The sequence below is a fragment of the Achromobacter sp. 2789STDY5608621 genome, assembly GCF_001299375.1.
Classification (GTDB): Bacteria; Pseudomonadota; Gammaproteobacteria; order Burkholderiales; family Burkholderiaceae_B; genus Achromobacter; species Achromobacter insuavis.
Genome location: NZ_CYTU01000023.1, coordinates 1 through 57,671, shown reverse-complemented (window position 1 = coordinate 57,671; position 57,671 = coordinate 1). Strand labels below are relative to the sequence as shown.

At 63.2% G+C, this 57,671-nt stretch carries 45 protein-coding genes (1 of these 45 running past the window's edge); 33 read left to right on the top strand and 12 right to left on the bottom strand.

What is annotated here, in order from left to right:
* From AOZ53_RS20325 to AOZ53_RS20295, 7 genes are all read left to right on the top strand, one after another.
* Positions 1-296, top strand: partial view of an ABC transporter permease gene (locus AOZ53_RS20325; protein WP_054431003.1) — the 3' portion only. It extends 679 nt beyond the left edge of the window; only the last 296 of its 975 coding nucleotides appear in the window; the start codon falls outside the window, past its left edge; the stop codon is at positions 294-296.
* A complete protein-coding gene (locus AOZ53_RS20320) occupies positions 293-1,213 on the top strand; it encodes an ABC transporter permease (RefSeq protein ID WP_054431005.1) in 921 nt (306 codons plus the stop codon). The genes AOZ53_RS20325 and AOZ53_RS20320 overlap by 4 nt, the downstream gene beginning before the upstream one ends.
* Positions 1,214-1,224: 11 nt before the next feature.
* Positions 1,225-2,220, top strand: coding sequence for an ABC transporter ATP-binding protein (locus AOZ53_RS20315; protein WP_054431110.1), 996 nt, complete (start codon positions 1,225-1,227; stop codon positions 2,218-2,220).
* A complete protein-coding gene (locus tag AOZ53_RS20310) occupies positions 2,217-3,233 on the top strand; it encodes an ABC transporter ATP-binding protein (RefSeq protein ID WP_082380553.1) in 1,017 nt (338 codons plus the stop codon). The genes AOZ53_RS20315 and AOZ53_RS20310 overlap by 4 nt, the downstream gene beginning before the upstream one ends.
* A 108-nt stretch (positions 3,234-3,341) precedes the next feature.
* Positions 3,342-4,544, top strand: coding sequence for a M20 aminoacylase family protein (locus AOZ53_RS20305; RefSeq protein ID WP_054489075.1), 1,203 nt, complete (start codon positions 3,342-3,344; stop codon positions 4,542-4,544).
* A gap of 223 nt (positions 4,545-4,767) precedes the next feature.
* Positions 4,768-5,682 (top strand): TauD/TfdA dioxygenase family protein, encoded by a 915-nt coding sequence (locus AOZ53_RS20300; RefSeq protein ID WP_054489073.1) that lies wholly within the window; start codon positions 4,768-4,770, stop codon positions 5,680-5,682.
* 31 nt (positions 5,683-5,713) lie between these two features.
* The gene (locus AOZ53_RS20295; RefSeq protein ID WP_054431010.1) at positions 5,714-5,893 is read left to right on the top strand and encodes a hypothetical protein; all 180 of its coding nucleotides are present in this window, start codon (positions 5,714-5,716) and stop codon (positions 5,891-5,893) included.
* A 56-nt stretch (positions 5,894-5,949) separates the two neighbouring features.
* Here the strand turns inward: AOZ53_RS20295 and AOZ53_RS20290 are convergent, their stop codons facing one another.
* From AOZ53_RS20290 to AOZ53_RS20280, 3 genes are all read right to left on the bottom strand, one after another.
* Positions 5,950-8,436 carry a TonB-dependent siderophore receptor gene (locus tag AOZ53_RS20290; RefSeq protein WP_054489071.1) on the bottom strand — a complete coding sequence of 829 codons (2,487 nt, stop codon included), beginning with the start codon at positions 8,434-8,436 and terminating at the stop codon, positions 5,950-5,952.
* 162 nt (positions 8,437-8,598) lie between these two features.
* A complete protein-coding gene (locus AOZ53_RS20285) occupies positions 8,599-9,642 on the bottom strand; it encodes a FecR domain-containing protein (RefSeq protein ID WP_231689944.1) in 1,044 nt (347 codons plus the stop codon).
* Positions 9,643-9,647: 5 nt separating this feature from the next.
* Complete coding sequence (locus AOZ53_RS20280) at positions 9,648-10,202, bottom strand: sigma-70 family RNA polymerase sigma factor (RefSeq protein ID WP_054489069.1); 555 nt, start codon at positions 10,200-10,202, stop codon at positions 9,648-9,650.
* A 217-nt stretch (positions 10,203-10,419) separates the two neighbouring features.
* Between AOZ53_RS20280 and AOZ53_RS20275 the strand changes: the two genes are divergently transcribed.
* Positions 10,420-11,346, top strand: a complete 927-nt coding sequence (locus AOZ53_RS20275) for a PLP-dependent cysteine synthase family protein (protein ID WP_054431017.1) — start codon at positions 10,420-10,422, stop codon at positions 11,344-11,346.
* Positions 11,347-11,606: 260 nt separating this feature from the next.
* Here AOZ53_RS20275 and AOZ53_RS20270 read toward each other — a convergent pair whose 3' ends face one another.
* From AOZ53_RS20270 to rpmH, 5 genes are all read right to left on the bottom strand, one after another.
* On the bottom strand, positions 11,607-13,052 hold the full coding sequence (locus AOZ53_RS20270; RefSeq protein WP_054431018.1) for a catalase: 1,446 nt from the start codon (positions 13,050-13,052) through the stop codon (positions 11,607-11,609).
* A 267-nt stretch (positions 13,053-13,319) separates the two neighbouring features.
* Positions 13,320-14,996 (bottom strand): membrane protein insertase YidC, encoded by a 1,677-nt coding sequence (yidC, locus tag AOZ53_RS20265; RefSeq protein ID WP_054477883.1) that lies wholly within the window; start codon positions 14,994-14,996, stop codon positions 13,320-13,322.
* Positions 14,997-15,044: 48 nt separating this feature from the next.
* Entirely contained in the window at positions 15,045-15,368 is a 324-nt protein-coding gene (gene yidD / locus AOZ53_RS33635; protein WP_082380551.1) for a membrane protein insertion efficiency factor YidD, read from the bottom strand.
* Positions 15,365-15,736, bottom strand: coding sequence for a ribonuclease P protein component (locus AOZ53_RS20260; RefSeq protein WP_006392133.1), 372 nt, complete (start codon positions 15,734-15,736; stop codon positions 15,365-15,367). The genes yidD and AOZ53_RS20260 overlap by 4 nt, the downstream gene beginning before the upstream one ends.
* Positions 15,737-15,780: 44 nt before the next feature.
* Complete coding sequence (rpmH, locus tag AOZ53_RS20255) at positions 15,781-15,915, bottom strand: 50S ribosomal protein L34 (protein WP_003816025.1); 135 nt, start codon at positions 15,913-15,915, stop codon at positions 15,781-15,783.
* Between the two features lie 414 nt (positions 15,916-16,329).
* On the opposite strand from rpmH, the gene dnaA reads away from it, so the two are divergent.
* The 11 genes from dnaA to rmuC all read left to right on the top strand — a co-directional run bounded on the left by dnaA (position 16,330) and on the right by rmuC (position 39,502).
* On the top strand, positions 16,330-17,790 hold the full coding sequence (gene dnaA, locus AOZ53_RS20250) for a chromosomal replication initiator protein DnaA (RefSeq protein WP_054431022.1): 1,461 nt from the start codon (positions 16,330-16,332) through the stop codon (positions 17,788-17,790).
* Between the two features lie 2 nt (positions 17,791-17,792).
* Positions 17,793-18,902, top strand: a complete 1,110-nt coding sequence (gene dnaN, locus AOZ53_RS20245) for a DNA polymerase III subunit beta (RefSeq protein WP_054431113.1) — start codon at positions 17,793-17,795, stop codon at positions 18,900-18,902.
* A gap of 95 nt (positions 18,903-18,997) precedes the next feature.
* Positions 18,998-21,445: a DNA topoisomerase (ATP-hydrolyzing) subunit B gene (gyrB, locus tag AOZ53_RS20240; protein WP_054431026.1), complete on the top strand. Its 2,448-nt coding sequence runs from the start codon at positions 18,998-19,000 to the stop codon at positions 21,443-21,445.
* A 200-nt stretch (positions 21,446-21,645) separates the two neighbouring features.
* Complete coding sequence (locus tag AOZ53_RS33630; RefSeq protein WP_082385715.1) at positions 21,646-23,265, top strand: type I restriction-modification system subunit M; 1,620 nt, start codon at positions 21,646-21,648, stop codon at positions 23,263-23,265.
* The gene (locus AOZ53_RS33625) at positions 23,262-24,563 is read left to right on the top strand and encodes a restriction endonuclease subunit S (RefSeq protein WP_082385714.1); all 1,302 of its coding nucleotides are present in this window, start codon (positions 23,262-23,264) and stop codon (positions 24,561-24,563) included. The genes AOZ53_RS33630 and AOZ53_RS33625 overlap by 4 nt, the downstream gene beginning before the upstream one ends.
* Before the next feature lie 40 nt (positions 24,564-24,603).
* The gene (locus tag AOZ53_RS20225) at positions 24,604-27,897 is read left to right on the top strand and encodes a type I restriction endonuclease subunit R (protein ID WP_054489066.1); all 3,294 of its coding nucleotides are present in this window, start codon (positions 24,604-24,606) and stop codon (positions 27,895-27,897) included.
* 2 nt (positions 27,898-27,899) lie between these two features.
* Positions 27,900-28,610 carry a YgjP family zinc-dependent metalloprotease gene (locus tag AOZ53_RS20220; RefSeq protein ID WP_054489064.1) on the top strand — a complete coding sequence of 237 codons (711 nt, stop codon included), beginning with the start codon at positions 27,900-27,902 and terminating at the stop codon, positions 28,608-28,610.
* A 90-nt stretch (positions 28,611-28,700) separates the two neighbouring features.
* On the top strand, positions 28,701-30,152 hold the full coding sequence (locus AOZ53_RS20215; protein ID WP_054489062.1) for a hypothetical protein: 1,452 nt from the start codon (positions 28,701-28,703) through the stop codon (positions 30,150-30,152).
* A gap of 558 nt (positions 30,153-30,710) precedes the next feature.
* Positions 30,711-34,277, top strand: coding sequence for a DEAD/DEAH box helicase (locus tag AOZ53_RS20210; protein WP_054489060.1), 3,567 nt, complete (start codon positions 30,711-30,713; stop codon positions 34,275-34,277).
* Positions 34,274-37,417 carry a sacsin N-terminal ATP-binding-like domain-containing protein gene (locus AOZ53_RS20205; RefSeq protein ID WP_054489058.1) on the top strand — a complete coding sequence of 1,048 codons (3,144 nt, stop codon included), beginning with the start codon at positions 34,274-34,276 and terminating at the stop codon, positions 37,415-37,417. The genes AOZ53_RS20210 and AOZ53_RS20205 overlap by 4 nt, the downstream gene beginning before the upstream one ends.
* A gap of 69 nt (positions 37,418-37,486) precedes the next feature.
* Positions 37,487-39,502 (top strand): DNA recombination protein RmuC, encoded by a 2,016-nt coding sequence (rmuC, locus tag AOZ53_RS20200; RefSeq protein WP_054489056.1) that lies wholly within the window; start codon positions 37,487-37,489, stop codon positions 39,500-39,502.
* Between the two features lie 386 nt (positions 39,503-39,888).
* Here rmuC and AOZ53_RS20195 read toward each other — a convergent pair whose 3' ends face one another.
* The gene (locus tag AOZ53_RS20195) at positions 39,889-40,812 is read right to left on the bottom strand and encodes a LysR family transcriptional regulator (RefSeq protein ID WP_054431028.1); all 924 of its coding nucleotides are present in this window, start codon (positions 40,810-40,812) and stop codon (positions 39,889-39,891) included.
* Between the two features lie 314 nt (positions 40,813-41,126).
* Here AOZ53_RS20195 and AOZ53_RS20190 point away from each other — a divergent pair, with 314 nt between their 5' ends.
* From AOZ53_RS20190 to AOZ53_RS20165, 6 genes are all read left to right on the top strand, one after another.
* Complete coding sequence (locus AOZ53_RS20190; RefSeq protein WP_006392138.1) at positions 41,127-41,813, top strand: hydrolase; 687 nt, start codon at positions 41,127-41,129, stop codon at positions 41,811-41,813.
* Between the two features lie 105 nt (positions 41,814-41,918).
* Positions 41,919-43,511, top strand: a complete 1,593-nt coding sequence (locus tag AOZ53_RS20185; protein WP_054431030.1) for an MFS transporter — start codon at positions 41,919-41,921, stop codon at positions 43,509-43,511.
* 38 nt (positions 43,512-43,549) lie between these two features.
* Positions 43,550-44,254 (top strand): pirin family protein, encoded by a 705-nt coding sequence (locus AOZ53_RS20180; RefSeq protein ID WP_054431032.1) that lies wholly within the window; start codon positions 43,550-43,552, stop codon positions 44,252-44,254.
* Positions 44,255-44,292: 38 nt separating this feature from the next.
* Positions 44,293-44,553, top strand: coding sequence for a XapX domain-containing protein (locus tag AOZ53_RS20175; protein ID WP_054431034.1), 261 nt, complete (start codon positions 44,293-44,295; stop codon positions 44,551-44,553).
* Positions 44,554-44,683: 130 nt separating this feature from the next.
* On the top strand, positions 44,684-46,579 hold the full coding sequence (locus AOZ53_RS20170; RefSeq protein WP_054489054.1) for an amidohydrolase: 1,896 nt from the start codon (positions 44,684-44,686) through the stop codon (positions 46,577-46,579).
* Between the two features lie 11 nt (positions 46,580-46,590).
* Entirely contained in the window at positions 46,591-47,046 is a 456-nt protein-coding gene (locus AOZ53_RS20165; protein ID WP_054489052.1) for a DoxX family protein, read from the top strand.
* Between the two features lie 42 nt (positions 47,047-47,088).
* Here the strand turns inward: AOZ53_RS20165 and AOZ53_RS34330 are convergent, their stop codons facing one another.
* On the bottom strand, positions 47,089-48,159 hold the full coding sequence (locus tag AOZ53_RS34330; RefSeq protein WP_156333450.1) for a hypothetical protein: 1,071 nt from the start codon (positions 48,157-48,159) through the stop codon (positions 47,089-47,091).
* Positions 48,160-48,252: 93 nt separating this feature from the next.
* A complete protein-coding gene (locus AOZ53_RS20155) occupies positions 48,253-49,185 on the bottom strand; it encodes a LysR substrate-binding domain-containing protein (protein WP_006389526.1) in 933 nt (310 codons plus the stop codon).
* Positions 49,186-49,356: 171 nt separating this feature from the next.
* On the opposite strand from AOZ53_RS20155, the gene AOZ53_RS20150 reads away from it, so the two are divergent.
* From AOZ53_RS20150 to AOZ53_RS20125, 6 genes are all read left to right on the top strand, one after another.
* Complete coding sequence (locus AOZ53_RS20150; protein ID WP_054489048.1) at positions 49,357-50,265, top strand: amino acid ABC transporter substrate-binding protein; 909 nt, start codon at positions 49,357-49,359, stop codon at positions 50,263-50,265.
* 102 nt (positions 50,266-50,367) lie between these two features.
* Positions 50,368-51,120: an amino acid ABC transporter permease gene (locus tag AOZ53_RS20145; RefSeq protein ID WP_054431039.1), complete on the top strand. Its 753-nt coding sequence runs from the start codon at positions 50,368-50,370 to the stop codon at positions 51,118-51,120.
* A gap of 8 nt (positions 51,121-51,128) precedes the next feature.
* Entirely contained in the window at positions 51,129-51,818 is a 690-nt protein-coding gene (locus tag AOZ53_RS20140; RefSeq protein ID WP_054431041.1) for an amino acid ABC transporter permease, read from the top strand.
* A gap of 51 nt (positions 51,819-51,869) precedes the next feature.
* Positions 51,870-52,604: an amino acid ABC transporter ATP-binding protein gene (locus AOZ53_RS20135; RefSeq protein WP_054431043.1), complete on the top strand. Its 735-nt coding sequence runs from the start codon at positions 51,870-51,872 to the stop codon at positions 52,602-52,604.
* A 5-nt stretch (positions 52,605-52,609) separates the two neighbouring features.
* Positions 52,610-53,668, top strand: a complete 1,059-nt coding sequence (locus AOZ53_RS20130; protein ID WP_054489046.1) for a threonine aldolase family protein — start codon at positions 52,610-52,612, stop codon at positions 53,666-53,668.
* 39 nt (positions 53,669-53,707) lie between these two features.
* Positions 53,708-54,616 carry an EamA family transporter gene (locus AOZ53_RS20125; protein ID WP_054431046.1) on the top strand — a complete coding sequence of 303 codons (909 nt, stop codon included), beginning with the start codon at positions 53,708-53,710 and terminating at the stop codon, positions 54,614-54,616.
* Between the two features lie 89 nt (positions 54,617-54,705).
* Here AOZ53_RS20125 and AOZ53_RS20120 read toward each other — a convergent pair whose 3' ends face one another.
* Complete coding sequence (locus tag AOZ53_RS20120; RefSeq protein WP_054431048.1) at positions 54,706-54,990, bottom strand: acylphosphatase; 285 nt, start codon at positions 54,988-54,990, stop codon at positions 54,706-54,708.
* Between the two features lie 161 nt (positions 54,991-55,151).
* Between AOZ53_RS20120 and AOZ53_RS20115 the strand changes: the two genes are divergently transcribed.
* Positions 55,152-56,048, top strand: a complete 897-nt coding sequence (locus tag AOZ53_RS20115; RefSeq protein WP_054431049.1) for a phytanoyl-CoA dioxygenase family protein — start codon at positions 55,152-55,154, stop codon at positions 56,046-56,048.
* A gap of 219 nt (positions 56,049-56,267) precedes the next feature.
* Complete coding sequence (locus tag AOZ53_RS20110; RefSeq protein ID WP_054431051.1) at positions 56,268-57,431, top strand: alpha-hydroxy acid oxidase; 1,164 nt, start codon at positions 56,268-56,270, stop codon at positions 57,429-57,431.
* Positions 57,432-57,671 lie beyond the last annotated feature (240 nt).

Below are 57,671 nucleotides of genomic sequence, written 5' to 3'. Positions count from 1 at the left end.
GCCTGTCGGAAAAGCGCGTGCTGGGTGTGCACCTGCTCAAGAACATCCTGATCCCCGTGGTCACCGTGGCGGGCCTGGAGTTCGGCCAGGTGATGGCCTTCGCGGTGGTGACCGAGACGGTGTTCTCGTGGCCCGGCATGGGCAAGCTGCTGATCGATTCCATCATCAACCTGGACCGGCCGGTGGTGGTGGCGTACCTGCTGCTGATCGTGTTCTTCCTTGTGATGCTGAACCTCGTGGTGGACATCATCTATACGGTGCTGGATCCCCGCGTACGCCTGGATAGCCGCCGATGACCGCCCCCGCGACCACCACCGTGCCGACCGCCGCCGCCAAGGAACAGACGCCCTGGCGCCGCTTCCTGGGCGATTTCTTCGCCAGCAAGCTGGCCACGCTGGGCCTGGTGATGCTGGTGCTGATCGTCGGCGCGGCGCTGCTGGCGCCGTGGATCGCGCCGCAGAATCCGTATGACCTGGCGACGCTGGACATCATGGATTCCAAGCTCAAGCCCGGCAGCGAAAGCGGCGACGGCGGCATTCATTACTGGCTCGGCACCGACGGCCAGGCGCGCGACCTGCTGTCGGCGATCCTGTACGGCATGCGCACCAGCCTGCTGGTGGCCACCGTATCGGTGCTGGCGGCGTTCGGCATCGGCGCCACGGTGGGCCTGATCGCGGCCTACTTCGGCGGGCGCATCGACGCGCTGCTGATGCGCATTGTGGATATCCAGTTGTCGTTCCCGGCGATCCTGGTGGCGTTGATGCTGCTGGCGATCCTGGGCAAGGGTGTGGATAAGGTGATCATTGCGCTGATCGTGGTGCAGTGGGCCTATTTCGCTCGCGCCGCGCGCGGCGCCGCATTGGTCGAGCGCGGCAAGGAATACGTCGAGGCGGCGCGTTGCATGTCGCTGTCGTGGGGGCGGGTGCTGTTCCGCCACGTGCTGCCCAACTGCATGCCGCCGCTGATCGTGATCGCCACCATCGACTTGGCGCACGCCATCGCGCTGGAAGCCACGCTGTCGTTCCTGGGCGTGGGCGTGCCGGTGACCGAGCCGTCGCTGGGCATGTTGATCTACAACGGCTTCGAGTACCTGCTGTCGGGCCAGTACTGGATCTCGTTCTTCCCCGGCATCGCGCTGGCGCTGGCCATCATCGCCATCAACCTGGTGGGCGACCACCTGCGCGATGTGCTCAACCCGCGCCACGCGAATTGAGGGCGGACGCGATGCAGACGCAAGCTGTGGACAAGTCGCCGGTGCTCGATGTGCGGGGCCTGAAGACGCATTTCTTCACCCGCAATGGCGTAGTGAAGGCGGTCGATGGCGTCGACCTGACGGTGGCCGAAGGCGAGATCCTGGGGCTGGTGGGCGAATCGGGTTCGGGCAAGAGCATCACCGGTTTCTCGCTGATGGGCCTGCTGGATGAACCGGGCCGCATCGTCGAGGGCGAACTGCGCCTGAACGGCGAGGACCTGCGCGGCGCGTCGCCGGCGCGCTGGCGGCAGTTGCGCGGGCAGGAGATCGCCATGATCTTCCAGGACCCGATGATGACGCTGAACCCGGTGCTGCGCGTCGATACGCAGATGATCGAAGCGGTGCAGGCGCATCACAAGGTATCGCGCGAACAGGCGCGTGAACGCGCCCTGCAGACGCTGACGATGGTCGGCATCCCGTCGCCGCAGGAACGCCTGCGGACCTATCCGCACCAGTTGTCGGGCGGCATGCGGCAACGCGTAGCGATCGCGATCGCGCTGCTGAATTCACCGCGCGTCATCATCGCCGACGAACCCACCACGGCGCTGGACGTGACCATCCAGGGGCAGATCCTGTTCGAAGTGCAGAAGCTGTGCCGCGAGACCGGCACCGGCCTGGTGTGGATCACGCACGACCTGGCGGTGGTGGCGGGCCTGGCCGACCGCGTGTCGGTGATGTACGCCGGCCGCGTGGTCGAGACCGGCAGCACGCGCGACGTCATCAGCCATCCGATGCATCCGTACACGCACGGCCTGATCGCCTCGATTCCGACGCCGGAATCGCGCGGCCGGCCGCTGGTGCCGATTCCCGGCATGACGCCGTCGCTGCTCAACCTGCCGCAGGGCTGTGCGTTCCGCGGGCGCTGCCCGCGCGCCAGCGAGGCCTGTATGACCGAGCCGCAGCCCGTGGAAGTGCGCCCGTCGCAATGGGTGCGCTGCTGGCATGCCGGCGCGCCGGAGGTCCAATGAACGCCGCCGATCGCAACGCCGCCCCCATCCTGTCGCTGCGCGGCGTGGAGCTGCGCTTCACGCAACACGTGGACCTGGCCGGCCGCATCGCCAACCTGCTGGGCGCGGGTTTGAAGACGCAAGTGGTGCACGCCGTGGCCGGCGTGGACCTGGACGTGCAGCCGGGCGAGGTCATCGGCATCGTCGGTGAATCCGGTTGCGGCAAGTCGACGCTGGGACGCATCGTCTCGGGCATCCTGCCGCCCTCTTCGGGTGAAGTGCACTATCAGGGCCAGGCCGTGAAGGCCATGGCGGGCCCGCAGCGGCGCGCCTACGAGCTGGGCGTGCAGATGATCTTCCAGGACCCCTACGCCTCGCTCAACCCGCGCATGCGGGTGCGCGAGATCATCGGCGAGGCGCCGGTGGCGCACGGCCTGATCCGCGCGCGCGACAAGGCCGAGTATGTCGCCGGCCTGATGCGCCAGGTGGGGCTCGACCCGGCCTTCGCGCAGCGCTATCCGCACCAGTTCTCGGGCGGCCAGCGCCAGCGCATCGGCATCGCGCGCGCGCTGGCGCTGAAACCCTCGGTGATCGTGTGCGACGAGGCCGTGGCGGCGCTGGACGTGTCGATCCAGGCGCAGGTGTTGAACCTGTTCGAGAAGCTGCGCGACGAGCTGGACCTGACGTACCTGTTCATCAGCCACAACCTGAGCGTGGTCAGCCACATCTCGGATCGCGTCGCCATCATGTACCTGGGCCGCGTGGTCGAGCTGGCGCCGACCGACACGGTGTTCCAGCGCGCCAACCATCCATACACGCAGGCGCTGCTCAAGGAACTGCCGACGCTCACGCCGGGACGCCGCAGCTACCAGCCGATCAAGGGCGAGCTGCCGTCGCCGCTGGATCCGCCGGGCGGCTGCGCCTTCCATCCGCGATGTCCCCAGGCCATGCCGCGCTGCAAGACCGAGCGGCCGCTGCTGCGCGAGGTCGCGCCGATGCAGTTCAGCGCCTGCCATCTGAACGACCCGGCCTGACGCCAATCCGTAACAACGCTGGACGCGGCCGGCGACGGGCGCGAGAATTTCCCGGTACCCTGTCATACGACATCCGTTCTCTTCTTTCCTTTCCGCCTACCTTCCGCCATGAAAACCCTCGCCGAAATCGAACGCGCCCACGGTGAACTGACCGAACTGCGCCGTGACATCCACGCCCATCCCGAACTGGCCTTCCAGGAAACGCGCACCTCCAAGCTGGTGGCCGAGCGCCTGCGGCAATGGGGGCTGGAAGTCCACACCGGGCTGGGGAAAACCGGCGTGGTCGGCGTGCTGCGTGGCGGTAGCGGCGGCAAGACCATCGGCCTGCGCGCCGACATGGATGCGCTGCCCATGCCCGAGCACAACCGCTTCGCGCACAAGTCCACCATCAGCGGCCGCATGCACGGCTGCGGCCACGATGGCCACACCACGATGCTGCTGGGCGCGGCGCAATACCTGTCCACGCATCGCGATTTCGACGGCACCGTGGTGTTCATCTTCCAGCCGGCCGAGGAAGGCGGCAACGCCGGCGCGCGCGCCATGATGCAGGACGGCCTGTTCGACAAATTCCCCTGTGACGCGGTGTTCGGCATCCACAACATGCCCGGCATGCCGGTCAATCAGTTCGGTTTCCGCGCCGGCCCCACCATGGCGTCGAGCAACCGCTGGGACATCGTCATCAAGGGCGTGGGCGGCCACGCCGCGCAGCCGCATGCGTCGGTCGACCCGATCATCGTCGCGGCCGACATGGTGCACGCGCTGCAGACGGTCATCTCGCGCAGCAAGAACCCGCTGGAGCAGGCGGTGCTGTCGATCACGCAGATCCACGCTGGCGACGCCTACAACGTGATTCCCGGCGAAGCGGTGCTGCGCGGCACGGTGCGCACCTATTCGGTCGAGGTGCTCGACAAGATCGAGGAAGACATGCGCCGCATCGCCACCACGCTGCCGCAGGTGTACGGCGGCAGCGGCACGCTGGACTTCGTGCGCGCCTATCCGCCGCTGGTGAACTGGGACAAGGAAACCGCGTTTGCCGCGCAGGTGGCCGAGGACGCCTTCGGCGCCGAGAACGTGGTGCGCGACATGCCGCCCTTCATGGGCGCCGAGGACTTCTCGTTCTTCCTGGAGGCCCTGCCCGGCACCTATCTGTTCCTGGGCAACGGCGACGGCGACCACCGCATGGAGAGCTATCACGGCATGGGGCCGTGCCAGCTGCACAACCCGAACTACGATTTCAACGACGCGCTGCTGCCGGTGGGCGCGACGTATTGGGTCAAGCTGGTCGAGGCCTATCTGCCCAGGCACAAGTAGCGCGCCACCGCGCTTCATGCATTGTGGCGATATGCTTATGCGCGATGCCACACCAGCCGCCCGGTCTCCCGGGCGGTTTTTCTATATGACGCCAGGCTTTGTTCAAACGCCGATAACTTCGTTTGAGATACAAGGCGCGCTTTCCATAATCGGTCATTCCTGATCCATCCGCGGATGGACCGCAGCGCCGGCGCCAACGCCGCGACGCCAACCGGAGTGACCGATGTCCCAGAGCAACGCCGTGCGGCGCGAAGAGGCCGCCCCCGTCCCGCCGCCCCCGGCCGCGCAGGCGTTCGAGCTGCGGCCGCTGGCGGGGCCCGTGGGCGCCGAGCTCATCGGCCTGGACCTGGGCCGTGAACTGTCGTCCGCCGATTTCAAGCGCGTGCACCAGGCGCACCTGGACCACCACCTGCTGGTGTTCCGCGACCAGCGCATCACGCCGCAGCAGCACATCGACTTCAGCCGCCGCTTCGGCCGCCTGATGATCCACGTGCTGCACCAGTTCCACCTGGCCAACCATCCCGAGATCCTGATCGTCTCCAACATCGTCGAGAACGGCCAGCCGGTCGGCCTGGGCGATGCCGGCAAGTACTGGCATTCGGACATCTCGTACAAGGAATTGCCCAGCCTGGGCTCGCTGCTGCACGCGCAGGAACTGCCGGCGCAAGGCGGCGACACGCTGTTCGCCAACATGCACCTGGCCTACGACACCCTGCCCGCCGCATTGCGCAACGCCGTCGAGGGCAAGCGCGCGGTGCATTCGTACCTGGCCAAGTACGGCCAGCTGCAGAAGGAAGGCAACTGGCGCCCCGACCTGAGCGCGCAACAGGTGGCGCAGGTGCAGGCGGTGTCGCACCCGGTGGTGCGCACCCATCCCGAGAACGGCCGCCGCGCGCTGTTCGTGAGCGAAGGCTTCACCACCCATATCGAAGGCCTGCCGGAGGACGAGAGCCGGCAGCTGCTGGACGAGCTGTTCGCGCACAGCGTGCGGCCCGAGCACATCTATCGCCACCGCTGGCAGCCGCACGACCTGGTGTTTTGGGACAACCGCTCGCTGATCCACCTGGCCGGCGGCACGCCCGACCACCTGCGCCGCAAGCTGTACCGCACCACCATCGAAGGCGACGCGCCGTTCTAGGCCGGCCCGCGACTTATCCACAAGGAACGCCATGCGTCTGTCTCCCGATCTGCGCGAACGATTGATCCGCACCGCCACCGCCGCGGGCGTCGCGCTGGCGCTGGCCATCGTCGCGCTGGCCGCGCCCACGCCAGCCGTGGCGGGGCAAGCCGACCTGCCCGCCCCCGGCGCCGCCAGCGCGCAACACGCGCCCTCGTCCCTGCCGCGCTGAACGGTTGGCCTAGCCGGGCCTGTGGATATCCCGCAGGCCCGGGCGCAGGGCCCGCGTCAGAAGTCGGCGCGCAACGTCAGCGCGACCCGCCGCCCTTCCCCGAAGACCACGCCCTGGCTCTGCGGCATGTAGTAGTGCTTGTCGAACAGATTGGTGGCGTTCAGCGACACCGTCATGTGCGGATCGATCTTGTAGGCGATGCGCGCATCCGCGGTGTAGAAGCCGCTCTGCGTGACCGTGGTGGCTCCGCTGCCGCTGAACAGCTTGCTGGTGGCATTGATGCCGCCGCCCACTTCCCAGCGGCTGAGGTCGCCGGGCAGGCGGTAGTTGGTCCAGACCCGGAACAGGTGCTTGGGGGCGATCTGCGAGAACGCCGAGGCGCTGGTATCCAGGCTGGCCTCGTCCAGGTACTTGCTGTCGTTGTAGGTATATCCGGCCATGACGGTCCAGCCCGGCGTGATCTGGCCGGAGGCGCGCAGGTCCAGGCCGCGCGAGCGCGCTTTGCCGGCGGCCGCGAAGAACTGGCCGGTGTCATCGGTCGGCAGGGCGCGATTGCTTTGCGTGATCTGGTACAGCGCGGCCGATGTCTGCAGCCTGCCGTCCAGGTAGTTGCCCTTCACCCCCACTTCGAATTGTTCGCCTTCCATCGGCTTGAGCAGCTCGCCGGACGGCGTGCGCAGCGCCTGCGGCTGGAAGATGGTGGAGTAACTGGCATAGACCGAATGCGCGTCGTCGACGTCGGCCACCAGCCCGGCGTAGGGCGTGACCTTTTTCTTGTAGGCATCGCTGCTGGATGCGTTGCCGAACGGGTTGTAGGTCTGGTCCTGCTGATAGCGCGTATCCCACCACGAAACCCGCGCGCCGACGATGGCGGTGAGGGCATCGGTGAGGTGAAAGCGCGTGTTGCCGTAGATGCCGTACTGGCGCTGCACCACCGCGCCCTTGGAGGTATGTTCCGGCAAGCCGCTCCAGCTCGGCTTGGCGTAGGAATAGTTCCAGATGTCGATGGTCTGGAAGTTGAACAGGTTGTCGGTGCCGTAGTAGCTCGTGCCGTAGTTGTACATGCGGCTGTAGTTCGCGCCGATCACCAGGTCGTGTTGGCGTCCCAGCAGCGTGTACTTGCCGGTGGCGTTCAGGTCGTAGCTCTGGTTGTCCTCGTAGTAGTCGGTGTTGGTGGTGCCGAAGGTGGCCGTGTGGGTGGCCTTGTCGACGTTGCCGAACAGCTCGCCGGACAGCACCCGCGCCGTGTTGTGGTCGAAGCTGCCGGTCGCGGTGAGCTTCCAGTCCTGGCCCAGCTTGTGTTCGAGGCTGGCGAACACATTGGTGTTGGCGTAGCGGTCGTGATTCCACGACGCCCCGAAGAAATCGTTGCGCTTGCCGGCCACCGAATAGTCGTCATAGAGCGGCGCCTTGTCGGCCCAGCCGACGTTGGAATCGCGCTGGCTGTAGCTGACGCCCGCGCGCAGCAAGGTGTCGGCGGACAGGTCGGCCTCCAGCGTGCCGTAGTACGACTGGTCCTTGCGCCAGGTCGAATCCAGTTCCAGGTCCTTGCGCTGCGCGGCGGCCACGAAGCGCCCCCGCACCGTGCCGGATGCGTTCAGCGGGCCGCCGATATCCACCTGGCCGCCGAAGTTGTCCCGGGTGCCGGCGGTGGTCGAGACCGAGGCCGTGAATTCCGATGGCGCGCGCTTGCGCACCAGGCTGATGACGCCGCCGACGCTGCCGAATCCGCCGTACAGGCCGGCTGGACCGTCCAGCACTTCGACGCGTTCGTACATGGCCAGGCTGGGCGCATTGGTGCCGGCGGTGGACGACATGTCCGAGTTCATCACCACCGGCAGTCCGTCCACCACCATCGAGCTGATGGGGAAGCCGCGCGAATAGTATTGGACCCGGTCGGCGTCGCTTTGCAGCACCATCACGCCGGGTGTGCGCTTCATGGCCTCGTCCAGCGATTGCAGGTTCTGTTCCTGGATCTGCTGCTGCGTGATGACGCTGATGGTCTGCGGAATCTCGCGTTGCGACAACGGGATCTTCGAGGCGACCGTGGTCGGCGGATTGAGGCGCTGGGCCACCGGGTCGATGGCCGCGCCGCTGACGGCGATGGCCGGCAGCGTGGCCACGCCATTGGCGGCGGGCGCGGCCTTCAGCACATATTGTCCCTGGCTGTTGGCAACCGCTTGCAGGCCGGTGCCGGCCAGCAGCGCGGCCAGGCCGTCCGCGGCGCCGAAGCGGCCTTTCAGGCCGGGGCTGTGCTTGCCGTCGACCAGTTCGGTGGCGCTGGCGAGATAGACGCCCGCCTCGGCCGAGAAGCGCGCCAGGGCCGCCTGCAACGGACCGGCGGGGATGTCGTAGCTGCGCGTGGCGGGCGCTTGCGCGGGGCGTTCCGAGGCCATCTGTTGCGCGTGGGCGGGCAAGGCCCCGGCCGCCAGGAACGCGGCGGCCAGATGCAGGGTCAGCGCGGCGCGCCGGGGGCTGCGCAACGCAGGCGCGCGGCGCGGCCTGGCGATGGCGGGACGGGCGGGGGACAAGCGGCGGGACATGGCGTTCGATCCTTGCTGGAAGTGAGAGTGTCGTCAGCGCGTTGCCATCGCGGGGCCGCCGGCCCTGGCGTGCAATGGCGCTTTCACTTCCTGAATCAATCGAGCGGCCGCAAACGGAACCTGGCGCGCCGCGCACGCGACAAAAAAGTTGTAACGCCCATGTCAGCGCGGGGCCGCGTCGTCGGCCGCCACCAGCGTGGTCCACCATGGCATCGGCCGTTGCACCTTTACCTGCGCCGCTTGCGCCAGCAGGGCCAGGGCGCTGTCGACGTCGCGCAGCGGGAACGTGCCGAAGACGCGCCGTTGCGCCACTTGCGGCGCAACGCCGATATGGCCGAGCGTGTAGCGGCCCAGTTCATCGGCGATTTCCCGCAGGGTCAGGTTGTTGGCCAGCAGATCGCCCCGGATCCAGGCTTCGCGCGCCGGATCGGCGCGCGTGGCGGAGCCGACCTCGGCGGCGGTAAAGCGTGCCTGCCGGCCCGTCGCGATGACGGTCGGGGGCGCGTTTCGCGCGGTGCGGATCTCGACCGCGCCCTGATAGACCGCCAGCAGCGTCGCACCCGCCTCTTGCCGCACGGTGAAGCGCGTGCCGAGCGCCCGCAGCCGGCCTTCGGCGGTGTCGACCACGAACGGGCGGTCCTTGTCCGTCCCCGTCTCGATCAGGATTTCACCGGCCACCAGGTGCAGACGGCGCAACCCGGGCTGGAAGTCCCGGTTGAAGGCGCTGGCCGTGTTGAGCCAGACGCGCGAGCCATCGGGCAGCACGGTGGCGCGGATCTCGCCGGTGGCCGCGCGGTAGTCGGCGCTCCAGGCCGCGGCCAGCGGGCCCAGCGGCGTCTGGCGCCAGCCCAGCCAGCCGAAGACGCCGACGCCGGCCAGCGAGGCGATGCGGACCAGGGCGCGCCGGCGCCGCAGGACGCGCTGGCCGGCGGCGTGCAGGTTGTCGCTGGTCAGCCGCGGGTCGGGCGTGTCGCGCAAGGGGGCGAGGATGCGCTGGCTGACCTGTTCGACGTAGGCCCAGGCCTGGCGGTGACTGGCATCGGCATCGAGCCAGGCCAGCCAGCGTTGCCGGTCGGCCGCGACCGCGTCGCCGGAAATCAGCAGTGCATACCACTCGGCGGCCTGCTCCATGACATGGTGCGGCGGATTGGCGCGGGCCTGGCGCGCGTCCGGTCCTGGCGCGGGGATCAGGGGGATGGCGGCCATATGGGTCAGGCGAAGGTCGGATCCCGTAGCGCGCTGGCGGTGGCGGCCGCCTCGGTCAGCATGCAGCGCAGCATGACCTGGGCCACGTACTTGCGCACCATGCGCGGCGAGATGTGGAGTTCGGCGGCGACGTCGGCGCTCGGGACCTCGCACACCGCGGCCATCAGGAAGGCCTGGGCAGCCTTGGGCGGCAGGTCGCGCAACAGCGCGCCGATCTCCTGCAGCGCCTCCAGCACGATCGCCTGGCGCTCGGCGGACGGCGCGCAGGCCTCGGGCCGCGCCGCCAGCGTGTCGAGCCAGGCCTGCTCGATCTCGCGCCGATGCCACAGGTTGATGCACATGCCCTGCGCCATGCTGCGCAGATAGGCGCGGGCCTCGCCCGGACTGCCGAAGCCGCGCGGCGCCGGCTTGTGGATAAGCCGCAGGAAGGCGTCGTGCGCCAGGTCCGCGGCATCGGCCGCGTTGCCCAGGCGCCGCTGCAACCATCCGCGCAGCCAGCCGTGATGCTCGTGGTAGAGGGTCTCGATGGAGGGCGTGGAAAGATATCCCTGCGGATTCACGGTTCGATTCGGTGGCGGTGGAGGCTGGGGCAGACGCCCAAGGGGGGCGCATTGGCGATAAATAGTAATCATTATTGATATCGCATGAAAGGAAATTCGTCGATGCGCCGCTGCGGTGTGCGGCGCCGGGCACACTGCCCTCCTCTCTACAATGGACCGCCCGTCCCTTCTTCATCCGGCCGTCCACGGCGCCCCGGATGTGTCCTCCGGAACCCTTATGCTGGCCGCTTCCTCGATCGAACTCATCGGCAACACCCCCCTGATCGCGCTGAGCCGCGTGCACGACGGCCCCGGCCGCATAGTGGCCAAGGCCGAATTCCTGCAACCGGGCGGCAGCGTCAAGGATCGCGCCGCCAAGGCCATCCTGCTGGCCGCGCGCGCCGACGGCCGCCTGGCGCCCGGCATGCCGGTGATCGAGATGACCAGCGGCAACATGGGGGCGGGCCTGGCCGTGGCCTGCGCCGCGCTGGGGCATCCGCTGGTGGTCACCATGTCCGCGGGCAACAGCCCCGCCCGCGCCCGCATGCTGGAAGGCCTGGGCGCCGAGGTGGTGCTGGTGCCGCAGGTCGATGGCGCCCCCGGGCAGGTCACCGGCGCCGACGTCGAGGCGGCGGCCCGGGTGGCGGCCGCGCTGGCGCGCGAACGCGGCGGTTTCTACGTCGACCAGTTCAATGCCGTCGAATGCATCGCCGCGCACGAAACCGGCACCGGCCGCGAAATCCTGGAACAGGTCGGCGCCCCCGTGGACGGCTGGGTCGCGGCCGTCGGCACCGGCTGCACCTTCATGGGCGTGGCGCGCGCGCTCAAGGCGGCGAGCGCCGCGACGTTGTGCGCGGCCGTCGAGCCGCTGGGCTGCGAGGTGCTGGCGGGGGAACCGGTGACCAAGGCGCGTCACCTGATCCAGGGCACCAGCTACGGCGCGGTGCCGCCGCACTGGGATCCGTCCCTGATGGACCTGAGCATCGCGGTCACCGACGACGAGGCGCAGCAATGGCGTCGCCTGCTGGCCGTGCGGGAGGGGCTGTACGTGGGCTATTCCGCCGCCGCCAACGCGTGCGCGGCCGCCAAGCTGTTGCGCTCGGGCCGGCTGCCCGCGGACGCGACGGTGGCCACGGTGCTGTGCGATACGGGCCTGAAATACTAGCAAGCGGGTTTTCCACAGCTTCCGCGGATAACACTATCCACAGCGCCTGTGGAATTCCTGTGGATTGCCTGTGAATTGGCTGTGGACGAATGGGGATAACTTTTTTCGGCCTTGTTGTGGAAAAGTCGCTTGCGGTGGTTTTCGGAGCAAAACGCAGGCGGAACGCGCAGGCGTGGACGCGAAACCAGCCGTAAAAACAGCCAAAAATAGCGGCGGAAAGAAATCGGGCGGCCCCATGGGCCGCCCGATACGCGCCGCGCCTACAGCTTCAGGCCCAGCGCCTTGGCCACGCCCGCCGCGTAGGCCGGATCGGCCTTGCGGAAGTGTTCCAGCTGGCGGCGCTGGATTTCCTCGGGCACGCTCGCCATGTGGCGGCCGATGTTGCCGAACAGCAGTTCCTGCTGCGCCGGCGTCATCAGGCGGAACAAGGCGCCCGGCTGCGAGTAGTAGTCGTCATCGACGCGGTGGTTCCAGCGCGCGGCGGCCTGGCCGTCCAGCGGCAGCGGCGGTTCGCCGGCCGACGGGGTTTCCTTCCATTCACCCGCGCTGTTGGGCTCGTAGTTGAGCGTGCCGCCGGCATTGCCGTCCACGCGCGCCGCGCCATCGCGGTGATAGCTGTGGAACGGGCAGCGCGGCGCGTTCACCGGGATCTGGTGGTGGTTGATGCCCAGGCGGTAGCGGTGCGTGTCGCCGTACGAGAACAGCCGGCCCTGCAGCATCTTGTCCGGCGAGAAGTCGATGCCGGGCACCACGTTGGCGGGCGTGAAGGCGGCCTGCTCGACCTCGGCGAAGTAGTTCTCCGGGTTCTTGTTCAGTTCCAGCACGCCCACTTCGATCAGCGGGTAGTCGCCGTGCGGCCACACCTTGGTCAGGTCGAACGGGTTGATGTGATAGGTCTCGGCGTCGGCCGCGGGCATGATCTGCACCTTCAGCGTCCACTTCGGGAAGTTGCCCTGCTCGATGTTGTCGAACAGGTCGCGCTGCGAGCTTTCGCGGTCGTGGGCCACGACCTGCGCCGCTTCCTCGTCGCTCAGACAGGCGATGCCCTGCTGCGACTTGAAGTGGAACTTCACATAGAAGCGTTCACCGCCGGCATTGACGAAGCTGAAGGTGTGCGAGCCGAAGCCATGCTGCTGGCGCAGGTTGGCCGGAATGCCGCGGTCGCTCATCAGGATGGTGACCTGGTGCAGCGATTCGGGGCTGAGCGACCAGAAATCCCAGGCCGCGGTGGCGCTGCGCAGGTTGGTCTTGGGATCGCGCTTCTGGGTGTGGATGAAGTCGGGGAACTTGAGCGGATCGCGGATGAAGAACACCGGGGTGTTGTTGCCGACCAGGTCCCAGTTGCCTTCGTCGGTGTAGAACTTGATGGCGAAGCCGCGCACGTCGCGTTCGGCGTCGGCCGCGCCGCGTTCGCCAGCCACGGTCGAAAAGCGCAGGAACAGCGGGGTCTGCTTGCCGACCTTGGAGAAGATGCTGGCGCGGGTGTATTGGGTGATGTCGTGGGTGACGGTGAAGGTGCCATAGGCGCCCGAGCCCTTGGCATGCACCACGCGTTCGGGGATGCGTTCACGGTCGAAATGGGCGAGTTTCTCTATCAGCCAGAAGTCCTGCAACAGCGCCGGACCGCGCGGGCCGGCGGTCAAGGTGTTGTTGTTGTCGGCCACCGGCGCCCCGGAGGCGGTGGTCAGATGCTTCTTGTCGGTCATGGCTCACTCCCTACGTAATTCCTGGAATGCGCGGCGCCTGGGCCACGCTGCGTGATCGGACACCGTCCCGGACATTGCCGGCCGGGGGATATCTCCGACACATCATAGGGGTCAATTTTCTCGTTGTGAAGTTGATTGAACTACCAAATTTGATTGAAAATAACTATCGTCAGGGCGACTTGACGCGCATCGCCGTCAAACCAACGTGGAACCTGGACGAAAAAAAACCGGCCCCTGGGGGCCGGCTTTTCATGGCGCGAGCGGGAATCAGCGGTTGGCCGCGGCTTCCGTCTTGCGCTGCATGGCGCGGGTGATGGACCACTGCTGGGCGATCGACAAGGTGTTGTTGACGCACCAGTAGAGCACCAGGCCGGCCGGGAAGAAGAACATCATCCCGCCGAACACCAGCGGCATGATCATCATGACCTTGGCCTGGACGGGGTCCGGGGGCGTCGGGTTCAGTTTGATCTGCAGGAACATGGTGGCCATCATGATGGCGGGCAGAATGAAGAACGGGTCGCGGATCGACAGGTCGTGCACCCACAGGATCCACGGCGCGCCGCGCATTTCGACGCTGGCCAGCAGCACCCAGTACAGCGAGATGAACACCGGGATCTGCACCACCATCGGCAGGCAGCCGCCCAGCGGGTTGATCTTCTCGGTGCGGTACATCTCCATCATGGCCGCGTTGAGCTTCTGCTTGTCGTCGCCGTACTTTTCCTTCAGGGCCTGCAGGCGCGGGGCGACCTGCTTCATGCGGGCCATGGAGCGGTAGCTGGCGGCGGCCAGGGGGTAGAACAGCGCCTTGATCAGCACGGTCAGGGCGACGATGGTCCAGCCCCAGTTGCCCAGGATGGAATGCAGCCAGGTCATCAGCGTGAACAGCGGCTTGGCGATGATGGTCAGCCAGCCGTAGTCGACCACCAGTTCCAGGCCGGGGGCGAGCGCCGCCATGGCCTTCTGGTCCTGCGGACCGACCCACAGGTGCGAATCGACGCGGGCGGCGGCGCCCGGGGCGATCTCGCCGACGGCTTCGATGGTGCGGGCGGCGTAGACGTTCTTCTGGACTTCCAGCACTTCGTTGTTGCGCGGCTTGCCTTGCGGCGGCACCCAGGCGGTGGCGAAGTAGTGCTGCACCACGGCGATCCAGCCGTTGTCGGCCTGCTTGATGTAGTTGGCCTTCTTCTTCTCGATGTCGGCGAAGGTCATCTTCTGGAACTTGTCCTGTTCCGAGTAGACGGCCATGCCGGTGAACGTGTGATAGAAGCTGGAGGTGTCGGCCGGATCGTTGCCGTCGCGCTCGAGCTGCAGGTACAGCGCCGGCGTCACGGGGGCGGCGCCGACGTTGGCCAGGTCGTGGCGCACGTCGATGTCATAGCGGCCGCGATGCAGCGTGAAGGTCTTGGTGACCTTGACGCCGCCGGATTCGGCTTCGAACGCCACCACCAGGCTGTCGCCGGTCAGCTGGCGCTCGGTCGAGACCACGCGGAACGGGGTCTGGTGGGTGGGGAAGCTGCCGCCGATCACGCCGGTCTGGGCGATGTAGGTCAGGCCCGCGCTGCGGTCCAGCAGCACGGTGGGCTTGTCGGGCTGGCCGGTGGCCGGGTACTTCAGCAGCTCGGCGCGCACCAGTTGGGCGCCCAGCGTGTCGAAGGTCAGGCGCAGCACGTCGGTGGTGATGACCACTTCTTCCGAGCGCGTCGGCACCGGCGTGGCGGCGCCAGGCACGGCCGAAGGCGTGGCGGTGGCGGTCGCGGGCGGCGCATTGGGCACCGAAGGCGTCGCGTTGTTCGCGGCGGCCGGCGTGTCGTTGGCGGGCGTGCTGGCCGTGGGCGTGGGGGCCCCGAACAGCGACGGTTTGCCGTTATGGATCTGCCAGTTGTTCCAGAGGAGCAACAGCGAGAAGGAGAAAATCATCCAGAGGACGGTTCGTCGGATATCCATGGTGCCTACTGAAGTGAATACGGGCCAGCAAAGCCCGCCAGTTTAGCGTCAATCATGCTCGGTGCGGTGCCCATGGGAGCAGCAGGCCCCGCGGTTGGTTCCCTTGGACGGCGGAACCGGGTCCCAGCCGCCGGGCGACCAGGGGTGGCAGCGGCCGATGCGTCGCAGCATCAACCAGAAGCCGCGCCAGGGACCGTGGCGTTCGATCGCCTCGATCGCGTACGCCGAGCAGGTCGGGGTGAAGCGGCATTGCCGGCCGATCCAGGGACTCAGGAAAAACCTGTAGAACCGGATCGGGGCAATGAGTAATGCGGCCCCCACGGAACGCCCGCGTCGCGGACGGCCTGCCTGCCGGGGGGATGGCCCGTTCATCGCGCGATCCGCTCGAAGTGAGCGTCCGCTTCGGCCCGGGCCGCCTGTTTCAGCGCGGTGAGCGTGGCGGGCGTGACCTTGCTGTGCAGTCGCACGACGTAGTCTTTCGCCGGCAATCCCAGGCGCCGGTGGCGGAACGCTTCGCGGATGACCCGCTTGAGGGCGTTGCGCGTGGTGGCGTGGGCGGCGAAGCGCTTGGCGATCACCAGGCCCAGCCGGGCACAGGCGTCCTGACCAGGAGGCAGATCGTTGGAAGCGGCGCTCACAACGAAAAACGCCCCTCGGGCCAGACGCCGGCCTTTGAGGGCGGCGGCGAACTCGGAGGGGCGATGCAGCCGCGCCTCCGGCGGAAGCGTGGCGCGCGGCATGGACTGCGGGTCAGCGGGTCGGGTGTCTGCGCAAGAAGCGAGACTTAGACAGCCAGACGCTTGCGGCCCTTGGCGCGGCGAGCGTTCAGGATGGCGCGGCCAGCGCGGGTCTTCATGCGCACGCGGAAACCATGGGTGCGCTTGCGGCGGGTAACGGAAGGTTGGTAGGTGCGTTTCATGGACGATCCACAAAAAGAACAAAAGTCAGAAGGGACCTGCCCGGAGGGTTCCTGGTCGCAAATCCGGTAGCGGGTATCTAGTAAGCGCCTCGCTGCGAATTCGCACATGACATGCGGATTCACTGGCAAAGACAGGCTTGTAGACGGGGCTCTGGTCCGGGCAATACCCGGGCGACCTATTCAGCAAGGCACAGTTCCGGGGGCGGGGTAAGTGTAACCATTACCCTATTACCCGTGTGAACCTGGGCCTTCTGCGAAACCTTCTGACAGACAGAATTCGGAAAAGCCCACCATTTCAGCAAGTTTTCCCTGTCTTGTCAAACAGTTAAGGGGGCGGGTTGTGCACGCTCATGCCCTACCCTGTGGATAACCCGTGCCCAGGCAAGGTAGAATCGAGGTTTGAATAAGAGCGACATGAAAGAATTCTGGCAGACCTGCGTCAGTCGTCTTGAGCAGGAACTCCCCCCCCAACAAATCAGCGCGTGGATACGACCGCTGGTCCCGCTTGCGTATGACGAAACGCAGGCGGTGCTGCGCGTTGCCGCCCCCAACCGGTTCAAGCTGGACTGGGTGCGCAAGAACTTCTCCCACCAGATCGAAGCGTTGGCCGCGGAGTGGTTTGAGCGTCCGGTACAGGTCCTGTTCGAATTGCCCACGCAAGGCACCACCCCGCGCATGCCGGTGGCGCCCGTGCGCGCGCAGCCGCCCGTGCCGACCGCGCCTTCGGCCGCCGCGCCCCTGGGCGGCGCGCCGCCGCCAGGCATGCCGGCGCAGCCCGCCGCGCCCGCTCCCGTCGCGACCACCGCGGCGGCCGCGGCCGTGAACGCGGACGCCGCCAACATCGTGTACGAGCGCTCGCGCCTGAACACCGACCTGACGTTCGAGAACTTCGTGACGGGTAAGGCCAACCAGCTGGCGCGCGCCGCCGCGCTGCAGGTGGCCGAGAACCCGGGCACCTCGTACAACCCGCTGTTCCTGTACGGCGGCGTGGGCCTGGGCAAGACCCACCTGATCCACGCCATCGGCAACGCCATGGTGGCGGCGGGCACCGGGGTGCGCGTGCGCTACGTGCATGCCGACCAATACGTGTCCGACGTGGTCAAGGCGTACCAGCGCAAGGCGTTCGATGACTTCAAGCGCTACTACCATTCGCTCGACCTGCTGCTGATCGACGATATCCAGTTCTTCTCCGGCAAGAACCGCACGCAGGAAGAATTCTTCTATGCGTTCGAGGCGATGGTGGCGCAGCGCAAGCAGATCATCATCACCAGCGACACCTATCCGAAGGAACTGTCGGGCATCGACAGCCGCCTGATCTCGCGCTTCGATTCCGGCCTGACGGTCGCGATCGAGCCGCCCGAACTCGAGATGCGCGTGGCGATCCTGCTGCGCAAGGCCGAGTCCGAGGGCGTGCCGATGCCCGAGGAAGTGGCGTTCTTCATCGCCAAGCACCTGCGCAGCAACGTGCGCGAACTCGAAGGCGCGTTGCGCAAGGTGCTGGCCTACGCCCGCTTCCACGGCCGCGATGTGCTCACCGTGGACGTCTGCAAGGAAGCCCTGAAGGATCTGCTGTCCGTGTCCAACGGCCAGATCACCGTCGAGAACATCCAGAAGACGGTGGCGGATTTCTACAAGATCAAGGTCGCCGACATGTATTCGAAACGCCGGCCGGCCAATATCGCTTTGCCGCGCCAGGTCGCCATGTACCTGGCCAAGGAGCTGACCCAGAAAAGCCTGCCGGAAATCGGCGATCTGTTCGGTGGCCGTGACCACACCACCGTGCTGCACGCCGTACGCAAGATTTCCGACGCCCGCGCCAAGCAAGCGGAGCTCAACCATACCCTGCACGTGTTGGAACAAACTCTAAAAGGATGACCATGCAACTCGTACAAACCACACGCGATGCATTGCTGAAACCGCTGTCGACCGTGGCGGGCATCGTCGAAAGACGCCATACCCTGCCCATCCTGGCGAACATCCTGATGCGCAAGGAAGGCAACAAGGTTGCCTTCATCGCGACCGACCTGGAAGTGCAGATCACCACGCACGCCGACTTCGGTGTGGGCCACGACAACGAGTCCACCACGGTCGCGGCGCGCAAGTTGCTGGACATCCTGAAAGCCCTGCCGGACACCGGCGACGTGCGCCTGGCGCTGGCCAGCAACAAGCTGTCGGTGCAGTCGGCCAAGAGCCGCTTCGCGCTGCAGACGCTGGCCGCCAGCGAATTCCCCACCGTGGCCCAGCCCGAGCAGTGGGACGTGTCGCTGAGCATGCCGCAACGTACGCTGCGCCACCTGTTCAACATGGTGCACTTCGCCATGGCGCAACAGGACATCCGCTACTACCTGAACGGCATGCTGCTGGTGTTCGAACCGGGCCGCGTGCGCGCGGTCGCCACCGACGGCCACCGCCTGGCGCACTGCTCCACCGAAGCCGACGGCATCAGCGAACGCCACGAAGTGATCGTGCCGCGCAAGACCGTGCTGGAAATGCAGCGCCTGCTGGAAGACTCCGACGAGCTCGTCTCGATCGACGTGGCGCCGGGCCAGATCCGTTTCCGCTTCGGCGACGTCGAGCTGGTGTCCAAGCTGGTCGAAGGCAAGTTCCCCGACTTCACCCGCGTCATCCCGACCAACTACACGCGCCACTTCCTGGTGGGCCGCGAAGCCCTGCAGGGCAGCCTGCAGCGCGCCGCCATCCTGACCACCGACAAGTTCAAGGGCGTGCGCCTGCAACTGGCGCAGAACCAGATGAAGATCTCTTCTTCCAACGCCGAGCAGGAAGAGGCGCAGGAAGAAATCGACATCGACTACGGCCACGAACCGCTGGACGTGGGCTTCAACGTCGGCTACCTGCTCGACGTGCTGGCCAACGTCAAGGTGGACAACATCCAGTGGTCGGTCATGCCCGATGCCAACGCGTCGGCGCTCATCACCCTGCCCGAAGACGACCAGTTCAAGTACGTCGTCATGCCCATGCGGATCTGAGTCCGCGCAGCTGTGGGTTTGTGCCGCCCGCGGGCCTGATGGCCCGCCGGCGGTCCGGCCGCCAGGCCGTTCTTTAAAGCGTTATCGATACAGACATGTCAGATCAGCAGAACACCACTCCCGAGAACGGCGGCTACGGCGCCGACTCGATCAAGATGCTCAAGGGGCTGGAGGCCGTGCGCAAGCGCCCCGGCATGTACATCGGCGACACGTCGGACGGCACCGGTCTGCACCACATGGTGTTCGAAGTCGTCGACAACGCCATTGACGAAGCGCTGGCCGGCTGGTGCGACGACATCGTCGTCACGATCCACACCGACAACTCGATCTCGGTCACCGACAACGGCCGCGGCATCCCCACGGATATCCACAAGGACGACGAATTCCACCGCAGCGCGGCGGAAATCGTCATGACCGAACTGCACGCCGGCGGCAAGTTCGACCAGAACTCGTACAAGGTGTCCGGCGGCCTGCACGGCGTGGGCGTGTCGTGCGTGAACGCGCTGTCCGAGTGGCTGCGCCTGACCATCCGCCGCAACGGCGAAGTGCACCAGATGGAATTCCGCCAGGGCGAGCGCGTCGCGCCCCTGGCCGTGACCGGCACGACCGACAAGCGCGGCACCGAAGTGCGCTTCTTGGCCGACCCGATCATCTTCAACAACATCGAGTACCACTACGAGATCCTCTCCAAGCGCTTGCGCGAGCTCTCGTTCCTGAACAACGGCGTCAAGATCCGCCTGATCGACCAGCGCCAGGGCAAGGAAGAGAACTTCGCCTTCTCGGGCGGCGTGAAGGGCTTCGTCGAATACATCAACCGCGCCAAGACGGTGCTGCACCCGAACGTGTTCTCGGTCACCACCGAGTCGTCGGCGGGCGGCGTGCCGGTGGGCGTGGAAGTGGCGATGCAGTGGAACGACAGCTACAGCGAAAGCGTGCTGTGCTTCACCAACAACATCCCGCAGCGCGACGGCGGCTCGCACCTGACCGGCTTGCGCGCGGCGATGACCCGCATCATCAACAAGTACATCACCGATAACGAACTGGCCAAGAAGGCCAAGGTCGAGACCTCCGGCGACGACATGCGCGAAGGCCTGGCCTGCGTGCTGTCGGTGAAGGTGCCCGAACCCAAGTTCAGCAGCCAGACCAAGGACAAGCTGGTGTCCAGCGAAGTGCGTCCGGCCGTTGAAGAGGCCGTGGCCCGCACGCTGGAAACCTGGCTGCTGGAGCATCCGAACGACGCCAAGGCGCTGTGCGCCAAGATCGTCGAAGCCGCCCGCGCGCGCGAAGCCGCCCGCAAGGCGCGCGAAATGACGCGCCGCAAGAGCGTGCTGGAAGGCGCCGGCCTGCCCGGCAAGCTGGCCGACTGCCAGGAAAAGGATCCGGCGCTGTGCGAGCTGTACATCGTCGAGGGTGACTCCGCAGGCGGCTCGGCCAAGCAGGGCCGCGATCGCAAGTTCCAGGCCATCCTGCCGCTGCGCGGCAAGGTGCTGAACGTCGAGAAGGCGCGCTTTGACCGCCTGATCGCCAGCGAGCAGATCGCCACGCTGATCACCGCGCTGGGCACCAGCATCGGCCCGGACTTCAACGTCGACAAGCTGCGCTACCACCGCCTCATCATCATGACCGACGCGGACGTGGACGGCGCGCACATCCGCACGCTGCTGCTGACGCTGCTGTACCGCCAGATGCCCGAGCTGGTGCAGCGCGGCTACGTCTACATCGCCCAGCCGCCGCTGTACAAGGTCAAGGTCGGCCGCGAAGAGCGCTACCTGAAGGATGACCAGGAAGAAGCGCAGTTCATGCTGCAGCTGGCCCTGAAGGACGCCGAGATCATCTCCGGCGGCAACATCATCCGCGGCGACGAGCTGAACGAGCTGGCGCGCCAGTACGTGGCCGCCGACGGCGTCATCGCGCGCCTGTCGCGCGTGTTCGACGTGGCGGCGCTGTCGGCCATGGCCGAGGGCGTCGAGATCAACCTGGAGTCGGCCGAGGCCGCCGCCGATTCGGCCAAGCGCCTGGCCGATGCCATGCGCGACCCGGTCAGCGGCAACGGCGTGGAAGTGGTGCCCGAGTTCGACGAGGCCACCGAACGCCACCGCCTGTCGATCCAGCGCATGCACCACGGCAACGTGCGCGTCAGCATCATCGACGCCGACTTCGTCGGCGGTTCCGACTACGCGATCCTGTCGCGCGCCGCCAAGAGCTTCTCCGGCAAGGTCGGCCCGCGTTCGCTGGCCGCGCGCGGCGAAGGCGAAAAGCGCAAGGAGCAGAACGTCTCCGACTTCCGCGAAGCCATGCAGTGGCTGCGCAGCGAAGCCGATCGCGGCATCTCCAAGCAGCGCTACAAGGGCCTGGGCGAAATGAACCCGGAACAGCTGTGGGAAACCACCATGGACCCGAAGGTGCGCCGCCTGCTGCGCGTGCAGATCGAGGACGCCATCGCGGCCGACGAGGTCTTCACCACGCTGATGGGCGACGACGTCGAGCCGCGCCGCAACTTCATCGAGGCGCATGCGCTGTCGGCGGGGAACATCGACGTCTGATCGATACTGTAGGTGAACGCATTACCTGAGAAAACTGGACGCATAAACCGAGAAAACTATGGTTTTTTTTATCGATAGCACGACTGACTTGCGGGGTGTCGAGCGTCCAGTAGAACAATTCAACGGCCACCAAGGGTGGCCGTTTTTCTTACCTGTCGCATCGGTTGTCCTATCGAATCAACCGTTACTGAATCACCGCCATGGCAAATAAACTTACTCTGGACACCCTCGAAAGCTGGCTCTGGGAATCCGCGAACATCCTGCGCGGCTCCATCGATTCGTCGGATTTCAAAAACTACATCTTCGGCTTGCTGTTTCTCAAGCGCTTCAATGACGTTTTCGAAGAGCGCGTGACAAAACTGATGGCGGACGAAGGTCTTAGCCGCAAAGAAGCCGATGCCGAAGTCTGTGAAGACCAGGGAGTTTTTCCGGAAACTGCGCGCTGGGGCTATCTCATCTCCCGCACCGAGAACATTGGCGAGGCGCTCGATAAAGCCTTCCATGACATCGAAGCCGGGGTGAAGGGCACTGACCTGCAGCATGTGCTCACGGCTACACAATACGGTGACAAGCGTGTGTTGTCGGACCATACCCTGCAGCGTCTGCTGCGCCACTTCAACCAATACCAGCTTGGCAACGAGGACCTCTACAAGGCCGACATGCTAGGCGATGCCTACGAGTACCTCATCAAGCAGTTCGCCGATGACGCGGGCAAGAAGGGTGGCGAGTTCTACACGCCCAAGGGCGTTGTGCAATTGGTGGTTGAGTTGCTTGACCCGCAGCCGGGCATGAGCGTGTATGACCCCACGTGTGGCAGCGGCGGCATGCTGGTGGAGAGCGCACACCATATTGCCAAGCTACCGGGTGGCACGCTGCTGGGCGACAAACCCAATGTCCTTCTCTACGGCCAGGAGAAAAATCTCGGTACCTGGGCTATCTCCAAGCTGAACCTTTACCTCCACAATATGCGTGCTGAAATCGAGCGTGGCGACACCCTTGTCGAGCCGAAGCACCTCGATGGTGACTACCTCAAGACCTTCGACCGCGTGATTGCCAATCCCCCATTTTCGGCCAAGGCTTGGTGGTCACCGCTGGAACTCGAAAACGAAGCGGAGAAAGAAAGCGAGAAAAAGTCCAAGGCGCCGAACTATAAGCAAGTCAGCGACCCCTACGGCCGTTTTACCTATGGCATCCCACCACGTGGCTATGCCGACCTCGCCTTTGCCCAGCACATGCTGGCCAGCCTGAAGGCCGACGGTCGCATGGGCATCATCCTGCCGCATGGTGTGCTGTTCCGCAGTGGCGAGGAAGGCAAGATTCGCGAAGGCCTACTGTTCGGAACTGATGCTGGCAGTGGCAACCAGCCCAGCGACCTTATCGAGGCCATCATCGGCCTGCCCTCCGCCCTGTTCTACAACACCGGCATTCCGGCCTGCGTGTTGGTGCTTAACAAGCGGAAGCCAGCCGCGCTCAAGGGCAAGGTCATCATCATCGATGCCAGCCGCGACTACCTCGAAGGCAAGGCTCAGAATAGCCTGCGGCCCGAGGATATCGCCCACATTGTCAGCACGCATAAGGATGCTTTCACGCAGCAGACCGAGGTGGAGAACTACTGCCGCGTGGTGACGCTGGGGGAAATCCGCGGTAACGATGGCAATCTCAACATCGCCCGCTACATCGACAACGGGGAGACCGAGGAGACGGTTGATGTAGCTGCGACCTTAGCGCAACTTGCCGCACTGGCCGATAAGGAAGCGCAGATTGATGTGCGGCTGAACGGCTATTTGGTGGAGTTGGGATTGCTGGGGGAGCCAAAATGACATCACCATACCCTCTGTGCCCGATAGCGGAAATTGTTGGGGATGGCCTGATTTCAGACGGCGATTGGATTGAATCCAAAGACCAAGACCCAACTGGTGGCGTTCGCTTGATTCAACTGGCGGATATTGGCGATGGTCGTTACGTCAATAAGTCGAGCCGATTCTTGACACACGAAACGGCTTCCCGGTTGAAGTGTACAAATCTCTTGGCCGGCGACATCATCATTGCGCGCATGCCGGACCCCATTGGGCGAGCATGCATATTTCCCGGCGATGCCAAGGAGGCAATAACGGTTGTTGATGTTTGCATCCTGCGCGTAAGTAAGGATAAGACCGACGCTCGTTGGTTGATGAACGCAATCAATGCAGATTTCACACGCAAGGCCATCGAAAAGGCTGCTGGTGGGACTACCAGGACACGGATTTCTCGTGGGAGCCTAGAAAAGCTCCTACTTCCTACCCCCCCACTCGTAGAACAGGAGAAAATCGCCGCTATCCTCGCGACTGTGGACAACAAGCTGGACATCATCGCTCGCCAGATTGAAGCCACCCAGACCCTTAAGCGTGGGTTGATGCAAACGTTGTTCAGCCGAGGTGTCGGCACCCAAGACGGTAATGGTCGCTGGGTGCCACATACCGAGTTCAAAGACAGTGAACTGGGGGAGATTCCGGTCGGGTGGATTGCGGACAAGCTTAGTTCGCGTGTAACCAAAGTCGGTAGCGGTGTTACTCCCAAGGGCGGCAGCGATTCGTATCTCAGTGATGGAATCCCGTTAATACGCAGCCAAAACGTTTTGGTGGGTAAGCTGGCCTTGGATGACGTGGTCTTCATTGCGCGTGAGCAACACGAAAAAATGTATAACTCCGCGCTGGTACCCAACGACGTGCTTCTAAATATCACCGGAGCATCTATTGGAAGGTCTGCCGTTCTTCCAGCAGATTTTGCCGAAGGTAATGTTAATCAGCACGTATGCATAATTAGGACGAAGGAATCTCTCATTCCCTCCTTTCTTTGCCAGTATTTAAATTCTGTGCTGGGTCAGAAGCAGGTAGAAAAGTTCCAGGCGGGGGGGAATCGCGAAGGACTGAACTACCAGCAGATTAGAAGCTTTGACCTACCTATTCCCCCGGTTGCTGAGCAGCAGGAAATCGCGGATGTACTTGGTTGTTTTGATGAAAAAATTGAAGTGCTCGCGTCAAAACAGACACAATACCAATCAATCAAACGCGGTCTGATGCAAAAGCTCCTGACTGGGGAATGGCGGGTCAAACTCGACATAGAAGCCATTGCTGGCTGAACGCGGGCGCTATCACAAGAACACAGGGAGTGAACGGGACATGGGTAGTGCGGAAAAAGTTGGAGTCGAAACCCCGGCAATTGAGTGGCTGGTCAAGCTGGGCTACACCCATCTGCGCGGCAACGAAGTAACGGTGGAACACCGCCATCTTGCCCCTGTGCTTGAAAACATCCTGACACCCAGACTGCTCTCGCTGAATCCCTGGCTCGCAAAGGCCTCCGGCGGTGTCAGCGCTGCGTTGGTTGAACTGCGTAAGCGGGTCAACGACGACCTGCTGCCCGCGAACAAGGCATTTTGGGAGCAGGTGGTGCATCGCTCCGACATCCAGGTGAAAGACGCGGAAGGCAGTCTCCGCAGCGTGCGCTTCTTCGACGCCACAGCGGCCGCCAATAACGATTTTCATGTCGTTGACCAGTATGTGGGTCGCAATCCGGATGACGACCAGTTCCGCCCTGACCTCCTGTTGTTTGTGAATGGCCTGCCGCTGGCTATCATCGAATGCAAGGCCAGTCATCACCGGCTTGACGAAGCGCTGGCACAACTGGACGGCTACCGGGCGGCCTTTTCGGCCCAGTTCGTGTTTAACCAGGTGTCCGTGGGTCTGAATCGCTGCCAGGGGTTGTACGGAGCCATTTTCACGCCACCCGCTTTCTACGCCCACTACCGTTTGCAGGAGGCCGAACGCGCTGAGGTGACTGCACTGCTGGGGGCAGAGCCGAGCGAGCAAGAGCAGCTGCTATGGGCCTTGTTTGAGCCCGCTCGTTTTCTGGAGTTCGTCACACACTACGTGTTGTTCGAAACTCGCGAGGGCAAGACGGTCAAGAAGCTGCCGCGCTACCAGCAGTGGCGCGCGGTGCGTAGGACGGTGCAACGCCTGACTGCGCCTACCCCTGATGGCGGCGTCATCTGGCATACCCAGGGCAGTGGCAAATCGCTAACGATGGCCTTGCTGGCGAGGCTGTTACGGGCCGAGAGCACGGGTCTCGACAACCCGACCGTACTGGTACTGACCGACCGGCGCGACCTCGACGAGCAAATCTTCGACACCTTCCATGCGGTAGGCATCAAGGCTATCCAGGCGGTATCGGTCGATGGCCTGATTAGGATGCTGTCGAACGACTATGGCAGCGTTTTCACGACTACCGTCCAAAAATTCCAGGAAAAGGATGAGAAGGACGGGGCTGACGGTTCGGCGCAGACCGTACCAGCGGAAGATGAGAACGAACTCCTGCAGGCTTCCCGTAGCCGCCGAGTGCGGGACGGCAAGGACTTCTTTATGGTCGAAGAGCGCAATACGAACTTCGGTCTGCGCGACGAAGATGGGGTGTTGCTGCCCGCCAAGTGGGAAGAGCAGAGCCGCGAAAAGGTGAACTTTCGCGTGCTGAGCACGAAGCCTAATTTTTACGTGCTGGTCGACGAAGCGCACCGCAGCCAGTACGACTTTTTAGCCGCCTTCATGCGGGCCAGCCTGCCGAACGCCAAGTTCATAGCTTTTACCGGCACGCCGTTGCTGCATGACGATAAGCACACGCTGGCCGAGTTTGGTGGTGGAGAATACATCGATGAATACCGTCTGCATGAGGCGGTGGCCGATGGCGCCACGCTGCCCATCAAGTACCAGGACGCCTGGGTCGCGCTGGCTCCTGATGCCGAGCTGGACCAGGTCTTCAAGGACCAGTTCGAGAAGGAAACGGAGGTCAGAAAGCTGGCGCTTAAAAGGGAATTGCTGGCGCGTTGGCGACAGGCCGGTGACCGTATGGAGAAGGTGGCCCACCATCTGGTAGAGCACTTCCTGGCCAATGTGCGGGCGAAAGGTCTCAAAGGCATGCTGGTGTGCGACGGGCGCGAAATGGCCGTGCGCTACAAGGACCTGCTTGACGCCATCATGAAGGAGCGTACCGCGCAGGGCCTGCCCACCTTCGAGAGTCGCGTAGTGGTATCCCTGGCCAGCATCACGGCGTCGCGTACCGGTGCATCCGTGCAGGAAGAGGCTGTTGAGTACAAAGTCGACATTGAACAGGTACAAACCATCGAAGAGCGGGTGCGCGCGGAAGTGAAGGCCGGCAAGCAACCGGTGGCGATGCCGACCGAGCAGGTTTCCAACTTTGTGAGCAAGCTTTTTCCCCTGCCATACGGAGACGAGACTCAAGGCCGGGATGCCAAGGTACGTGCCAACAACGTGGGGCTTATCATTGTCTCCGACATGCTGCTTACCGGTTGGGATGCCCCTATCGTCGGCACTATGTACTTGGACAAGCCGCTCAAGGAACACACCCTTCTTCAGGCCATTGCGCGCGTGAACCGTACCTTGGAGGGCAAGAACGCGGGTTACATCGTGGACTACCACGGCGTAGTCGAGCATCTGGACCACGCACTCAAGATTTACGGTGGCGAAGTTCAACCGGCCCAAGTCTGGGAAGGGGTAGAAAGCGAGCTACCCAAACTGCAGGCGACCCTGGAGCGCATCCTCAAGCTGCTGCCGCGCAAGTATGACCCGGTCAGCCAGCGCGAGGATTACAAAAGCGATGCGGAGGCCTTCCTTGACCCGGCGATGCGTCTGGATGTCATCGAAGACTTCCTGGAATTGGTGAAGCAGTTCAACCGCAGCATCGACATCATCCTGCCAGATGTACGCGGCCTGCCCTTCAAGCCCTACTTCACCTTGTGCGCGGAAATCCGCCTGATGCTGCGGGACAAGTTACCTGGCCCGATGTACCGGGAGCGCATTACCAAGCTGGAGTCGGTGCTCCTGCAGCAGCTGCTTGATGAATACATAAGTGCCAGCCCGGCCAAGAGTTTGCTCGGCAAGGAGGTGTCGATTTTGGATGCGTCGGATATGGCTCGGCTGAAGAAGCTGGCCAGCCCGGGCAGCCAGGCGCTGGTCATGAAAAGCCAGTTGAAGCACACCATCGTGACGGGGCGCGACAAGGACCCGGCCTTCTTCGATAAGCTCGCCGCAGAGCTGGAGAAGCTGCTTGAAGAGGAAAAGGCGGGCCGGATTTCGCAAGCCCAATTCCTGGAGCAGCTGGAACTGTTTGGTCAGCGCATCAAGGACAAGGACAACACCGGTTTTGCCGTTGCGGCGCAGTCTGCGGTGTTTCACTACCTCGAGTCGCATCTTGCAAGCGAACTGGCGAGAGTTGTGACGACCAAGCTGTTCGAAGACGCTGAGCTTGCCCACACCATCGCGTCCGGCAACTGGAAGGCGATGCCGGACTTGCATGCTGACCTCAAGAAGCACATTAGCAGCCTACTTGTTCCGTTGGCAGGATGGCAGCGGTCGGTTGCCCGGGAGCACGCTGCTCAAGTGCTGAACATCCTGCTGAAGAACTGACCATGCCGCGCTTGCACTATGGCCAGACGGTCATCGAATGGCAGTTCCAGGCAGATGCTGGCCTGAAGCGTCACTACGTGACGGTCGAACGTGGCCGACCTGTTTTGCTGCGTGGGCCGTGGGTAAATGCGTCGGAACAGGAGGAGCTGGTCCGCCAGCGTGCCCGCTGGATTAGAGAAAAGCTGGCCCTGGTGAACAAGCCACGGGCGGAAGACGCAGTGGTGACGGGCAGTCGTCTGCGGTACTGCGGGCGGAGCTACTTCACGGAGGTCCGCCATGTACCCGGACTGGTTGTCCCGCGGCTGGCTTTCACAGCTTCACGCTTTGTCGTCGAGTGCCCTGGGGGAACTCAAGTCGCTCCTGAGGTCGTGGAGCAGTTGCTCGAGGGTTTCTACCGGGAGCGTGCTGAGGAGAAGTTGCCGCGCAGAGTTCGTCACTGGGAGCGCGAGACGGGATTGCAGTCGGCCGGCACACGCATCCGCCATTTTCAAAGCCGCTGGGCAAGCTGCAATGTCGCCAATGTTCTGCAATTTCACCCGCGTGTGATGGAACTGGCCGTTAGCGTGCAGGACTACATCATCATCCACGAGCTTTGCCACACGGTCGAAAAGAACCACACCAAGACTTTCTGGCGCCTGCTTTCGCGGACTATGCCAGGCTGGCGGCAGCAACATGAGACCTTGGAGCAGGCTGCGTTCGGGGATGCAATCTAGCGGCAACGCGAACCATATTTCTTCGTATGAGGCGCGGCGATGCGGTGACCGCATTACCTGGCCGATAAATGTGAAAGGGAGGCATCGCAAGTGATTTACTTCTCCGACGTGTTTGGGGTCGAGCCTGATGTTCTCGACGCATTCGGTGCCTTCAACGTTGCGCTGGTAAACGACCTGCCGCTGTTTGTTGACCCATTTCTCCTCTTCGATAGCAAGCAGCCCGAATTTCGGGCCTTGCACGACGACATCATTAAGTATCTGGTGTTCGTGCGAGACCGCGCTCTTGCCGACGAGCTGACGGAGGGGGCAATATCCCAGTGGTTGCTTTTTCGTGAGGTCAAGCAGAATTGGCTCGGGTTTAGCCAGCAGGGCAATAGTGGTACCGGTCTTGGCAAGCATTTCGCTCATGCGCTTGCTCGGAACTTCCAGCGGGCGTTCCAGAATTTCGGGGAAGAGACGTTAACTCGCGGTTCGCATCTAGAAAAGCTCGGATTGCTCAGTGGCGGCGTGGGCCGAGACCATCTGAGCGACTTCACCACGAATCTCATCAAAGGTTTTTTGCTCAAGTACACCGAGGACTTTGCCAAGGAGTACCTGCTACCCAATCAAACCAAACCCGTTCATGTTGAGCGCGTCAGCTTCAACTACGAGACGAGGCGCTGGCAGTCCGGACATTTCACGCTGCCATGGCATGAGGGCGACTACGTCATCCTTACTCCGTGTGAAATTCTGACTCGTGACGAGGCCTGGATTAACCAAGGCGACATGGTCAGCCAGTTCTTCCAGCTCCGACAGTCACTGCCGGACGTACACCTTCGCGCTCAGGTTAACGACCACTTCTTGCGGCAAATTAACGAGCGCTCAACCCAGGATGAACGTAGGGCAGCAGCCCTGCGCACCATTGAGCAGTTCACCGTGCTGTTGGACCACTACATCAAGTGGAAGGAGGACCACGCTTCCGAAGCGCATGTGGTCAGCAGCAAGAAGGTTGAGGAAACGCGCACGCAATTCGTGTCGAACATCCGTGACCTGGTGCTAAACCATCTGGCAGGTACGGAATTCTACGAGCGGGGCAACTCATATGACGAAGCCCTGCAGCGAGTGAAGTATCTGAAACACGTCATCGAGGACAATGACGGCTACAGGGTCTTCTACGTGAACGGGACGCCCGTTAAGCGGGAGAGCGACCTACACATCATGTTCCGCTTGACGTGGTATGCAACGACGTTCGACGTAAACGCCGAGGTCAATAATGGCCGCGGGCCAGTGGATTACAAAGTTTCCAAGGGAAAGAAAAATGCCAGCCTGGTTGAATTCAAGTTGGCGAGTAATTCAAGCCTGCGGCGCAATCTTGAGAAACAGGTTGAGGTCTACGCCAAGGCCAGTCAGACGGACCAGGGCATCAAGGTCGTTCTGCATTTCTCGGACGCTGAGCGGGAGAAGGTTCTGGGAATTCTCCGGGACTTGAAGCTGGAGGGGCGGGAGAACATCGTACTTATCGACGCGGGGCGGGAGAATAAGACCTCAGGGTCAAAGACGTGAGAGCACGTGTTCCGCCCCGATAGCTAGCGGGGTCATGCCGGCATTCAAGTCGTTCGCGTATTGGGGCGCGAATCGTGGTTTGAGACGATTGCTCCCGTTGCGAGCATCAATCCCCTTATGTCGACGAGAACCGCCTCGCCAGGTCAGCGGGCCAGCAAAGCGAAAAACGCAAGGTGATGCCCTTCCTTGCGTCACCCTCAGAATCGAACAAAATTCAGCCGGAATCGTGTCGAACAGAACACTCCGCAGAAAAGCTACGTGGTGCTAACGAGCAAGCAGGAATTAGACAGCTGAGACCAGGCATCTGCCGGGTATTCACCTAAAACAGGGCCCCTCATCGGGGTCTTTGCGTTTGTGTTCAGCATGTTTCAATTTAGGCCATCGGCGACATCTTGGCGGGGATATGCGCCGCCAAGCAAAATCGTATTGGCATTGCATGTGAAAATACATTGCTGATGTAATAATTCATATCTACGCACTTGCCTCTTTCATCTTGGGCTAAGGAGATGAAGGGCTGAGATACCGATAACTGGCTGCATAGAAGTTCAGGGAGACAAGATGAATGAATTACTGCATGGCTCAACAAGCGTAATTGTTAAGTGGCTGAAAACAAAGCTGCCAATATTGGGGGCAAATTGGTGGGTAGACAATGTCGTCAATCGACTCACCTTTCAACAGCAGCGGCTTGTCGAAGAGAAAGGAATCCAATCGCTTGATGGGCTAGATTTGGCTGCCGTTTTGCGAGTTCTTGACCAAAACTGGAGTGAACTCGCAGGCGCTATGCCTCTGTCCAGGGAAGCGAGGAACTGGGTCAAAGAACTGCAGGGTGTGCGGAATAGATGGGCGCACGCACCTGCGGGTGGCTTGAGTCACAACGATGCTTTCAGAGACATCGACACCCTGGACCGCCTATTGCGAGTCCTTGATGCCGACGAGTCGATATTGAATCGAATTTCTGAATTCAAAGCGGCCACATTGGCCCGACTTGCCCCGCCTACCCCCGCGTCCTCACCAGAACATGCTGCAAAAGCTTCCCAAGCTTCAAGGTATGCGCCCGCTGAACCGGCCGCGAGTAAGTTCTCCGTAGGACAGCTCCTGTGCTTGAGGTCGAACTCCAGCACCGTATTTCCGGTTTTGGAAGTGCTTCCAGGCGCGGGCTCAGAGACAAGGTATCGAGTATTCGAGGGTGGGGCTCGACAGGTTTATTACGAGAGTCAACTACAAGCACTCGATGAGTCGGAGCACAATCTCAAGGAGCTGTCCGCATCAGAGCTTTCTGCGATGCTCAGTGCAGTTCTGCTTTCCTCGCCTTCAGCCTCGGCGCTCTATTCGTTGAACTCCGGGCGGGTAAGGTTCGTACCCTACCAGTATCGCCCCATCTTCAAACTCATCCGAGCCGACAGGCCTCGGCTGCTCGTCGCCGACGAGGTCGGGGTGGGCAAGACAATTGAGGCTGGTCTCATCCTTAAAGAGCTGCAGGCGCGAAGCGATATAAAGTCTGTTCTTATCATCTGCCCCAAGTCACTGGTTGCCGAACGCAAATGGGAGCTGGAGATGAAGCGGTTTGACGAGACCTTCGTCCCGCTCAATGGCTCTCTTCTTCGTCATTGCATCAAGGAAACACATCTTAGCGGTGAGTGGCCGGTCCAATACGAGAAGGCCATATTGCCGACTTCCTTGTTCGACAATGACCTATTGTTTGGCAAGACAGGTAAAGGGAAGTCCCGCGACCTTGGATTGTTGGAGCTGGACCCGCCGCCGAAGTTTGACCTGGTTATTGTCGATGAGGCGCACCACATTCGGAACTCCGAGACCTTTCTCCACCAAGCCGTTCGTTATTTTTCTGACAACGCGGAGGCGGTCGTTTTCCTGTCGGCTACGCCAGTTCAGCTAGGCCGAGAAGACTTATATACCTTACTCAATGTCTTACGGCCAGATGTCATCATCGACCCTGCCAGCTTCAATCAGATGGCTGAACCAAACCCATACGTCAATTCTGCGATTCAGGCTTGTAGAAAAGTGGGTGGTGAATGGAGTGGGGAGGTGCGGGAGCAGCTTCGCCATATTGCTGGGACCACCTGGGGGCGTGAAGTACTTTCAGTCAATCCTGGATTCCAACACATTTACGATGGATTGGCCGAGGAGGCTGAGGATGGTGTGGCCCGCATCAAAACTATCCACGCCTTGGAAGAGCTGTACACCTTTAGCTCCCTTATCAATCGAACCCGACGACGGGACATCGGCGAGTTCACGACTCGTAAGGCTGAATCCCTCACAACCGACTTTACTTCCAGCCAGAAGGCACTCCACGACGACCTGTTGGGGGTTATTGCCCGAATTTTCGCGCGTTTGCATGGCAACCAGAACGTCAAATTCATGATGACGACGGTTTGCCGCCAGGCCGCCAGTAGCTTGTATGGGTTGGCTCCGGCGTTGCAGGACATTCTCGAGGGCAAGCTCGCTCGGCTTGAAGAGGAAGACGATGGAGAGTCTTCTGAAGATCAGTCGTTCGAATTTGTAGACCAGATTCGTGGAGATATCGAGGCTCTGGTGGAGCGGGCGAAGACGCTCGACCCGGTGGACTCCAAGGCGGAAGCTTTCATGAGGGTCGTGAAAGACAAGTTGGTGATGTCTCGCAACAAGGTGCTGGTGTTCAGTACCTTCCGGCACACCCTTCGCTACCTTGTTGGCAAGCTCACAGAAGCTCAGGTTCGCTTTGGCTTGGTTCATGGTGGAGTGCCTGATGAAGAGCGTGCATCACTTCGCAGGCGGTTCTCTTTGCCTCAGGAGAATGAAGATGCTCTGGACGTCTTGCTGTCTTCGGAGGTCGGCTGCGAGGGCTTGGACTTCCAGTTCTGCGATTGCCTGGTCAACTATGACTTGCCGTGGAACCCGATGCGCATTGAGCAGCGAATCGGTCGTATTGACCGCTATGGCCAGCAAAGTGAGACGGTACGCATCTTCAACCTCGTCACGCCGGGGACAATTGATGCGGAGATTTACGACCGCTGCCTGTCTCGGATTGGTGTCTTTCAGCATGCCATCGGGGGTAATGAGGAGATTCTTGGGGAAATCACCAAAGAGCTGCACAGCATCGCGGAGACCTTTAACCTGAGCGAGGAGGAACGCAAGCAGCGCCTGCAGCAGCTCGCAGATAACAAGATTCGCCAGATACAAGAAGAACAACGACTTGAGGAACGACAAGGCGAACTGTTCGGGCTAAACCTGGCCGAGGCTTCTTGGGAGCAGCGCCTGAGAGAGTCTAGAAATCATTGGCTTGAGCCGCAAGCTCTAGCGCGTGCCGTTTCCACCTACTTGACGTACAGATTGGGCAAAGACCAGGAATCCTTGTTAGGCGACAAGCCGCTTAAAACTCTCCGGCTAAGTGTGGAGGCGCGTGCGACTATCCTTGATGATTTCCGTAAGCTACCGCGGTCGACGGACCCCATGTATCGCTCATGGGAAAGGTGGCTAAAAGGGACTGTGCCAACCCTGTCTGTGACCTTTGAGCAGGAGGTAGCCGTCGAGCACACGAACGCAGTCCTTCTATCCCTGGGACATCCTCTGTTAAGGCAAGCTGCGGCTTTCCTCCAAGAGGGAGAAGCCATTGCTGTTCGGCTTACTACTTCGCATAGGTCTCTTCCAACAGGTCTGCACCCGTTCGCTCTATATCGCTGGGCAAAGCAGGGAGCCCGCCGAGATGAAGTGCTTGTGCCGGTGGCAAAGAGTTCAGTTATTGCCGAGGCGTTGCTGGATGTTCTCGCGACGGCAACTGATGCGCCTGAACTTGAAATTCCCGCCCAGCATGTATGGGATGAGTTGGACGCGGAACATCATCAACGATGGCTTAGTGAGTCGACACAGCACACAGAGGACAACAGACAGCTTGTCGGTGTCCGAATCCAAAGCTTGACGGCGAGTTTCTCGGCTCGTCGTGCTCTTTTGGCAGACCAAGTGTCCAAGGCTACGAATGACAAGATTCGCCTAATGAAGCAGGCGGAGTCGGAACGAGCGCAGGTCGATTTTGACGTACGCATCGCTGCATTACGTAAAGCTGCAGAGAGCGGAGACATCCATGCGACACCGGCAGTCTTTGGCGTGCTCGAAGTGCGGAGGTCGTCATGAACGTCATCGCAGCGATTGCCGCCCAGCGCCAGAAGCTCATTGACGGCCTCGATGCCAACGAAGGTGAAATCAACCTTCGAATTTTTGAAGACTTTTATCCAGACGAAGCGCACTTCATATACGAACTACTTCAAAACGCCGAGGACGCGGGAGCAACGGAAGTTTCGTTCGAGCTTTTCGCTGACTCCTGTGCCTTTGAGCATAACGGTGTAAGACACTTCAATGAACAAGATATCCGTGCTATCACCGGTATCTTCAACAGCAGCAAGAAAGACAATCCCGACAAAATTGGAAAGTTCGGTGTTGGCTTCAAGTCAGTCTTCGTCTACACAGATACACCCGTAATCTACTCGAAGGACTACAGCTTCAAGATTCTTAAATTGGTGCTTCCAGAGGAAGTGACTCCCAAGGTTGGCTTGGAGTCTCGTACACGCTTTGAGTTTCCCTTCAATAATGAAAAGAAGAGCGTGGCGACGTCATACGCAGAGGTGAAATCAGGTCTGGAGAAGATTTCCGAGACCACACTGCTCTTCCTGAACAATCTTCGATATATCCGCTGGAAAGTGGGTGAGAGGAAAGGGGAGGTTCTTCGCGAGGAGCACTCGGATATTCACGTTGAGGTGCTTAAGCTCGTTGATGGCGAGGAAATTGTCAGTTCACACTGGCTGCGGTTCGCCGAATCCATTCATGACCTTGGGCAGTTCATCGAACCCGCTCATGCGCTTGAGCGTCAGAAGGTGGCCCTAGCCTTCGAACTTGAGCTTCTTAATGGTGTTAAGCAGTTCGAAAAAAGCTTGTCTTTGGCTAGGCAGATGAAGATTATTCCGGCAGCACAGGGGACTGTGTCCGTATTTTTCCCGGCAGAAAAGGAGACTTCTGGGCTGCGATTTCATCTTCATGCTCCATTTGTTCCCGAGCTCAGCCGGGCGAGCATCAAGAATTCGCCGGAGAACCTTCCACTCTTCAAGCAATTGGCCGCTCTGACGGCAAAGTCGTTGCACTCGGTTCGCGATGTCGACCTGCTCAAGGGTGATTTCCTGGCAGTCCTTCCCAACAAGGACGACCTCTTACCGGACCGCTATGACGTTATTCGGCAGGCAGTGTTGGACGAAATGCAGCAGCAGCCTCTGGTACCGAAACAGGGCGGTGGTTATGCACCAGCAGCCCGTCTCGTCCAATCAAATGCTGCGCTGAAAGCGCTTCTAGATGTCAAAGACATGGCATTGGTCACGGGCCGCGAAGATGCACCCGACTGGGTCATCGGTGCTACCCAGCGCAACAGCAACCAGGACCGAATGCTCGGAAGTTTGGGCATCCAAAATTGGGATGTCGATGACCTAAAGAGCTTTCTTGAGCAGTACCTACGCAGGCCAGCGCACAACTGGGAATCCTGTGAGTTGAGGCAAGATGTTCTGAGCTGGATAAGAGCCAAGCCATTTAGTTGGCTACAGGCGCTGTATGCCCTGCTCTATAAACATTGCGAAGAAGCCGACGATTACGGTGATTTGTCGGATGTCTACTTTGTGAAACTCTCCTCTGGAGAGATGAGCACAGGGCGCATAGCGTACTTTCCAAGTGTGACGCCTCGCAAGAACGACCCACTCCATCGAGTCGACAATCGAGTTCTCACCGAGGGCTCAAAGCAGGCACTGCAGGACAGCGCGAGACACTTTCTGGAGCGTTTGGGCGTTCGAGAGCCCAATGAGCAGGATGAGATGAGGCTGCTTCTGCAGTCGCGCTACAGCAAACCGGGGACTGCGCCTTCTGACAGGCAATACCTTGCTGATTTCAAACAGATGATTGCCTTTTCAAGCAAATACCCTCAGCACCGCCATGTTTTCGCAAAGGCTTCCATTTTCCGCATTGCCTCTCCGGAGGATGGCTGGTCAGACGCACAGCTCGTATATCTTGACGCACCCTACCAAAAGACGGACCTTAGGCTTTTGTACGAATCAATCGCTGAGGAGGGGCGTCGCTGGCCGCTGTCGGATTGGTACCTAGCGTGTGGAATTCCGTTAGAACAGATTGGGCAGTTTGCAAAAGAGATGGGCTGCCAGACCGAGTTCGACAAACTCTATGACGCAGTTAACTGCTGGAACAACCCTAATTGGAGCTACCTGCAGAAAGCTCCTGGCCTTAGGTGGGGTAACAGCATCAACCGGGACTTTGCTCTCTCCCCCCAGGGGCTAGTCCTTTTGGCAGCTCAGCGAGTGGAGGCATCAATTCTGGTTTGGAATGCGCTCTGCCAATCAGAGACGGCCCGTCCTACTGTACTGCGGGCTTGCTATCAGCTAACCGAGAAGGGTGGGCCCCACCACTCAGACTCCCAGTTGGTCTGCTCGCTTCGGGAGATGCCTTGGGTGCCGCAGATGGACGGTACCTTTGTCAAACCGAGCGATGCGCTGGTTAATCGACTTCCCGAGGGATTCCGCTACGATGCCGGGTACAAGTGGCTAGCAGCCCTCGACTTTGGCTCCGAGGAAAAGAAAAAGACTTTAGAGAGCGCTGCAAGAGTGGCAAAGCGCGAGGAGCTAGGTTTCCAGTCTGAGGACGAATTGGTGCGTGCTCATGCTTTTTTGCGACTACCTCAAGAGGAGCAAAAGCGCATCTTGGAGGCATCGCAGCGGCACACTGAACCCATTGAGCTACCCGTGCGACCGGTGCGCAATGTTGAACTTCGTCAGAAGCGAGTTGGCGAGGAAGCAAAGGCGACTCCAGGCAAAGCGTCCGTGGTACGCGAGCGGTCAGTTCAGTTGGGTGTGGGCGAGGCCAAGACCGAAGCCAAGCTTTACTTGGCGGACCAATACACCAATTCATACGGTGTGATGGTTTGCCAAGTTTGCCAGAACGCATTGCCCTTCAGGCTTCCCAATGGTTCCTACTACTTTGAAGCTGTGGAAGTGCTCGCAGACTCGCCGAAGCGTTTTCGCGAAACCTACTTAGCGCTATGTCCGAATCACGCGGCGGCGTTCCTGTACGCAAACGCGCAACGTAGTGAGATGCAGGACATTGTTGTTACTGCGGCAGGTAGCGAGATAGAAATCGAATTGGGTGGTGAATTAATGACTATCTACTTCACAGAGATGCATCTCGCGGATGTGAAGGCGTGTTTGGCGACTCTGGAGGAGGAAGAGTGCTGAACGACGACATCGAGGTCATTGGAAATTGCGGCCGCGAGGTGGCCGCAGAACGGAAACCTAGGAAACAACATGACTGAAACAGCCATTTATGTCCTCGTTGCGCTGAGCATGGTTTCGACGGTGCTGCTGCTGGCGCTGTTGTGGCGAAGACCAAAGTTTGAGACGCCTGCGGACCTCAATGTGAGGCTTGGACTTCTCGAACAGTCGGCCCAGAACCTGATGCAAGCAGTCTCTCGCAACGAGGGTGGCATGCAGCGTATCGAGCAGCAGCTGCGCGGGTTCACGGAGGCTACTGCCGGTGCGATGACCGCCTCCCAGAAGGCACTGGATGAGCAGCTCGAGCGCACGGTGGCTGAGGCTCGGAATGGGCGTGCGGAGCTCAACCAAGCCTTTCAGGCCTTCGAGACGCGTTTTGGGCAGCAGATTGGTACGCTTTCGAGCAACGTTGGCGAGCGCGTGACAGCGTTGCAGAGAACGACGGCGGAGAGCCTCGAGGCGAGCCGGAAGGTCGTCGACGAGAAATTGGGGCAGACGCTTGAGGAAGCGAGAAGCGGTCGCACCGAGCTGACCAGCGCATTTAGTGCTTTCGAGACAAAGCTAGAGCAGAGGTTCGGGTCGTTTGACACTTCGCTGGCGGCGCGATTCGAGGCTCTGCAAATCGCGCTCACCGGCCGGCTTGACGCTTCCAGCAAGGCGTTAATGGACCTGCTCACTCAGGCGCAGACCGATGCAGCGCATGCTCGAACAGAGACGTCCCAGGCGTTGGCGAAGTTTCGGACTGAGATGACCGAGCATTTGGGTACGGTCGCGCAGGAGACCGGCAAGTCTCGTCAAGCGCTGTCGGAAAGCGCCGCGGCATTCGAGACACGCATTCAGGAGCGCTTCGAGGCCCTCACCGCGTCTACTCGGGGCACCCTCGACTCTCTCAAGGCAGACATCACCAATCAGCTTGGGGTGATGGCCACCGCCTTGAAGGAGCAGCTGGAAGGAAATGGCAACCAGATTCGGAATCAGTTCGCAACGTTGCAGGAGTCTGTCGCTCAGCAACTCGGCGTTATGGCGAACGGAACGCAGACCAGTTCAGAGCAGCTTCGCACTGCATTGAACGAACGCCTCGCGGCCATCCAGCAAGACAACACGACCAAGCTTGAAGAAATGAGGCGGACAGTCGACGAGAAGCTCCACGCGACGCTTGAGCAGCGTCTGGGCGACTCCTTCAAGTTGGTTAGCGAGAAGCTTGAACAGGTTCATGTAGGCTTGGGTGAGATGAAGAATCTCGCCGGAAGCGTGGGGGACCTTAAGCGAGTCATGACCAATGTCCGTACCCGCGGTACATGGGGCGAGGTGCAGTTGGGTGCCATCATGGAGAGTCTGCTGACGGCCGAGCAGTTCGACCGTAACGTTAAGACGGTTCCCGAGAGCAATGACCTCGTCGAGTTTGCTGTCCGGTTGCCGGGGAAAAACGATGACGCGCCGGTGTGGCTGCCCGTTGATTCGAAGTATCCGGTAGAGCACTACCAACGGTTGTTGGACGCACACGACTCCCTGGACAAGGCCGTCATTCAGCAAGCGGCGACCGCGTTTGAATCGTCCATTCGACTCGAAGCCAAGAAAATTTCGACCAAGTACGTCAGCCCGCCTCACACGACAGACTTCGCCATCCTCTTTCTGCCTACCGAGGGACTTTTCGCGGAGGTCGCGCGTATTCCGGGCCTGGTCGAGGCTCTTCAGAACGAACACCGCATCGTCGTGGCCGGGCCCACGACGCTAGCGGCAATGCTGAACAGCTTGCGGCTAGGTTTCCGTACGTTGGCAATCGAGAAGCGCTCGTCGGAAGTGTGGGGGATTCTGGGCAGCGTGAAGACCGAGTTCCAGAAGTTCGGCGACGTCGTTGAGGCCACCAAGAAGTCGATTGATGCCGCTGCCAAAAAGTTTGATGAGGTGGGTCGGAGAACCAGGGCGGTTCAGCGGAAGTTGCGGGATGTTGAGGAGCTGCCTGGTGCCGCCCAGCCTGTGGCCCTTGCGGCGGAAGAGTTACTGGGACTGGACGAGGATGGTGACGTTGCTCTGGCACCTTCTGCGTAGACCTGACCTCGTTAAATTGACTGCCCTCGCCAGGGAACACGGGCTAAAATTGTCTAGAGAAATAGGCAGTTTTTGAAGTTGCTATTCGAAGATGGCGACCGCAGGTGCTGATGGGGCAACCTGATTTTCCGACATCTCCGCGGTCCTTTTGGGATAGGCAACGAGCGTAAATTCTCAATTTACGCATCCTGTTTTTTCATCTTATGCAGTTACGGCGACCGTAAGGCCTTGTTTGGAAAAGACAAGGTCTCTCAGATTATGCGTTCACCTACAAGCACGACTGGCCGCAAGCCCGCCCGGGCTGCGCGGCGAGCATGAAAAAGGGGCTGCCTGCGCAGCCCCTTTTGTTTTGATGCGGTTTGCCGTGTCGGCAGCGCGCCGGCGCCCTACGCCTGCACGTCGCTGGCCCACGGCTCCGCCGTCAACCGTTCGGCCAGGTATTCGATCAGCGCCTGCACCCGCGCCGGCCGCCGGCGGCCCGGCGGCGTGACGATGTGCAGCGCGATCGGGTCGATCTGCCAGTCGTCCATGGCGGTTTCCAGCGCGCCCGATTGCAGGTCTTCCCAGGCCAGGAATTCCGGCTGCAGCGCCAGGCCCAGGCCGGCCTGCAGCGCGGGTGACAGCGCCTCGGCGTTGTTGACGTTCAGCTGCACCGGCAGCGACTGCGAGAACTCGCCGTGCTTTTCGTGGCGGAAGCGCCAGCTCGAGCCGTTGCGCGCGTACATGTATTGCAGCGCGGTGTGCTGCGCCAGGTCGCGCGGATGCTTGGGCTTGCCGGCGCGCTTGAAGTAGCTGGGCGCGCCCACCAGCAGGATGCGCACCGAGCACAGGCGCCGTGCCAACAGCGTGGAGTCCACCAGGTTGGAGATGCGCAGGGCCAGGTCGAAGCGTTCCGACACCAGGTCGGCCTGCTTGTCGTTGAACTCGATCTCCAGGTCCACGTCGGGATGCGCCTGCATGAAGGGCGGCAGCATCGGCGCCAGGTGGGTGACGCCGAAGGACATGGGCGCGGCCAGGCGGATCTTGCCGCGCAGGCTGGTGGATTTCTCGGTGACCTCGGCCTCGACCGCCTCGCCCTCTTCCAGGATGCGCGCGGCGCGCTCCAGCGCCGCATAGCCGGACTCCGTCAACGACATGCTGCGCGAGGTGCGGTGGAACAGCATGGTCTTCATCTTGGTCTCCAGACGCGTGATGGTCTTGGACACCGTGGCCTGGGACAGGGACAGTTCGGCCGCGGCCTTGGCGAACGAGCCCGTGTCGGCGACCTTGGCGAAGATCGCCCAGCCCTCCAGATCCGGCAGTTTGTTCATGGTGGTTCTCGCAAAGAAAGTCGCGTCGATGATAGCGGCTGACTATGTGACGAACAAGAATGCCCGGGGCGCACCGGCGGGAAATGCCCGTGTCGCGGGGATCATGCAAAAAATGGAAAGGATGCAATTCCCCGCTGCGGATTCTCAGGCGGGGGGCGGATCCCTACTATGCCCATACCGACACACGACGTGAACGAAACCCCTCAAGCGGCATTCGAGCACGACGACAGCGGGGCAAGCCGGAACGGTTTGCGCAGCGCCCGAATTCACCTTGCCGCATTCCCCTGAACGATTCCCTGAAAGAGAGAGCCACCATGTCCGCCAACAAATACCTCGAAGTCCTGACCCCGCAGAACAGCCAGATCATCTTCATCGACCAGCAGCCGCAGATGGCCTTCGGCGTGCAGTCGATCGATCGCCAGACGCTCAAGAACAACGTGGTGGGCCTGGCCAAGGCCGCGCGCACCTTCAACATCCCGACCACCATCACCACCGTCGAGACCGATGGCTTCTCGGGCAACACCTTCCCCGAACTGCTGGCCGTGTTCCCCGAGAACAAGATCCTCGAGCGCACCTCGATGAACTCGTGGGACGACCAGAACGTGCGCGACGCGCTGGCCGCCAACGGCCGCAAGAAGATCGTCGTGGCCGGCCTGTGGACCGAGGTCTGCAACACTACCTTCGCCCTGTGCGCCATGCTCGAAGGCGACTACGAGATCTACATGGTGGCGGACGCCTCGGGCGGCACCTCGGCCGACGCGCACAAGTACGCGATGGATCGCATGATCCAGGCCGGCGTGGTGCCGGTGACCTGGCAGCAGGTGATGCTGGAATGGCAGCGCGACTGGGCCCGCCAGGAAACCTACGACGCCGTGACCGGCATCGCCAAGGAACATTCCGGCGCTTACGGCATGGGCATCGACTACGCCGTCACCCACGTGCACAAGCTGGCCGAGCGCGTGACGCACGGCGAGCGCATCGGCCCCAACCCGGCCAAGTAAGCCCCGCGCCCGGGCCGGCAACGGCCCGGGCCGCTTCTTTTTCCGATCACGGCAGGCGGCGGGATGCACGGCCCCTGGCGACCCAGCGCGATCCCGGAGCATTCCATGCCGAATTCCCCTTCCCCCTCCGCGGGAGGCAGCTTTGCGCCTCTGCGCCAGCCCGTGTTCGCCGTCCTGTGGGCGGCCGCGGTGCTCGGCAACGTGGGCAGCTTCATGCGCGACGTCGCCAGCTCCTGGCTGGTGACCGACCTGTCGGCCAGCCCGGCCGCGGTGGCGCTGATCCAGACGGCGGCGACGCTGCCGATCTTCCTGCTGGCGATTCCGGCCGGCGTGCTGTCGGACATTCTGGACCGCCGGCGCTTCCTCATCTTCGTGCAGTTGCTGCTGGCCTCGGTCAGCGGCACCTTGTTGCTGCTGTCGCACTTCGGCGCGCTGACGGTGGACTACCTGATCGCGCTGACCTTCGTCGGCGGCATCGGCGCGGCGCTGATGGGCCCGACCTGGCAGTCGATCGTGCCCGAGCTGGTGCCGCGCGAGAACCTGAAGGGCGCGGTGGCGCTGAACTCGCTGGGGATCAACATCGCGCGCGCCATCGGCCCGGCCGCGGGTGGCCTGATCCTGGCCAGCTTCGGCGCGGCGGTGACCTACGGCATGGACGTGTTGAGCTATGTGTTCGTGATCGCCGCCCTGCTGTGGTGGAAGCGTCCGGCGGCGACCGACAGCGCGCTGTCGGAGAACTTCCTGGGCGCGTTCCGGGCCGGCCTGCGCTATACGCGGGCCAGCAAGGAACTGCATCGCGTGCTGCTGCGCGCCGCGGTGTTCTTCCTGTTCGCCAGCGCGGTGTGGGCCCTGCTGCCGCTGGTGGCGCGGCAGATGCTGGGCGGCACGTCCGGCTTCTACGGCATGCTGCTGGGCGCCGTGGGCGCCGGCGCGATCCTGGGCGCGCTGGTGATGCCGAAGCTGGGCGCCAAGCTGAATGCGGACGGGCTGGTGCTGCTGGCGTCCGTGGTCAGCGCGGTGGTGATGGGCGTGCTGGTGTTCGCCCCGCCCAAGTGGCTGGCGGTGCTGATGCTGGTGCTGCTGGGCATGGGCTGGATCACGGCGCTGACGACCTTCAACGGCGTGGCCCAGGCGATCCTGCCCAACTGGGTGCGCGGCCGCGGCCTGGCGGTGTACCTGATGGTGTTCAACGGCGCGATGGCGGCCGGCAGCCTGGGCTGGGGCCTGGTGGCGCGTGAAATCGGCGTGCCCTACGCCCTGGTGGTCAGCGCCGTCGGCCTGGTGATCGTGGCGCTGCTGTTCCATCGGGCGCGGCTGCCGGTGGGCGAAGCCGACCTGCAGGCGTCGAACCACTGGCCCGAGCCGCTGGTGTCGGAGTCGGTGGCGCATGACCGCGGCCCGGTGCTGATCCAGGTCGAGTACCGCATCCGCCAGGCAGACCGTCCGGCGTTCCTGGACGCGATGCAGCGCCTGTCGCAGGAGCGCCTGCGCGACGGCGCCTATTCCTGGGGCGTGGCCGAGCACACCAGCGATCCCGAGCGGGTGGTGGAGTGGTTCTTCGTGGAGTCGTGGGCCGAGCATCTGCGCCAGCACCATCGGGTCTCGCATGCCGACGCTGATCTGCAGGCCGAGGCGCTGCGGTTCCATATCGGTCCCGACAAGCCCGAGGTGCATCACTTCCTGGCCCTGAAGCGCTGACGCCCCGCTTTCCCATTCGTCCCACCTGGAGGCTCGCCATGATAGAGCGCCGACCTTTGACAACCCTGGGCCACGCCCGCCGCGGCTGGCTCGATGTGAAACACCATTTCTCGTTCGCCAACTACCTGGATCCGCGGCGCATGAACTGGGGCGCGCTGCGCGCCTGGAACGACGAGACCATCGCGCCGGGCGCCGGTTTTCCCGCGCTGCTGCACACCGATGTGGAAATCATCACCTGCGTGCGGGAAGGCGCGTTGACCCATGAGGATGACCTGGGCAACCGCGGCCGCACCCGCGCCGGCGACGTGCAGGTCATGAGCGCGGGCAGCGGCCTGACGCACGCCGAATTCAACATGGAAGGCGGGCCGGCGCGGGTGTTCCAGATCTGGATCGAACCGGATCGCCGCGGCGTGCCGCCGAGCTGGGGCAGGAAGACGTTTGCCCGCGACGCCTGCGACGGCCATTTCGTCACGCTGGCCAGCGGCATCGAGGGCGACGAGGATGCGCTGCCGATCCGCAGCGATGCGCGGGTGCTGGCGGTGGCGCTCAAGGCCGGCCAGGCCGCCACCTACCGTTTCGCCCGCGGCCGGCGCCGTGGCTACCTGGTGGCGTCCAAGGGCCGCCTGACCGTCAACGACGTCGAGCTGGGCAGCGGCGACGGCGCCGCCATCGAGGACGAAGCCGATGTGCGCATCACCGCGCTCGACGACGCCGAAGTGCTGCTGGCCGATACCCACGCGTGATCCGACTTTCCCCCTTCCTGACACACACGAGAATGCGCATGAAGATCTATCTGCTTTCCCTGGGCGCCGGTCTGCTGGTCGGCGTGGTGTACAGCCTGCTGCAGGTGCGTTCGCCGGCGCCGCCGCTGGTGGCGTTGATCGGCCTGCTGGGCATCCTGGTCGGCGAGCAGCTGGTGCCGGTGGGCAAGCAGCTGCTCAATGGCACGGCCTTCGTCGCCGCCTGCGACAAGGAAAAGGCGGTGAGCCACGTGTTCGGGCAGCTGCCGGGCCGCCAGGCCCAGGACAAAGACCAGGGCTGAACCCCTTTTTTCGCACCCACGGAGATATCGTATGCCTACCCGCCGCGACCTCATCGGTGTTGCTTCCACGCTAGCCCTCAATAGCCTGTTGGGCGGACGCGCCGCTGCCCGTTCCAAAGGAGAATCCCCCATGCCAAACGCCTCAAACGCCTACCCGGACGTCATCTTCCACAACGGCCGCATCACCACGCTGGACCGCGCCAGGCCGCTGGCCAGCGCCGTCGCCATCCAGGACGGACGCTTCGTCGCGGTCGGCACCGATGCCGAGGTCATGGCGCTGGCCGGTCCCGCCACCCGCCGCGTCGACCTCAAGCAGCGCGGCGCCCTGCCCGGCCTGTTCGACAACCATACCCACGTGGTGCGCGGCGGCCTGAACTACAACATGGAGCTGCGCTGGGACGGCGTGCGCTCGCTGGCCGACGCCATGGCGATGCTCAAGCGCCAGGTCGCCATCACGCCGGCGCCGCAATGGGTGCGGGTGGTGGGCGGCTTCACCGGGCACCAATTCGCCGAGAAGCGCCTGCCGACGATCGAGGAGATCAATGCCGTCGCGCCCGACACGCCGGTGTTCCTGCTGCACCTGTACGACCGCGCCCTGCTCAACGGCGCCGCGCTGCGCGCGGTGGGCTACACCAAGACCACGCCCAACCCGCCGGGCGGCGAGATCATCCGCGACGCGCAGGGCAACCCGACCGGACTGTTGCTGGCCAAGCCGAATGCGACCATCCTGTACGCCACACTGGCCAAGGGGCCCAAGCTGCCGTTCGACTACCAGGTCAATTCCACGCGCCATTTCATGCGCGAGCTGAACCGCCTGGGCGTGACCGGCGTGATCGACGCGGGCGGCGGTTTCCAGAACTATCCCGATGACTACGCCGTGATCCAGAAGCTGGCCGACGAAGGCCAGATGACGGTGCGGCTGGCCTACAACCTGTTCACGCAGAAGCCCAAGCAGGAGAAGGAAGACTTTCTCAAGTGGACGTCCAGCGTGAAGTACAAGCAGGGCACCGACTACTTCCGCCACAACGGCGCCGGCGAGATGCTGGTGTTCTCGGCCGCCGACTTCGAGGACTTCCGCGTCGAGCGGCCGGACATGCCGCCCGAGATGGAAGGCGAGCTGGAGGAAGTGGTGCGCGTGCTGGTGCAGAACAAGTGGCCGTGGCGTCTGCACGCCACCTATGACGAGACCATCTCGCGCGCGCTGGATGTGTTCGAGAAGGTCAACCAGGACACGCCGCTGACCGGGCTGAACTGGTTCTTCGACCACGCCGAGACCATTTCCGACAAGTCGATCGACCGCATCGCCGCGCTGGGCGGCGGCATCGCCGTGCAGCATCGCATGGCCTACCAGGGCGAGTACTTCATCGAGCGCTACGGCGCGGCCGCGGCCGAGGCCACGCCGCCCATCGCCAGGATGCTGGATCGCGGCGTGAAGGTTTCCGCCGGCACCGACGCCACCCGTGTCGCGTCCTACAACCCGTGGGTGTCGCTGTCGTGGATGGTGACCGGCAAGACCGTGGGCGGCACCCGCCTCTATCCGGCGCGCAACTGCCTGGACCGCGAGACCGCGCTGCGCATGTGGACCGAGAACGTGGCCTGGTTCGCCAACGAGGAAGGCAAGCGCGGCCGCATCCAGCCGGGCCAGCTGGCCGACTTCATCGTGCCGAGCAAGGACTACTTCCGCTGCAGCGAGGACGAGATCTCGTTCCTGACCTCGGACCTGACGGTGGTTGGCGGCCGGGTGGTCTACGGCGCCGGCGAATTCGGGCCCGAGGACGACAATCCGCTGCCGCCCGCCATGCCGGACTGGTCGCCCACGCGCCTGTTCGGCGGCTATGCCGCCTGGGGCGACCCCGACGGCGCCGGCCGCAATTCGCTGGGCTACCGCAACATGGCGGCCTGCGCGTGCGCCACCAGTTGCGGGCTGCATGGGCATGACCATGCCAAGGCGTGGGCCTCGAAGGCGCCCAGTTCCGACCTCCAGGGCTTCTTCGGCGCCCTGGGTTGCTCCTGCTGGGCCGTCTGAGGAGGCCGGCCATGAACGCGACCTTTCAATGGGAGCGGCGGCTGGCCGGCCTGGCCCGGCCGCTGTTCGGTTCGCCGGCGGTGCGGTTCCTGGCCTACCTGGGCCTGTGCGCCGCCTACCTGCAGGGCGGGCTGGTCAAGCTGACCGACTTTCCTGGCGCGCTGGCGGAGATGGCGCATTTCGGGCTGGCGCCCGGGCCGTTGTTCGCGGTGCTGGTGATCGCGCTGGAACTGGCGGCCTCCGCCATGATCCTGAGCGGCCGCCTGCGCTGGCTGGGGGCGCTGGCGCTGGCCGCCTTCACGCTGGCGGCCACGGGCATCGCGCTGCGCTACTGGGAGATGCCGGCCGGCCAGGAACGCTTCATGGCCGCCAATGCGTTCTACGAGCACCTGGGGCTGGCGGGGGGATTGCTGCTGGTGGCGTGGCTGGATCTGCGCGAATCCGTCCTCAGCAAGGTAGCGACTTGAGTGCTGATGCGCTTAAGCATCTACTGGAAAGATCTTCCCTATTTAGTCCGATGTGCTAAACGATTCATGAGCAAGGCGAGCTGCTCTTTTGGCGATTTCTGGATAGCGTTGTACGTCAGGAGAGTGGCTCCAGTATTTAGGGGCTCGACGTGCACAACGGAGATGAAAAATTCGTGAGGAAGCTTCCCAGTACGGATCGTCTGCATGGGCGGCCAGGATTTCTGACGCTGCAATCTTTCCGGCCTCGTTGTCGAAGTTGATGCTGTGAGAAATTTGCGAAAAGCGCTCCAGTTTCTTGTCAGTCGTTGTAATCCAACAATCCTGAATAATTCCGTCCAACGCTTGATTGTCCAGGACGTTTGCGCTATTGAGCAAATTCAAGTCGCTCGCGCCATTGAAGGCAACTGCCAACAATTGTTCCGGACTTCGCGGCAATGCCTCTTCCTTCGTTTGCACGAAATTTCGTCTGAACACTCGTCGCAAATCGATAAGTTCACGGCTGTCATTGCGAGGGTTCGCAAAGCAATATCGAGCAATTTCGACTTCCTTCGCACTCAGAACATCAAGCTCTTCTTCAGCCATATCCAGGTACCTTTCAAATTTCTCGATAGGCTTTAATCTCGACATTCTGTCTACGACCTGCAGATAGACTAATGAGCAGAATGGCACGGCCAGAACCATTTGCGCATTCATCTCAAGATCGAAAAATCCATAGTCCTTTGATTTGCCGGAATAGGTCGCCGGGATGGCGTCAGGCGAATCGACAAAATTCGGCAGGTGACGAGCGAGAAATACATCGAATGCTTGTCGGCAGTTTTCGGCAAGTGCAGGAGGCATTTCGCCGAATGCGAACGCTGGAGAGAGATAGATGCTCTGGGACGGACAGCGTTCCAACAACGTTAGGAGGTTATGTAACCCGGCGGGTTTGATGGCGGACACTTTATTTCCGCTGCGCACGACTCTTTCCATCTTAATTAAGATGTTCGTGTCTAACACCAGCGTTGTAGCTATATCTTGAAGGTGATTCCGGGCGACCCTGATGGGATCAAGCTTTGGAACCTCTCCTATCGGTCGGCTGGCTTTGAAGAACAGCGTACGTATTTTTTGTTCCACGTTTATGTCCTGGATATCGCTACATCATAAGAAGGTGCTTGGATAGCATCTCGCGGTGAGAAATCTCTTTGTTTGCGAAACCATGCTTGAGCATCATCGCCCCGGCCGCGCCTTCAGGTCCGCCATCTCTTCCTGCATCAACTGGTGCGCGTAGCGCGAGAACACGCTGACCAGGCGGGTGCGGGTGTGGTATGGCGGGTACAGCAGCGCCACCGTGACCGGCACCGCCGGGCTGAACGGGCGCACTTCGACGCCGTTGGCCTCGTATTCCTCGCGCGCGGCCAGCGGGTTGATCAGCGCCACGCCCAGGCCGGCGCCCACCAGCGCACAGACCGACGAGCCCAGGCCGGCCTCGGCCACGGTCTGGCGCTCGACCTTGGCGGCCTTGAAGACCGCGTCGATCTTTTCCCGCAGCGGCGTGGCGCTGGGAAAGGCGATGAAGGGCTCGCCGGCGAAATCGGCCGGCTTGAGCTTTTTCAACTTGGTCAGCCGGTGGCCCTTGGGCAGCACCGCCACGCAGTTCATGGTCAGCACCGGCTCGACCTGGATGCCGGGGCTGTCGCCCGACAGCATCGCCAGGCCGGTGTCGCAGAAACCCGAGCTGATCCAGTTGTGCACCGCGCTGGCGTTGCCGGAATGGATCGAGACCATGACGTCCGGGTATTCGGTCTTGAAGGCGGCCACGATGCGCGCCAGCAGGCCGCCGGCCAGGCGCGGCATGGCCGCCACGCTCAGGCGGCTGGCGCTGAAGGAGCGGATGCTGGCCGCCGCCGATTCCAGGCCGGCCAGGCCGATGAAGGTCTTTTCGACCTCCTGGAAGAAGCGCGAACCGTCCTGGGTGGGGGTCAGGCGGCTGCCGTTGCGGTCGAACAGGGGAAATTGGGTGATTGCTTCCAATTGCGCTATTAAGCGGCTAACGTGCGGCTGCGAGGTATGCACTCTGCGCGCCGCGGCGGTCATGGATCCGGTCATCATGACGGCCCGGAAAGCCTCGATGTGTCGCAAGCCCATTCGTGTAATGGCCATATCAAATCCGTATAGAGGAATACCCGATTGGAACTGGATAAAACCATAACGCTAGTTGATACTTTTTGCCAGCCGCGGGGCTCATCGCGGGACGCGGCGGGTCGTATGCATTCCGGCTCCGCTGTTCGTGAACATAAGCACGCGCCGCTCGACCGGCGCCAAGGGAATAAGATGAAAACATTTGCCGCGATTTCGGTCGCCGCCGCCCTGTTCGGCAGCGCCGCCGCCCACGCCGAAGGCCCCAGCCGCCTGGACAAGATCCGCGACACCGGCGTGATCACCATCGGCCATCCCGAGACCTCCGTGCCGTTCGCCTACCTGGACGGCAACCAGAAGCCGATCGGCTACACCGTCGAGATCTGCCAGGAAATCGCCCAGCACATCAAGACCGCGCTGAAGCTGCCCAAGCTGGACGTGCGTTACAACCCGACCACCTCCGCCACGCGTATCCCGTTGCTGGCCAACGGCACCATCGACCTGGAGTGCGGCAACACCACCAACAACCTCGAACGCCACAAGCTGGTGTCGTTCGCGCCCACCACGTTCGTGGCGCAGGTGGTGCTGGTGGCGCGCAAGGACGGCGGCGTGGATCCCAACAACCTGGCCTCGTTCCGCGGCAAGTCGATCGCGGCGCAGGCCGGCGGCCAGACCTTCAAGCTGATTTCGCGCTTGAACGCCGAGGGCAACCTGGGCATCACCATGGCACCCACCAAGGATACGGCGGAAACGTTGCTGATGGTGGAATCGGGACGCGCCGCGGGCTCGGCCAACGATGACGGCATCGCCTATGGCGTGGTGGCCTCGTCCAAGAACCCCGACGCCTTCGTGATCGGCACCAAGGGCCTGGAACTGGCGCCCTACGGCATCATGCAGCCCAAGGACGACCCGGCCTTCAAGAAGGTGGTGGACGACGCCGTGCTGGACCTGATGAAGAGCGGCCGCGTCGCCGCGATCTACGACAAGTACTTCAATTCCCCGATCCCGCCCAAGCAGATCAACCTGAAGTACCCGATGAGCGACGCGCTCAAGCGCGCCCTGGCCCATCCGACCGACTCCGGCGACCCCAAGGCCTACGAGTAAGCCGGTCCGCCGCCGCGGCCCCCGGGGGCCGGGCGGCGACACGCTAAACCGGGCGCCGGCCGCCGGCGCCCGTTTCTTTGGTTGTCCACAGGTCCTCAAAGCATGAATTACAACTGGAGCTGGAGCATCTTCCTGGAGATGTCGCCCGACGGCGTGCATACCTTCCTGGAGACCATCCTGATCGGCGTGGGCTGGACCCTGGCGCTGGCCCTGACGGCGTGGGTGTTCTCGCTGCTGCTCGGCTCGTGCCTGGGCGTGATGCGCACCGCCTCGTCGCGCCTGGCCAATGCGGTCGGCGCCACCTATGTCGAGATTTTCCGCAACGTGCCGCTGCTGGTGCAGATGTTCCTGTGGTATTTCGTGCTGCCGGAGCTGCTGCCGCATGCCTGGGGCCTGGCCATGAAGCAGATGCCGCAGCCCTGGGGGCAATTCCTGCCGGCGGTGCTCTGTCTGGGCTTCTACGGCTCGGCGCGCGTGGCCGAGCAGTTGCGCGCCGGCATCCAGTCGCTGCCGCGCGGCCAGTTCCAGGCGGGCACGGCGCTCGGCCTGACCGAGACGCAGGTCTACCGCTACATCATCCTGCCCGAGGCCTATCGCATCGTGCTGCCGCCGCTGACCTCGGAGTTCATGGGCACGATCAAGTATTCGTCGGTGGCGCTGACCATCGGCCTGCTGGAGCTGACCGGCCAGACCCGCTCGATGGCGGAGTTCAGCTTCCATATCTTCGAGGCGTTTTCGGCGGCGACCGTGATCTACCTGATCCTGAACGGCACGGTGGTGCTCGGCATGCGCCTGCTTGAACGCCATGTGGCGGTTCCCGGCCTGATCGGCGCGGCGACCAAGAACGGACGCTAGGAACCGCCATGGGCAAATTCGATTTCGACGTCATCGGCAGCGCGCTGCCGTACCTGTTCCAGACCGGCATGACGTTCACGCTGACCCTGACGCTGCTGGCGGCGGTGATGGGGCTGGCGCTGGGCACCGTGCTGGCGATGATGCGCCTGTCGCGCTACCGGATCCTGTCGGTGCCGGCGGGCATCTACGTGAACGTGATGCGTTCCGTGCCGCTGCTGCTGGTGATCTTCTGGTTCTACTTCCTGGTGCCCTACATCGCCGCCTGGATCGTGGGCTCGCCCACGCCGCTGCGGGTGGGGGCGTTCAACTCGGCGGTGGTCACGTTCACGCTGTTCGAGGCCGCGTACTTCTGCGAGATCATGCGCGCCGGCATCCAGTCGATCGCGCGCGGCCAGGTCTCGGCCAGCATGGCGCTGGGCCTGAACCACTGGCAGGGCATGCGCTACGTGATCCTGCCGCAGGCGATCCGCAACATGGTGCCGGCGCTGCTGACGCGGGTCATCATCCTGTTCCAGGACACCTCGCTGGTGTACGTGCTGTCGCTCACCGATTTCCTGGGCGCGGCGTCCAAGATCGGCCAGCGCGACGGCCGGCTGGTGGAACTCTATCTCTTCGTGGCGGTGGTGTATTTCGTGATCTGCTTCACGGCATCCCGTCTGGTCAAACGGCTGGAAAAGCGCGTCCGGGTGCTGCGCTAGGCGCCCAGGTTATCCACAGGTCCAACGATGCAACTCTCTTCGAAACCCCCGATGATCGAGATCAAGCAGGTCAGCAAGTGGTATGGCGATTTCCAGGTGCTGGATGATTGCAGCACCACCGTCGGCCGCGGCGAGGTGGTGGTGGTGTGCGGCCCCTCCGGCTCGGGCAAATCGACCTTGATCAAGACCGTGAACGCGCTCGAGCCCTTCCAGAAGGGCGAGATCGTGGTCAACGGCATCCAGGTGGGCGATCCGCGCACCAACCTGCCCAAGCTGCGTTCGGTGGCCGGCATGGTGTTCCAGCACTTCGAGCTGTTCCCGCACCTGTCGGTGACCGAGAACCTGTGCCTGGGCCAGCTCAAGGTGCTCAAGCGCGGCAAGGACGAGGCCCGCGCCCGCGCGCTGGCGCTGCTGGAGCGGGTCGGCCTGTCGGCGCACAAGGACAAGCACCCGGGCGAGCTGTCCGGCGGCCAGCAGCAGCGCGTGGCGATCGCCCGCGCCCTGTCGATGGACCCGGTGGTGATGCTGTTCGACGAGCCGACCTCGGCGCTGGACCCGGAGATGGTCAACGAGGTGCTGGACGTGATGACCGACCTGGCCGGCGAAGGCATGACCATGATGGTGGTGACCCACGAAATGGGGTTTGCCCGCCGCGTCGCCGACCGCGTGATCTTCATGGACGGCGGCAAGATCGTCGAAGACTGCCCGAAGGACGCGTTCTTCGGCGATGTCGAGGCGCGCGCCCCGCGCACGCGCCAGTTCCTTTCCAAAATTTTGCAGCACTGATAGCCATGAGCCAGCGGATCTCCGTCGACCCCTCCCACCCGCTCGTCGACCTGCGCAGCGACACGGTCACCCACCCCACCGCCGCCATGTACGAGCGCATGCGCACGGCGCCCATCGGCGACGACGGGCTGGACGGCGACCCCAGCGTGCGGGCGCTGGAAGCGCACGTGGCCGCGCGCCTGGGCAAGGAAGCCGGGCTGTTCGTGCCCAGCTGCACCATGGCCAACCTGCTGGCGGTGCTGGCGCAGACCCAGCGCAATGAACAGGTGGTGCTGGAGTCGGCCGCGCACATGTACACATCCGAGCGCGGCGCCGCCACCTTCACCGGCCTGTTCTACCAGGGCGTGCCCGGCACCGACGGCGCGATGGACCTGAACCGCCTGGAAGACGCGATGCAATCGGGCGGCCACAAGCTCAAGACCTCGCTGGTGGCGATGGAGACCTCGCACAACAACGCCGGCGGCGCGGTGCTGCCGCTGGACCACATGCAGGCGGTGTACGGCATGGCGCAGGCCGGCGGCGTGCCGGTGCACCTGGATGGCGCGCGCCTGTTCAACGCCGCGGTGGCGCTGGGCGTGGCGCCGGCCGAGATCACCCGCCATGCCGATACCGTGTCGCTGTGCCTGTCCAAGGGCCTGAGCGCGCCGGTGGGCGCGGTGCTGACCGGTCCGCGCCAGGTGATGGCGCGGGCGCGGGTGCTGCGGCGCATGCTCGGCGGCACCCAGCGCCAGGCCGGCATCATGGCCGCGGCCGGGCTGGAAGGCGTGCAGACCATGGGCGACCGGCTGGTCGAGGACCATGCGCGCGCGCGTCGCCTGAGCGACGGCCTGAACCGCCTGGATCCGGTGCTGTCGGCCACGGTGCCGCAGACCAACATCGTGCAGGTCGAGACCGCCGACACCGGCATGACCAACGCGCACTGGGTCACGGCGCTGGAAGCGGCGGGCCTGCTGACGCGCCCGTGGGGCCGCACGCGGCTGCGCTGCGTGACCCACCGCCACATCGACGACGAGGACATCGACCGCGCCATCGAGGCCTTCAAAAAAGTGCTGGCAAGCCGCTGATCCGGCGTTTCACGGGGGCGGGCGATGCGATAATGCGGGATGTCCGCCGCTACCCAACTTTCCAAGAAAGATTATCTCTGCGCCCTGACGGTGGTGGTGATCTGGGGCCTGAACTTCGTCATCATGAAGATCGGCCTCAAGGGCCTTTCCCCCATGATGCTGGGTGCGCTGCGATTCGCGCTGGCCGCCTTCCCCCTGGTGCTGTTCGTGCGGCCGCCGCGCCTGCCGTGGCAATGGATCGCCGCCTACGGGCTGGTGCAGGGGCTGGGCCAGTTCGGCCTGCTGTTCACGGCCCTCAAATTCGGCATGCCGGCGGGCATGGCCTCGCTGGTGATCCAGACCCAAGCCTTCTTCACGTTGCTGCTGGCCGCGCCGGTGCTGCGCGAACGCGCGCGGCCGCATCACTGGCTCGGGCTGGGCGTGGCCGCGCTGGGGTTGGCGGTGATCGCCGCCGGCCGCGGCGAGGGGCCGGGCCAGATGACCATGCTGGGATTCGTGCTGACGCTGGGCGGCGCCGCGATGTGGGCGGTGTCGAACATCATCGTGCGCCTGGCCAGCCGCAAGTCGCCCGGCTACGACCCGTTCGCGTTCATCGCCTGGAGCAGCGCCGCGCCGGTGCTGCCGTTCCTGGGGCTGGCGGTGCTGGCCGACGGCTGGGACGCGGTGACGGGCATGATCCTGGGGATCGGCTGGGGCGAGGCGCTGTCGGTGTTGTATCTGGCGGTGCTGGCCACGCTGCTGGCCTATACCCTGTGGACGCAGCTGCTGACGCGCCATCCGGCCGCCAGGATCGCGCCGTTCTCGCTGCTGGTGCCGGTGGTGGGCCTGTGGGCGGCGTCGGCCGCCTTCGACGAGCGGCTGCAGCCGCTGCAATGGCTGGGCGCGGGCTGCGTGCTGGCCGGCCTGATCATCAACCAGGTCGGCGGGCGCTGGCTGCGCAACCGCTGATCCCGTCCCGCGCCGCGGGCCTGGCCCGCGGCATTCATCCCTGTCTCCACCCCGCTTTCGGATGAGCGGCGTAGGCCGTGGCGCGCTTCCTACAGCTGTTCGAAATGGGCATAACGCTTGTCGGTGTAGTCCCGGCGCGTGACCATTTCGACGACCTCGGCCCCGGGCGGGCCGCGCCGCAACCATTCCAGCATGTGATCGACCTGGTCGGGCGTGCCCTGCACCAGGGCCTCGACCGTGCCGTCCAGCATGTTCTGCACCCAGCCGCGGGCGCCCAGCAGGTGCGCGCGCCGCACCGCCGCATGGCGGTAGCCCACGCCCTGCACGGTGCCGCTGACGGTGACGTGGACGGTCTCGATATGGGTGTCTTGCATTGGTTTTCCTTCGGATGATGCGCCGCGGCGCGCCGGTGACCTAGGCGGTTCCGACTACAGCGGATGATCGATAGGCCCCTCGGGCATCGAAGCGATACGTTAGAGCACATGTCAAAACGTGCCAACGGGAACACCCGCAAGCAAAGCTTGGAGAAGCCATTATGGAAGAGACCAGTTTGTTGTCGGAAGCAGAAACAGCACGCTATCGGGACCAGGGCTACCTGGCCCTGCCGGACATGTGTCCGCAGGACGAGGTGGGCTATATCCGGCGCACGCTGCTGGAACTGTTCGCGAACAAGACGGGCTACAACGAGGGGGCGCAATACGATTTCATCAGTCGCGACGACCCGTCCAAGCCGGCCAAGTTTCCCAGTTTGCACGATCCGCGCCATTATGCCCCGGGCCTGCTGAAGACCGCCTATCACGAGCGCACGCTGGAGCTGGCGCGCCAACTGCTGGGCGAGGACGCCGCGCTGTACGGCGAACATGCGCTGCTCAAGCCGGCGCTGGTGGGGCCCGAGACGCCGTGGCACCAGGATGAGGCGTTCCGCTCGCCCGACTTCGTCTACAACGAGCTGAGCATCTGGCTGGCGCTGCAGCCGGCCACGCTGGAGAATGGCTGCATGCAGTTCATCCCGGGCTCCAACAAGAGCGAGGTGCTGGAGCATCGCTCGCCCGGCGGCGACAAGACGCTGCACCCGCTCGAGTGCTGCGCCGATTTCCCGCGCGACCAGGCGGTGGCCGAACCGCTGCAACCCGGCGGCTGCACCGTGCACGATGCGCGCACGCTGCATTTCACGGGCGCCAATACGTCGCCGCAGCCGCGGCTGGCGTACATCCTGATCTACAACACGCCGCCGGTCTACAAGCCGGGACGGCGCGAGTTTCCGTGGCTCGAAGGCCGCTGGACCGACAGCCAGACCCGCAAGAAGGAATGGCATCGCCGTGGCGGCCTGGCGGTGGACGTGCTGCGGCGCCTGCCGGGGGCGCGGCTGACCAGCCCGCGCTGGGTGGCGTGGGCCACGATCCGGGCGGTGACCAAGGTCTGGCCGCGCTAGCGGCGGAGTCAGCGGCCGCGTCGCCGTCGACGCAAATGCGGTCGCGATGAAGGGGGAACCGGGGCCGGCAAGGGGCGCTTGCCGGCCTCGGCGCGTATACTGGGCGGCGCCGCGGGGCCTTGCCGCCCGGCGTGAACGGCAAGTGTCTGGACGACGCATGCGGGTTCGCGCGGGCCGGTCGCCGCGGGGTCGCGTCCCACTTTCCCCAGAAAAATAACCATGACCGCTAACCTCTCCACGATCACCTGCATCGAAGACCTGCGCGCGATTGCGCGCAAGCGCGTGCCGCGCATGTTCTACGACTACGCCGATTCGGGCGCCTGGACGGAAGGCACGTACCGCGCCAACGAAAGCGATTTCCAGAAGATCAAGCTGCGCCAGCGCGTGGCGGTGAACATGGAAGGCCGCTCGCTGCGCACGACACTGGTGGGCCAGGACGCGGTGATGCCGCTGGCGATTTCGCCGACGGGCCTGACCGGCATGCAGCATGCCGATGGCGAGATCCTGGCGGCCAAGGCGGCGGCCGATTTCGGCGTGCCGTTCACGCTGTCGACCATGAGCATCTGCTCGCTGGAAGACGTGGCGGCGGCCACCGGCAAGCCGTTCTGGTTCCAGCTCTACGTGATGCGCGACCGCGAGTTCGTCGGCGACCTGATCGACCGCGCCAAGGCGGCAGGCTGCTCGGCGCTGGTGCTGACGCTGGACCTGCAGATCCTGGGCCAGCGCCACAAGGACATCAAGAACGGCCTGTCGACGCCGCCCAAGCCGACCATCCGCAATCTCATCAACCTGGCGACCAAGCCGCGCTGGTGCATGGGCATGCTGGGCACCAAGCGCCGCACGTTCGGCAACATCGTCGGCCACGCCAAGGGCGTGAGCGATCTGTCGTCGCTGTCGTCGTGGACGGCCGAGCAGTTCGATCCGCGCCTGAGCTGGGACGATGTGGAATGGATCAAGCAGCGCTGGGGCGGCAAGCTGATCATCAAGGGCATCCTGGATGTCGAGGATGCGCAACTGGCGGCCAATAGCGGCGCCGATGCGCTGATCGTCAGCAACCATGGCGGACGCCAGCTGGATGGCGCGATGTCGTCGATCGCGGCGCTGCCGTCGATCGCGGATGCGGTGGGGTCGAAGATCGAAGTGTGGATGGATGGCGGCGTGCGCTCGGGGCAGGACATCCTCAAGGCGGTGGCGCTGGGCGCGCGCGGAGCGATGATCGGGCGGGCCTTCCTGTACGGGTTGGGGGCATACGGGCAGGCGGGCGTGACTCGCGTGCTGGAGATCCTTTACAAGGAAATGGATACGACGATGGCGCTTTGCGGGCGGCGCAATATCGACGTCGGGGATCGGAGTATTTTGTTGCCGGGGACTTATCCGGTCTGAAGGTTTCTCTGATCGGCTGGAAGCCGGTGGGTCGCTGTTGCGGCTTGCCGGCTTTTTTGTTTCTTGCTTGCGGGGTTTGCGCTTCGCGCGTCTTTCTTCGTAGGTCGGCCGGCGCGGCGAGGGGCAGGCGGGGCGCGCCTACGATTGCGGTCCGGAGCGTTCGCTCCGGACTGCCCCTTCGTCATCCTTGTATGGTGTAGATGCGCCTTCCGCAGTGGGAGGGTGCTGGGGTAGGGACGT

Excerpts from the sequence above, each read along its gene's own strand:
- AOZ53_RS20135 (WP_054431043.1), top strand. The coding sequence starts at position 51,870 with ATGATCGAGATCAAGCAGGTCAGCAAGTGGTATGGCGATTTCCAGGTG.
- dnaN (WP_054431113.1), top strand. The coding sequence starts at position 17,793 with ATGCAACTCGTACAAACCACACGCGATGCATTGCTGAAACCGCTGTCG.
- AOZ53_RS20195 (WP_054431028.1), bottom strand. The coding sequence starts at position 40,812 with ATGAACAAACTGCCGGATCTGGAGGGCTGGGCGATCTTCGCCAAGGTC.
- AOZ53_RS20295 (WP_054431010.1), top strand. The coding sequence starts at position 5,714 with ATGCGTCTGTCTCCCGATCTGCGCGAACGATTGATCCGCACCGCCACC.
- AOZ53_RS20205 (WP_054489058.1), top strand. The coding sequence starts at position 34,274 with ATGAACGTCATCGCAGCGATTGCCGCCCAGCGCCAGAAGCTCATTGAC.
- gyrB (WP_054431026.1), top strand. The coding sequence starts at position 18,998 with ATGTCAGATCAGCAGAACACCACTCCCGAGAACGGCGGCTACGGCGCC.
- AOZ53_RS20115 (WP_054431049.1), top strand. The coding sequence starts at position 55,152 with ATGGAAGAGACCAGTTTGTTGTCGGAAGCAGAAACAGCACGCTATCGG.
- yidC (WP_054477883.1), bottom strand. The coding sequence starts at position 14,996 with ATGGATATCCGACGAACCGTCCTCTGGATGATTTTCTCCTTCTCGCTG.
- AOZ53_RS20155 (WP_006389526.1), bottom strand. The coding sequence starts at position 49,185 with ATGGCCATTACACGAATGGGCTTGCGACACATCGAGGCTTTCCGGGCC.
- AOZ53_RS20110 (WP_054431051.1), top strand. The coding sequence starts at position 56,268 with ATGACCGCTAACCTCTCCACGATCACCTGCATCGAAGACCTGCGCGCG.
- AOZ53_RS20315 (WP_054431110.1), top strand. The coding sequence starts at position 1,225 with ATGCAGACGCAAGCTGTGGACAAGTCGCCGGTGCTCGATGTGCGGGGC.
- rpmH (WP_003816025.1), bottom strand. The coding sequence starts at position 15,915 with ATGAAACGCACCTACCAACCTTCCGTTACCCGCCGCAAGCGCACCCAT.
- AOZ53_RS20300 (WP_054489073.1), top strand. The coding sequence starts at position 4,768 with ATGTCCCAGAGCAACGCCGTGCGGCGCGAAGAGGCCGCCCCCGTCCCG.
- AOZ53_RS20305 (WP_054489075.1), top strand. The coding sequence starts at position 3,342 with ATGAAAACCCTCGCCGAAATCGAACGCGCCCACGGTGAACTGACCGAA.
- rmuC (WP_054489056.1), top strand. The coding sequence starts at position 37,487 with ATGACTGAAACAGCCATTTATGTCCTCGTTGCGCTGAGCATGGTTTCG.
- AOZ53_RS20145 (WP_054431039.1), top strand. The coding sequence starts at position 50,368 with ATGAATTACAACTGGAGCTGGAGCATCTTCCTGGAGATGTCGCCCGAC.
- AOZ53_RS20150 (WP_054489048.1), top strand. The coding sequence starts at position 49,357 with ATGAAAACATTTGCCGCGATTTCGGTCGCCGCCGCCCTGTTCGGCAGC.
- AOZ53_RS20180 (WP_054431032.1), top strand. The coding sequence starts at position 43,550 with ATGATAGAGCGCCGACCTTTGACAACCCTGGGCCACGCCCGCCGCGGC.
- AOZ53_RS20185 (WP_054431030.1), top strand. The coding sequence starts at position 41,919 with ATGCCGAATTCCCCTTCCCCCTCCGCGGGAGGCAGCTTTGCGCCTCTG.
- yidD (WP_082380551.1), bottom strand. The coding sequence starts at position 15,368 with ATGAACGGGCCATCCCCCCGGCAGGCAGGCCGTCCGCGACGCGGGCGT.
- AOZ53_RS33630 (WP_082385715.1), top strand. The coding sequence starts at position 21,646 with ATGGCAAATAAACTTACTCTGGACACCCTCGAAAGCTGGCTCTGGGAA.
- dnaA (WP_054431022.1), top strand. The coding sequence starts at position 16,330 with ATGAAAGAATTCTGGCAGACCTGCGTCAGTCGTCTTGAGCAGGAACTC.
- AOZ53_RS20285 (WP_231689944.1), bottom strand. The coding sequence starts at position 9,642 with ATGGCCGCCATCCCCCTGATCCCCGCGCCAGGACCGGACGCGCGCCAG.
- AOZ53_RS20175 (WP_054431034.1), top strand. The coding sequence starts at position 44,293 with ATGAAGATCTATCTGCTTTCCCTGGGCGCCGGTCTGCTGGTCGGCGTG.
- AOZ53_RS33625 (WP_082385714.1), top strand. The coding sequence starts at position 23,262 with ATGACATCACCATACCCTCTGTGCCCGATAGCGGAAATTGTTGGGGAT.
- AOZ53_RS20190 (WP_006392138.1), top strand. The coding sequence starts at position 41,127 with ATGTCCGCCAACAAATACCTCGAAGTCCTGACCCCGCAGAACAGCCAG.
- AOZ53_RS20260 (WP_006392133.1), bottom strand. The coding sequence starts at position 15,736 with ATGCCGCGCGCCACGCTTCCGCCGGAGGCGCGGCTGCATCGCCCCTCC.
- AOZ53_RS20225 (WP_054489066.1), top strand. The coding sequence starts at position 24,604 with ATGGGTAGTGCGGAAAAAGTTGGAGTCGAAACCCCGGCAATTGAGTGG.
- AOZ53_RS20290 (WP_054489071.1), bottom strand. The coding sequence starts at position 8,436 with ATGTCCCGCCGCTTGTCCCCCGCCCGTCCCGCCATCGCCAGGCCGCGC.
- AOZ53_RS20165 (WP_054489052.1), top strand. The coding sequence starts at position 46,591 with ATGAACGCGACCTTTCAATGGGAGCGGCGGCTGGCCGGCCTGGCCCGG.
- AOZ53_RS20130 (WP_054489046.1), top strand. The coding sequence starts at position 52,610 with ATGAGCCAGCGGATCTCCGTCGACCCCTCCCACCCGCTCGTCGACCTG.
- AOZ53_RS20120 (WP_054431048.1), bottom strand. The coding sequence starts at position 54,990 with ATGCAAGACACCCATATCGAGACCGTCCACGTCACCGTCAGCGGCACC.
- AOZ53_RS20220 (WP_054489064.1), top strand. The coding sequence starts at position 27,900 with ATGCCGCGCTTGCACTATGGCCAGACGGTCATCGAATGGCAGTTCCAG.
- AOZ53_RS20310 (WP_082380553.1), top strand. The coding sequence starts at position 2,217 with ATGAACGCCGCCGATCGCAACGCCGCCCCCATCCTGTCGCTGCGCGGC.
- AOZ53_RS20140 (WP_054431041.1), top strand. The coding sequence starts at position 51,129 with ATGGGCAAATTCGATTTCGACGTCATCGGCAGCGCGCTGCCGTACCTG.
- AOZ53_RS20270 (WP_054431018.1), bottom strand. The coding sequence starts at position 13,052 with ATGACCGACAAGAAGCATCTGACCACCGCCTCCGGGGCGCCGGTGGCC.
- AOZ53_RS20210 (WP_054489060.1), top strand. The coding sequence starts at position 30,711 with ATGAATGAATTACTGCATGGCTCAACAAGCGTAATTGTTAAGTGGCTG.
- AOZ53_RS20275 (WP_054431017.1), top strand. The coding sequence starts at position 10,420 with ATGCTGGCCGCTTCCTCGATCGAACTCATCGGCAACACCCCCCTGATC.
- AOZ53_RS20170 (WP_054489054.1), top strand. The coding sequence starts at position 44,684 with ATGCCAAACGCCTCAAACGCCTACCCGGACGTCATCTTCCACAACGGC.
- AOZ53_RS20125 (WP_054431046.1), top strand. The coding sequence starts at position 53,708 with ATGTCCGCCGCTACCCAACTTTCCAAGAAAGATTATCTCTGCGCCCTG.
- AOZ53_RS20320 (WP_054431005.1), top strand. The coding sequence starts at position 293 with ATGACCGCCCCCGCGACCACCACCGTGCCGACCGCCGCCGCCAAGGAA.